Consider the following 41,892-nt stretch of genomic DNA (forward strand, 5'->3'; position numbering starts at 1 on the left):
CCTTCGATGCCGACGAGCGGCTGAGGAGAACGAGCCAGCTACAGACCCGAACGAAGATCAGGTGCAGCAGGCGTACGGACATAGCTGACCATCATGCCGGCAGCCCACTCCACCGCGTCAGCCCAGGTCACAGGCCCAAGCCGACTTCTGGCACCCCACAGGGAAATGGTGTCCCTTCGTACCGGGCGCCGCGCGGCCCTAACGGACGAGCTCACCTTCGGCACCAAGTCAGCCCGATGTTGACCGGACGGCCAGCCACGATTTTCCATCGCCCCACGTGGCCGGCCACGCCCGGCCCCCACCGCTAACGGGCCGGAGGCCCGGTACCGTCGCCGTACCGGCGGGCATAGTCGGACGCGGGGTAGCGGGCGGCACCTGGTACCCCGCACGGCAGGTGGGATAGCGGACTACCTTGACATCCTCCCGCCCTGAAGGTCGGGGATTCCTACCGTGCGGCTCATGCCGCACCTCGGTGGGTTCCTGCTTCACTGCCCATTGCCACCGCACGCGGTGGGATGATGCGTTTGTTGCGCAAGTATACCGAAGGGCAGCGGCGGCCGGCCCCGATGCTCTAACCCTGCCCGGAACGGCGGGGCTTGCACGCTACATTTCCAAGGGTCATCCCCAGTACGGGACATCAAGATTCGTTGAAGGACGGAAGGAGGCCCTGCGGTGGACCCCGTGACTATCGACCACGCCCGCCTGCACGCGGTGATCGAGGAACTGGCCGGGCCGACCGACCCAGCCGGCGACCGGGCCGCGACCGTGCTGCACGCCCAGGTCGCGGCCCTGGCGTGGGTCCGCGACACCCTCGGCACTTACCCCGCGCCGGTCCCCATCGCGACCATGATCACCAAGGCCGCCGCGGAGCTGCGCCACGACGACCGCGACCCGGTCGACGTGCTCACCCGTGTCGCGTTGGCCGCCGTCGCCGCGCACCGCACCGCCGCGGTAGCGTGAGCGGCTACGTCCTCGACGATCTTGCCCTGATCGCAGGGCTCACCGATGATGGCGCCGAACACCACCGCCGAGAGCTGTCCCGGCTGCTTGCCGCAGCGATCGACCGCCGCCCCGCCATCGCTATACCCGCCCTGTGCCTGGCTTCCGCAGCCGTCCGCCGGCCGGCCATCGCCGGCCACCTCGCCGAGCTGGTCACCGGCGGCCCGATCGGCGCCATCGAGATCGTCGGCCTGTCCCGCACCGCCCTGGTCGCTCAGCTCCGCACCGAACACCCCCGCCTCAGCTGGCCCGCGCTGCACGCAGCCAGCACCGCCGCCACCATCCGGGTACCGATAGTAACCATCGACCCGGCGCGCTACGCCGACACTGCGGTCGAGGCCATCCCCCTCTGACAGCCACCACGGCAGCAGGGAAGGCGTTCCCCTACAAGATCAATGGTGGGTATTGCCCTTACCTTGGCTATACCCCTGTCCGTCCGGAAACGACGGCTACCAGGACGGCGGTCAGTAGCTGTCGACGGGGATCGCCTGGCCCCCAGCATAGTAGACGGCGGAACGGATCGACAATGGCCAGCTGACCACGAGTCAACGCACCCTCCCGGGCGCGCTTTCGGACCGTCATTTTCGGCGCGTCGGGGACGACGCCATACGCAGGATTGGCCTCGATCGGGGCTGGTTGGGTAGGGAGCTGGCGCGGTGACGCGTAAGCGTTCCGTTTCCAGCTCCCTACCCAACCAGTCCCCGTCACCGCCAGCTCCCTACCCAACCAGGCCCAAATCGTGTGCTCACGAACTGTGGAAACCGGGAGGGACATGGGCGTCGAGGTCCCCCGGGGGATCTCGGTCTACGTCGACGCGGATCTTGCCGTGCGGGTCGCTGGTCACGCGTCGGAGGTGTACGGGCAGCGTCAGATGGCCGTTCGAGATCAGGCCGACGTTAGGTTCGAGGTCTTCGACGGGGATGGCGAGACGGAGATCGGGGAAACGGTCGAACAATGCGGGCAGCGCGATCGCTGCTTCGGCTCGGGCGAGGGGTGCGCCGAGGCAGAAGTGGACTCCATGGCCGAAGGCCAGGTGCTCTTTGGTGGGCCGGGTGACATCGAATTGGTCGGCGGTGTTGCCGTGCAGCTTCGGGTGACGGCTGGCGGCGGCATACGAGGCGAGGATCGCCTCGCCTCGGCGAATGGTCAGGCCGCTGGGGAGGGTGATGTCCTCGACCGCGTAGCGCATCGGTAGGTGAGCGAGGGGGGCTTCGTACCGGAGCGTTTCCTCGATGACGTCTTTCCACCCGGCGCGGCCGGCGCGGACGTGGGCAAGCTGGTGGGGGTGGACGAGGAGGGCCGCGATGGCCTGGTCCAGGAGGCTGACGGTGGTTTCGTAGCCTGCGCCGATCACGAGTAGTAGAGTGTCGACGAGTTCCTGTTCGGTAAGGCCGGAGCCGTCGCCTTCGGTGTCCCGGACGGCAATCAGTGCTGACGTGATGTCGTCGCCGGGCTCGGCTCGCTTGGCGGCAACCAGGTCGGAGAGGATCGCATATAGCTCTTGGGTGTTGGCTGCGGCCTTTTCGGGGGTGAGAGTGGTGTCGAACACTTTGTCGACGGTACGGCGGAAGTCGAAATGGGAGTCCTCGGGTAGGCCCATGATCTTGCTGATCACTTGGATCGGTAAAGGGAAGGCAAAGCGTTCGCGTAGGTCGACGGTCTGGCCGGGCGGGGTAGCGGCGAGGTCGTCGAGGAGGACGGCGGTGATTTGCTCGATGCGGCCGACCATGGTGGCGACGCGGCGGGCGGTGAACGCCGGGCTGACCAGGCGGCGCAGGCGTTCGTGGTCGCCGCCATAGGCGGTGAACATATTCTTTACGGCGACCCAGAGGGCCAGGGGCCATTTGCCGATGATTTCGTCGGGGAACTTCGGCCAGTGCTGGTAGGCGTCCTTGGAGACGCGGGAGTCGGTGAGGAGCTGTTTGAGCAGGTCCGGGTCGGTGACCGACCACGCCTGCACGCCGAGGATGTCTACAAGTGTGGCGGGACCGCGGGCGCGCAGCTCGGTGTCCTCGGCGTGACGGTTTCTGCCTTCGGCATTCAGGACGAGTACCTGTCGGTCCATACGGGAACTCCTCGTAGTGCCGCGTAATGCGACGGCGGAATCAAGCGGTCAAGGCGACGCATTCGCTGTCAACAGATCGCCAAACACTTCAAGGGGCGTCTGCCAGTTCAACGAAGATTTTCAGAAACCCCTATTGAAACAATTATTCCGATAAACCCCATTTTCCGGCTTTTGACCAAAAAGTTGTGGATTTTTAGCAGGAGGTCGCCAACAAACCCCCAGCTCGGCGACATGATCATCTGGATCGGAACGCCAGAAATAATGATCATCCTGAGAGCTAAGGATCTGTAATGAATTAACAAATGCATCCTCGGGAGCGTCTTCGCAGGTCGTAGGCCTGCAGAAGGCTCAAAATGAACAAGTTATTTCATTACGAATTCTAATGGTCATCTATAGCACGAATTCCGACAAGCCGGACATTGACGATCAATGCTCTGAGCTGGATGTTTGAGCTGTGACCCCTGCTGAACAGCTACCAAAAGTTAGCAAAATGAGATTTATCGGAAAATTATTTCAATAGAGGGTTCCGAAAATCTCCAACGTCTCCCGTGGCCTCCCATTCAACTGTATAGCCAGACTATCAAGCTCCGCATGCGAATGCAAGGACAGGTCGGTACCCTTCGGGAAATACTGCCGGAGCAGCCCGTTCGTGTTCTCGTTGGAGCCTCGCTGCCACGGCGAGCTCGACTTTTGCACCTTTCTTGATCGATAGCCATGGCGACCGCCAGGTTGCGCTCCAGCGGGCACGGTCTGGCACATCCGGTCGGGTAGCTGTTCAGCAGGGGGGTCGCTGACAAACCCCCAGCTCAGCGGCATGGCCATCTGGATCGGAACGCCAGAAACAATGATCATTTTGAAAATTAATAGTTATCTATAGCATGAATTCCGACATGTCGGATAGTGGCGATCATCGCTCTGACCTGGATGTTTGAGCTGTGACCCCTGCTGAACAGCTACCCCTCCCTCACCAGCTTCCGCCGCACCTACGCACGGGCCTAGATTCAGGTGAAGTACTACTACAACCTGACGGTGGACAGTGCGGAGAAGGCGGCGCTCAACACCATGCTGGGAACCTGCTGACAGATTCCACGGGAATCCGTTCCAACAGGCCTGGTCGTCCGTGAGTAGCGCGGCGGGCGACCAGGCCGCCTGTCTGGGTTCATGCGTCCTTCTGTCGTTTCACTGTCAGCCTGTCGGGTGTCCGACGTTGCGCTACCAGGCGACGCCTATAAAAATCGGAACCGTCACGATGGCCACTCGACGTATGGAATTAGCTGGCAGATAACCAGAGAACTCCTCAGGCGTCCCCGCCCCTGTCATACCGGTACGAAAGAAAGGCCAGGTCAGCCGGGGGAAACCACGACAGTGACGAGTGCTTCTCGCCGTGGTCGCGTCTCACCAGCCGCGACGGTGCGCAGGTCGCCGGCACATCTGAGCCCACGCGCCCCGCCAGCCGACACCGCGGGGATCACAAGGTCGACACCACCGGGTCAGCCGGAGTGACGTACCGCCTGCCCCGCACGAACGACACGCCCTGGAAGGAACCATGAGCCGCTGCGAACCTGCGAGCCGAACCCGTATCCGTGCCTACCGCGAAGGCGTCCACGTGCTGCTCATCGCCGAGGGTGAGATACCCACCCCCGGCTTCACCATCACCATCACCCCAAGCCCGCTGCGGATCTTCCCCCAGCAATTTGATCTCCAACGCTGCGCGAAGCCCGGCATCTTCCCCCAGCATGTCACCCCGTATCGGCACCTCGAAACGGTCCGCTACCCCGAAGACCAGCCGCAGATCACCGTCCATCACGCCGACGGCACCGACCAGATTCCCATCGAGCCCTGTGGCACGGACCTCGCCGGCTACGCGACCGCCGTGCGAGGCAGCGCGGAGAAGGCCGCCCCGCCGGCGGCGGATGAGGCCGTGGGCATGTCACCCACCCTCAGCTTCGACGACGCGTTCGCGAAGGCCATCGCGAACCTACCGGCCGTCGACGCCCCGCACGCCGACGCGCTCACCCACATCCAGGTCCTGGAGACCAGCGGCCTGTTCGGCGGGTTCGCCGGGTTCCACCACCTCCTCGTCCGCGTAAGCCGGACTATCACCTGACCGCCGACCAGCCCGCTGCGCCCGTCCGAGGATCGACAAGGTCGGACGGGCGCAGCAGCGGGCGCCCCGGGCAGGTGCGCGTCGGGTGTGGGGTGCGTCAGCCCGGGGCACGTGTACCGCAGCCGCTCCGGTGCCACCGGGTCGGGGTTTTGTCCTTGAAAAAGACCCGCGCCTCATGCGACGGGCCGCTGTGGTCCAAGCCGTAGAACATCAGGTCTGCGCGGGCGATCTCCACCCCTCGGTGGCCGGGGGCAGTTCGAGGGGGAAACGGACGGTTATCGCTACCCTCCTACCGTCGTGCGGCTGGAGAAACTGGCTAGCGGGAGTTTCGCCCCTAGTTTGATCTTGGTTGGAGTATTCGCAGCTCATGACCGATGTCGATCTTCCGGAGCTGTATGACCTAAGAGAGCATCTTGTCCTTTTTTGCAATGGTTCAGCCTGTGGGGTACCAGAACTCGGCCACTGGTGCTGACCTGGGGTTTTAGGCTGCGGCTCGTTCGTATTCGTTGACCAGGCCGCCGAGGGTGGCCCGGCGTTTGATCCGCTCCTTGGTCAGGTCGGCGATGGGGTGGTCGGGCCGGGTGGTTGAAGGTCGCGGGCGCGGTGGGGTCGTCGTCCGTTGTCGTGGGTCGCGTACCCGGCCAAGACAGCGCGTAGATGCCGTTGACTGAAGATCATCATGTGGTCGGTGACCTCGGTCCGGACGGTGCGGACGAACCGTTGCGCGTAGGCGTTCGCCCGGGGAACCCGAGGTGGGATCGTGACGGTGGTGATGCCGGCATCGGCGAGGACCGCGTCGAACGACGCGGTGAACTGCCCGGCCCGGTCACGGATCAGGAAGTCGGCCGTCCGGTCGCCGAGATCCATCAGGAGGTTTCGGATCTGCTGGGTGGTCCAGGGCCCGTCTGGATGGGCGGTGACCCCGAGGATGTGGACGGTGCGGGTTCCGACTTCCAGGACGAAGAAACAGTACAGGCGCTGGAGCATCACGGCGCAGTCCACGTGGAAGACAGTCGACCGCCAGCATGGTCGAGGCCTGCGTGCGCAGGAACTGCCGCCCTGTCGTGTCGGTCTGCCGCTTGGGCGCGGGTGGGAGACCCAGGGATTGCAGGACGCGGCGGATCGTGGACGCGCTGACCTTGTGGCCGAGCGTGAGGAGCTCGCCTTGGATCCGCTGGTAGCCCCGTGTCGGGTTCTCGGTCGCGAGCCGTTCGATCAGTGCGGCAATCTCCCGGCTGACCGGTGGTCGTCCTGTCCGCTGCGGGTGGGTCCATGTCCGTGTGCTCAGACGGCGGTGCCACCGGATAACGGTGCCGGGGGTGACCAGCCGGTGGGCTCGCAGCGTCGTGGGCAGGCGTCGGATGAGTGCGGCGAGTACCGCCCGGTCTGCCCAGTCCCACCGGGGCTTGCGCTGGGTACGGCGCAGCACCGCGACTTCGTGCCGCAACACGAGCAGTTCGACGTTCTTGGATGCCGACGAGCGACCGAGGAGGACCAGCCAGCCACACACCCGCACGAAGATTAGGTAGAGCAGGCGTACGGACATAGCTGACCATCATGTCGACAGTCACGCCCTCACATCGGGCCAGGTCACAGGCCCAGGCCGACTTTTGGCGCCCCACACGCCAGCGCCCAACGCGGCGTTTAACCCGAACCGCATGGACCCATGACGATGGGGAGCTACGTCGGTACCGGGGCGGCCGTCCCCTGGGGTCGAGCCCGGCGGACGTGACGCCGGTACGGCTGAGCACGCAATTGCCGACGGCGCTTGCGACGCGCGCGGCTGTCGATCATACGATCGTCGGCGACGTCATCCACCACGCACTCCGGGTGTGGCTCGACATCACGTACTCCGTCACGACACGGGTCACAAACGCTCACGCTCTGCCGGCCGGAGGTTCGTGAGTAGCTGTGTGACACTGTAGTCATGGTGGACGGGCTGTGGTGGGATGAGGAGGACGCGCAGTACATCCGGCACCGTTGCGACCGTTACCCGGGGGCGACCGGCATCGAGCCGGAGTGGACGGTGGAAGCGGCCGCGGATCCGCGCCGGATCGTCCGCAACCCGGATCCCAAGAGCCAGACCGGAGCCATCCGGCTCGTCGGCTACTCGCCGAGCGCCGGCTTCGTCCTCACGGTGATCATCGATTCGGTTGACAAGGCCGGGATCACCGCGTGGAAGACCCGCGGAGCCGATCTTCGGGACTATCTGGAAGGGCAGGGCAGGCCATGACTGGTAACGCGACGCGCACTCGACGGGATGCCATTCGCGCCGAGTACGCCGCCGAAGAAGCCGAAGCCGCCGAAGCCGAGGTGTTGGAGAACGAACAGGCCGTGGTTTCTGTGCGGGTACCCGCCTCTCTGGCGGAGAGCCTCAAGGCCTGGGCCAGCGCCGAGCACATCCCCACCTCGGCGCTGATCCGGCGCATCCTCACCCGAGCTGTACACGATCCTGAAACGCCGGTGCTGACCGTCGAGCAAGTCGAGGAGATCGCCCGACGCGTGTTCCGTGAGTCGGCATGAGCATGAACATGTCGCGGCAGGGCGGACGGCGAGGTGACGACCGACGCGGGCGGTCGAGCCATGTTCCGGTGTGAAGATGATCGAGATCGAAGGAGTCCGTCGGATACGGCGGGTGGTAGACACGCCTACCTGACATCGACAGAAACGATGGGTGTTGCGTGTGGGGTGCCAGAACTTGGCCACCGGTGGTGACCTGGGGTTTTAGGCGATTTTAGGCGGCTCGTTCGTATTCGTTGACCAGGCCGCCGAGGGTGGCCCGGCGTTTGATCCGCTCCTTGGCCAGGTCGGCGACGGGCTGCTCGGGCCGGGGTGGTTGAAGGTCGCGGCCGCGGTGGGGTCGTCGTCCGTTGTCGTGGGTCGCGTACTCGGCCAGGACAGCGCGTAGGTGTCGTTCACTGAAGATCAGCATGTGGTCGGTGGCCTCGGTCTGGACGGTGCGGACGAACCGTTGCGCGTAGGCGTTCGCCTGCGGGGTTCGGGGTGGGATCGTGACGGTGGTGATGCCGGCATCGGCGAGGACCGCGTCGAACGACGCGGTGAACTGTCCCGCGCGGTCACGGACTAGGAACTGGACGTCGGCCGCCCGGTCGCCGAGGTCCATCAGGAGGTTTCAGATCTGCTGGGTGGTCCAGTGCCCGTCTGGATGGGCGGTGACCCCGAGGATGTGGACGGTGCGGGTTCTGACTTCGGTGACGAAGAAGCAGGACAGGCGCTGGAGCGTCACGGCGCAGTCCACGTGGAAGACGTCGAGGGCCAGCATGGTCGAGGCCTGGGTGCGTAGGAACTGCCGCCAGGTCGTGTCGGTCTGCGGCCTGGGCGCCGGTGGACCCAGAGACGTCAGGACCCGGCGGATCGTGGACGCACCGACCTGGTGGCCGAGCGTGAGGAGCTCGCTCTGGATCCGCTGGTAGCCCCACGTCGTGGTCTCGGTCGCGAGCCGCTCGATCAGCGCGGCGATCTCCCAGCTGACCGGTGGCTGTCCGGTTCGCCGCGGGTAGGTCGATGTCCGTGTGCTCAGACGGCGGTGTCACCGTAGGACGGTGCCGGGGGTGACCAGCCGGTGGGTTCGCAGCGTCGTGGGCAGGCGTCGGATGAGTGCGGCGAGGACTACCCGGTCTGCCCAGTCCCACCGGGGCTTGGGCTGGGTACGGCGCAGCACCGTGACCTCGTGCCGCAGCACGAGTAGCTCGATGTTCTTGGGCGCCGATGAACGGCCGAGGAGGACCAGTCAGCCGCACACCCGCACGAAGATCAGATAGGGCAGGCGGATCGACATAGCTGACCATCATCCCGCCGGCTCGGTAGGGCCGCATCTCCCCAGCTCACAGGCCCAGGCCGACTTCTGGCACCCCACAGGGTCGAGGCATCCCGAAGGACACGGACGCCGCGGACGAGGAGGTCACAGACACGGACGTCGCGGAGAAGGCGTCTGGCGGGGTGGGGCGGCGGCGGGGGAAGAGGAAGCGGGGCAAGCAGCCTGGCGAGGACGGGCTGACCCTGGCCTGGCGGGAGGTTCCGGACCGGGTCGAGAGGCATTTCCCGGTCGGGGACTGCTCCTGCGGCGCCGGGATCGCCGACGGCACGGTCGCCGGGGTCGCCCGCTCGCATCAGTCCCACGACGTCGCCCGCGTCGAGTTCGCTGTGACCCAGCACGACCTGTACCGGGTCGTGTGCGGCTGCGGGCTGCGTCATGTAGCGGCCCGGCCTGCCGAGGTGCTCGACGCGTCGGTGTCCTACGGCCCGGAGATCCGGGCGATCGCGCTGTACCTGCTCGTGCGCCCGCACATACCGGTCGAGCGGATCTGTGAGCTGCTCTTCGAGGTCTACCAGGTTGAGGTGTCCACCGGCTGGGTGCACGGCCTGCTCGCCGCCGGGTCGGAGGCGGTCGACCCGGCGGTGCGGGAGATCGAGGAGCGGATCGCGGCCGAGAAGGTCGTCGGCTTCGACGAGACACCCATGAAGATCGGACCGAAGGGGCGGACACGGTACGTGCTTTCGGTGTCGACCGGGCTGTTCACGTTGTTCATGCTGGGACGGCGTGACCTGGTCAGCTTCGAGCTGTTCCTGCTCGCCCGGATGCTGGGTGTCGTCGTGCACGACCGCTACGGCCTGTACGACCACGTGACGTTCAACGGCTTCCTGCACCAGCTCTGTGTCGCGCACATCCTGCGGGACGTGCGGGACGTGATCGAGACCTACCCAGACGCGGCGTGGGCGCCGCAGGTCGCCCGGTCGCTCACGGGGCTGGTCCACCAGGCCAGCCTTGCTCGCCTCGCCGGGCTTGCCGGGGTCCCGGCCGCGCTGCGCGACCCGTTGATCGAGGAGTTCCGTTCCGGGGTGAAGGTCGGCCTTTCTGAGATCGTTCCCGCGCCGAAGGGCCGTAAGCAGCCGGTCGGTCGCTGCCTACTCGAGTGCCTCGACGCCCGCGAGCAGGATGTGCTGCGTTTCGTGTTCGACCTGGACGTCTGGGCGACGAACAATCAGTCCGAGCGCGACCTACGGCCGTTCAAGACACAGCAGAAGATCTCCGGTCGGCTCACCTCGGAGATCGCCACCGCAGCCCGGCTCAAGATCGCCTCTTACGTCTCCACCGCCCGCAAGCACGGTGAGTCAGCGCTACGTGCCCTGCGTCTGGCGTTTCTTGGTGCCCCCTGGATGCCACCGCCCGCCGTCGTTTCGACCTGACGGGCCGCCACGAACGACCCCGCCGCACCGGCCCACCCTGCGCGGCCCGCAGCCATGCCCACGATGGCTACCCACAGCAAGATCACTTATGGTGGTGAATGCTTACTTCGATCAGTGAGCCGCGGCCAGGGGGCACCTGGGTGCGGTGAGCCGGAATGACGATCTCAAACACGCTCTACGAGGCTCCGGCAATAGGACTGTCCGGCTCGCGCCGCCCGGTCGGCGCCTCGCGTCATCGCTCCCCGTCCGTCGCTGTGCGATGCACGGGTACCCCGGCTCGTCGGTCGACGCCCAACACAGGGCGCCTCCCTCCGCCGCCTCGCGATCCATCCACCCGGACGCCGCTCCCTGATCGAACGCCCTATTGCCGGAGCCTCTGAGAACTCGTCCTGTCAGAAGCCATCTGGCCGCGACCCGCGGTCCGGACCGACGGGCCAAAACAGGTTCTCAACGCCGGCCCAGAGCAGCTTCCTCCAGGTCCAGGTCGTGTTGCAGGCGCCGCCGTGTCGTGTCGCTGATCTGGTGCTCGTCATACAGACGGCGTAGCTCGACGCTCTGCACGACGAGCACCTCGCGGTGCAGCTCGCGGTATGCCTGGAGGGAGGTTCTGCCCGACTGATCGTCGCTGTACTCGGCGGGTTGTTCCAGGCGTGCGTCGAGGTTGCGGCGCATACGGGCGACGGCCGCTTCCGGGATGCTCTCCAGCCTGGTCAGGTGGTCGAGGTGGATGAGCCCGGCATGGGTCAGAAGGCTGCGGGCACGGGTTTCTTCCCGGGCGGTGTGCTCGGGTTCGAGCGCGACTCCGGAGCGGCCTACAACGTGGGCCAGGCTCAGGCCCTGGACGACGAGGGTGAACACGACGACGGCAGTGGTGAGGGTCAGGACCAGGGGGCGTCCGGGCAGCGGGGTGCCATCGGTGGCGCTGAGCGGGATGGACAGGGCTGCGGCCAGCGGCATCACGCCCCGGGTGCCGGCCCAGGTCATCACGCTCGCCAGCTGCCAAGACGGGCGGCCTCCGGTGGGTCTGACAGCCGCGGACAACGGGAGCATCCACAATACCCGCAGGATGATCAGAGCGGCGGCGACAGCGAGTGCCTGGAGCGGCCACAGGCCGGTTCCGGCCGGGAGCTCGCGGATCAGGGATGGCAGTTCGAGACCGATGATGCTGAAAACCACACTTTCCAACAGAAACACCACCACCGCGTACACGGCGTGCAGTTGCAGCCGGATATGGGCGTCACTGAGCCGCTGCCGGGAGCGCCCCAACAGCACGCCCGCGACCACGACGGCGGTGATTCCCGAGGCGTGCGCGGATTCGGCCAGCACGTAGGCGGAATACGGGGTGACCAGCGCGATCACGGTCTCCAGCTCAGGGTCGGTGGTGTGTCGGCGGATGATCGCGACGACGGCCGCGACCGCCGCGCCGACCGCGCTGCCGCCACCTGTGAGCAGGAAGAACTGGCCGCTGGCCGCCTGCCAGCCGACCGCGCCGGAGGCCACCGCGACGGTGACCGCGACCTTGAAGAGCACCAGCGAGGTGGCGTCGTTGAACAGGCTCTCCGCCTGCACCAGCACCTGCACCCGGCCGGGGAGGGCGAGCCTGCGGCCGAGCGCGGTGACCGCGACTGGGTCGGTGCTGGCCAGTACCGCGCCCAGCACGAACGCCATGGCGGCCGGCAGCGGCGTGAGCACGACAACCAACGCGCCCACGGCGGCCGCGGAGGCCAGCACCAGACCGGACGCCAGCGCGGTGACGGGCCGCCACACCGTGCGCAGGTCGCGCAGTGACAGCTCTTCGGCGGAGGCATACAGCAGCGGGGGCAGGACGACCAGGCCGATGACCTGCGGGGCAATGCGCAGGGTGGGAGCACCCGGTACAAATGCCACCCCGAGCCCGGCCAGCACCAGCAGTGGTGGGGCGGGTACCCGCCAGCGGCGTGCCCCGGTGGCCACCGCGGTGGCGAGCACCACAAGAAACAGGAGCGTCCCCACCGCGCGCATCCGCCGAACCCCTGACCCATGATCGGGGTCACTGCCGCGGGCCGCCGCAGTTCATTCCCCGCGCCGACCAGGCTTCCCGGCACACCGTGGGCCTACTTTATCAATTCTCGCCCGCAGCCTGCTCGGTCTGGATCGGCGAAGGAGAAGGGTGTGGGTTGCCGCCTCGGATTTCTACTACAAGCTGTCGTAACATACGACGAGATGTCATCGGTTAGGGTGGTGCGGGTCGCGTGGCCCGGCGGGCGGCGGGCGTTGGGCATGTTCGAGGGTGAGGTTCTGGCGGAGTTGCGGGTAGGTGATGGTCTGGTGACGCCAGCCGCGGTGGCGCTTGCGCCTGCCGTTCTGGCCACTACCGGGATCGGGCTCGGCCCGGCCGCGCCCGAAAGGTCGCCGTTCCACGAGCATGCGGTGACCCGTCGGCTTGCCGCGCTGTTTGCTCCGCCGCCACTGTCACGCTGGCTGCCCGCGGCAATCCCGGCTGTTCTCGGGTTGATTGCCGCGCTGCGCGCGGTTGACGCCAGCCGTGAGATCGGCCGGATGTTCGACCTCGCCATGCATGTCTGGTCCATGCATGCCTGGTCGCGGTAGCCGTGGCCGCGATACCCGCGCATCCGGTTACCATGGCCGCCGTGTTCGTCTCCAGCGTGGCTGCCACGGTCACCGCCACGCCGGGCACGAGCCTGCTCCAGCACCTGTTGATCATGCCCGGACCGGCCGTATACGCCATCGTCGCCGCTTTCGCTTTCGGCGAGGCGGCGATTTTCGTCGGATTCGTGCTACCCGGTGAGACCGCGGTGGTACTCGGTGGGGTGCTGGCGAGCCAGCATGTGGTCAGCCTCCCCGGTATGGCCGCGGTCGTGGTCGTTGCGGCGATCATCGGTGACTCGGTCGGCTATGAGGTGGGCCGGCATTTTGGTGAACGGATCTTGGCGTTGCCGCTGCTACGGCATCGCCGCCCGGCTGTCGACCGCGCCCGTGCCTACCTCCGGGCTCGCGGGGGGCGGGCGGTCTTCGTCGGCCGTTTCACCGCCTTCCTGCGTGCGGTCATGCCCGGCCTGGCCGGTCTGTCCCAGCTGCCCTACCGCCGCTTCCTCGTTTTCAACGCAGCCGGCGGTATTGTCTGGGGCGTCGGATTCACGCTGCTGGGCTATGTTGCCGGCGCATCCTACGCCAGCGTCGAGAAGGCGGCCGGATGGGTTTCCACCGGCCTGCTCACCCTGCTTGTCGGTGGCTTGCTCGTCCTGCACCTGTACCGCCGCCGACACGATCCGGCCACCGACAGCCAGCCTGGTACGTCCCCCCAAAGCAAAACCGGCGAATGAGCCGCCCGCTCGCGGTGAGCCCGGCCCGCCACTATCCGACCATCGCGGCTGTGGACCTTCGTGATCCGTGCCTGTGGACTCCGGTCCTTTGTCTATCTTTTTGTCCTTTGCTTGTTCTTTTTCAGGATTGAGAGGAATCCGTTTTCTCCGGTGCGCGGAGATGGCGCTGGGCCGGTGGCGCCGGGTCAGACGTCGAGGCCGTATTCGCGGGCGATGCCGGTCAGGCCGGTGACCCGGCCCTCGCCGAGCGCTCGGAACGTCCAGCCGTTGCCTTCGCGGGCGACTTCCCCGAACAGCATCGCGGTTTCGGTGGCCGCTTGGGTGGTCAGGTCGTAACGGGCGATCTGGTTGCCGTTCTCCGCGTCGAGAACACGGATGTAGGCGTTGCGGACGTCGCCGAAGCTCTGCTGCCGGTCTTCGGCATGATAGATGCTCACCGGGAAGACGATCCGGGTGATGCTGTGGGACAGCCGGTCAAGCCGGATGTCGATCTGTTCGTCATCCCCGGGATCGCCAGTTCCGTTGCCCTCCGCCGCGCCGGTGAGGTTGTCACCCCGGTGGACGATCTCATGCCGCGGGCTCGCGAGGTTGTTGAAGTAGACGAAGAAGTCCCGCGATGCCGCCCGGCCGTCCGCGGTCAGCGCGATGGCACTGGCGTCCAGGTCGAACTCGGTGGAGCCGGTGAGATCCGGGTCCCAGCCCAGGCCGACCGTGATGTGGGTGAGCCCGGCTCCCTTCGCAAGCAGGGCAACACCAGCGCTACCACGCCCCTCGATGTCCACAGCTTCCTCACCTTCCAACGGCGTCCGCCGTCCCCGTGTTAACAGAATCACTATCCGCGTCGGGAGCGGTCATGGGGGTGTCCGGAACGTGACATGCATCCTACGGATTCGCTTCTTTGCGGAACAGCTGGCTTGTGGTCCGCATCGTCATGACGCACGGCGAAAAGTTATGATACGGAGTGATATAAATCATATGTCCGCGAAGGGGTGATACAGCCGTAATATCGTTTTCGGCATGGCGGGTCACCCTGCTTCTTTTCTCGATAGTGGCGGAGTCCGCGGCGCGGCGCCGCATCCGGCTGTACCCGGTCGTGATCGGAAAAGGCACCTTTCCGGGTCGGGCCTGGTAGGGTTCGCGGAGTACCCGATGGAAGCGCAGGGCCGCGCTGGAGCCGGGTTATGTTGGTGCGGAACTACGCTGGCATGGAGCTGTGCTGGCATGGAAGCATCCCCAGCGGCGACGGGCGGAGGCCCGCGCTGGACGGTACCGCTGGAAAATCAGGCGTCACCGTCCCGCTGGCGGGTCGTTCTTGGCTTCTTTGCCGTGGAGATGACCACGTGCGTGGTACCTGTACGCCGGGCGCTCTAAAAGCCGTTCTGTTAAACCGGCATGAAATTTGGATGAGTTGGATGAGATGGAGTACTCAGATGGCAGCACAGTCGCTTTTTTCATCGCCGCAGCCCGCGGTCGAGTCCAGGACGTTGCCGCGCGTGGGAGGAGCTGGCCTGCCGTTGTTCCAGGAGCCGGTTTACCCGCCGGGAACCCCCAGGCCTGACGGCGCTGCGTCCTATGGCGACGGGCCCCACGACGGCGGGCCCGATGGCGATGAGCCCGACAGCCAGCGTTCACCCGTGTTCACGACCTCGGCGACCGCGGCTCCCTACGCGCGGGCCGCGGGGAAGGGCAGAGGGGGCCGTCCGACAGCGTCACGAACGGGCCGCAGCGGCCAGGCCGACCGGATAGGTCGATCGTAGGTGTAGTTCGGTACCGCTGTAGCTCGGGGCAGCGCGGGGTCTGGCTGGACGGAGCCTGGCGCGGCGCCGCGCGGAGCGTCGAGGTGGGTGACGGCAGCCCGGCGGCTTGCGCTGAAATCCCTACCAGCCGAAACAGCGGCCAAACAGGTCAGCAATGGCGTATGGGTGTCCACCCGTGATGGATGGCGGAAAGCCGTCGGTCAGGAGTTCCACCGGATTTTCTCAGCAAACACCAAGACTTCTCCGCGAAGCTGAGGGCACTGATCGCGATCGGCACCGGTGCGGTGCCCATCGCGGCATGCGCAGGTGGGTCGCTTTGCCCGCCGGGGCCTTCGGAGGAGTGGATGCAAGTATGGCGCCCGCGCCCGCGGATCGGACGGAAGGCACTCGCCCTCGGGGCGGTGGCCGCTGTCATCATCGTGGCGGGTTCGATTACGGTCGGTCTGGCGGTTTCGTCGTCCGCCACCGGTAGTACTCCACGTCAGGTTGCGGCGAGCCTCGGGACCATCCGGCAGGCGGTTTCAGCTACCGGGGTTATTCAGGCTGCCCACGAGGCGGACCTGACTTTTGGCGTGTCAGGTAGGGTCACCACCGTTTCGGTCACGGTCGGCCAGCAGGTTTCGGCGGGACAGCCGCTTGCCACAGTTGACTCGGCGGCCCTGACAGCTTCGGTCGCGCAGGCGCAGGCCAGCGTGTCCACCAACCAGTCCCGGCTGTCCGCCGACCAGACTGCCGGGGCCACAGCTGCCCAGCTCAATGCGGACAATCAGGCAATCACCGCCGCACAGGACGGGCTTGCCGCGGCGCAGCGTTCGCTGGCCCAGGCGAGCCTGACATCGCCGATCGCCGGTACCGTCGCGGCTGTCAACCTGGTGGTCGGCCAACAGGTCTCCGGCGGCGGTACGGCCACATCTGGCGCCGGCGGCGGGGGCTCGGTGTCGGGTGCCGCGTCGAGCACCTCGACGTCCGCGTCCTCCGCGTCCTCCGCCCAGGTGGTGATTGTCGGTTCTGATGGTTACAAGATCAATACTAGCGTCGACGACACCCAGATCGGCCAGATCAAGACGGGCAACCAGTCGGTCATCACGCCGAACGGCGCCACCACGACGCTGTTCGGGACGGTGTCCACCGTCGGTCTGCTCCCGACCCAGAGCTCGGGGGTGGCGACGTACCCGGTCACCATCGACGTCACCGGGATCCCAGCGGGGCTGCATCTCGGGGCGAGTGCCCAGGTGCAGATCATTGTCCGGCAGCTGACCGACGTCATTACGGTACCTACCGCGGCCCTGCGCTACACCGGCTCCCAGGCGCAGGTGTATCAGCTGATCGGGGGGCGGCAGGCTCCGCGAGCGGTGACGGTGGGGGTGAGCTCCGGTGGCGTCACGCAGATCACCGCCGGGTTGGCGGCCGGGGACATGGTGGTGGTACCCGACACGGCTCCCGCGGGACGTGTGCGCGGCGGGGCGGGGACCTCGACCGCCGGTACCGGTGGCGGCTTCGGTAGTGGTGGCGGTGGCGGCTTCGGCGGGGGCACCCGCGGCGGCGGGGTGAACTGAGCCGTGGCCCAGCCTGAGTCGCCTGCCAGTCGGGAGCCCGTCATCCAGCTCGACGGTGTCCGCAAGACCTACCGGACCGGTTCCCTCGAAGTCGAGGCGTTGCGGGGGGTGAACCTGCGTATTTCCGAGGGTGAGTACATCGCGATCATGGGCCCGTCGGGGTCGGGGAAATCAACCCTGATGCACATCCTCGGATGTCTCGATGTGCCCACCGCGGGTAGCTACCACCTTGCCGGCGAGGACGTCGGCCGGATGTCCGAGGAGGAGCTGGCCGAGATCCGCAATCGGCGGATCGGCTTTGTCTTCCAACAGTTCAACCTGCTTCCGACACTGTCCGCGTGGCGCAACGTCGAACTGCCGTTGTGCTATGCCGGTACAGGCCGGACGGAGCGTCGCGACCGGGCCGTGGACGCGCTGGAGAAGGTCGGGCTGGGGGACAGGATCGCCCACCGGCCGAGCGAGATGTCCGGTGGCCAGCAACAACGGGTTGCCGTTGCCCGTGCGTTGGTCACCGATCCAGCGCTCATCCTTGCGGACGAGCCGACCGGCAATCTCGACAGCGTGTCCACGGGGGATGTGCTTGGCCTGTTGAGCCAGCTGCACGCGGCCGGCCGCACGATCGTTCTCATCACCCACGAACCCGAGGTCGCCGCTACCGCCGGCCGGGTAGTGCGGATCCGTGACGGTGACATCCAGGACGACACGGGGCCGGGGAAGCACGCCGGTACCGGGCTCGGTAGCGGGGATCATTCCAATTCGCCCCTGCTCGCCTGGGATGTACGCAAATGAGCTGGATGGAGACACTGCGGATCGGGCTGGATGCGGTACGCACGCACCGGTCGCGTTCCGCTCTGACAGTGCTTGGCATCCTCATCGGTATTGCCGCGGTCATCCTCACCGTCGGACTCGGCCAGGGTGCCCAGGGCCAGGTCCGCGATCAGATCAACTCGCTGGGCAGCAACCTGCTCGTTGTCTCGCCGGGGAGCACTACCAGCAGCACCGGTGTCCGCGGCGGTTTCGGTTCGGCCTCGACGCTGACCGTGCAGGATGCCGATGCCCTCGCCGTCAGGGATGTCGCTCCCGACATCGCCGCGGTCGCACCGGCCAGCCAACGCAGCCTTTCCCTGACGGCCGGCGCGTCGAACTGGACCACCACAGTCGTGGGGACGACGCCCGATTGGTTGTCGGTCCGGGCCCGCAAGATTGCTGTCGGACGGTTCATCACCAGCCAGGACGTGACCAACCACGCCGCGGTCGCGGTACTCGCGGCTACTACGGCCGAGCAGCTGTTCGGTGGCCGCAGCCCGATCGGCGCGACCGTGACCGTGTCGGGGGTTCCGATACAGGTCGTGGGTACCCTCACCGCGGTCGGTTCCTCCGCCACAGCCAATGAGGACGACCAGGTCGTCCTCCCGATCAGCACCGCGGCCAACCGGGTGTTCGGCGGCGCGACGCGCACCTCCGTACAGAGCATCTACCTGGAGGCGTCATCGTCGAAGACGCTGTCCGCGGCCTACCAGGAGGCCAACAACGAACTGCTCGCGCTGCACCACATCAGCACGCCCACCGGTGCCGACTTCACCATTGCCAGCCAGCAGTCCATCCTGTCCGCCGCGACTTCGGTCGACCGGACTCTGACCGTGCTGCTCGGGGGCATCGCCGCGATCTCGCTGCTGGTCGGCGGTATCGGTGTCATGAATATCATGCTGGTTTCTGTTACTGAACGTGTCCGTGAGATCGGTCTGCGCAAGGCTCTCGGGGCGCCGCCCCGGGTGATCAGACGCCAGTTCCTGGTCGAGGCATCTGTCCTCGGTCTGACCGGTGGTATCTCCGGTGCCGCGCTCGGTGTGGTGGGTGCCGTGGCGCTCCCGCACCTGATTTCTCAGCGTATCGATATATCACTTCCCGCAACTTTTGGATCGATCATCGTCGCGGTGGGAATCGGCGTCGGATTCGGTGTTTACCCCGCCAGCAGGGCTGCCCGCCTGGCCCCCATCGAGGCGTTGCGCAGCGAATGATGATCTATCGGTCTCCGGCCCGGCGTTCTGTCCAGGGCCACGATCAGGAAAGAGCCCAGCGTGTCCGAGTCGACTCTGCCCGCGAGTAACACCGCCGAACACGGCGTTCCTGGGCGCGGCCTGCCCCTGCACGAGCTGTCCGTACATGGGGTGCCCCCGCGCGTGGGCGCCGCTGTCCGGACAGCTCGGCCCGTATCCCGCCAGCCGCGGGTCAGCGCGGGAGGGCGGTTGACCGTCCTGCTGTCGGCCGCCGTATTCGCTCTGGTCGCCTGCGGTGGCAGCGCGAGCTCTACCACCGTGGCCGGCTCGACGGCGCCGGCCCCCGGGGTAAATCCCGCGCCGGCTGGCCCACCGGGCGTCACGGGAACGGCCGCGGCGGTGACTGACACAACGATCCAGGTCCAGAACCCCTCGGTGGGCCAGGTCGCCGTCAATTTCACCACGTCCACCGCTTTCACCCGGACCGAACAGACCACCGCGTCCAGCCTGGGTGTCGGCGACTGCGTACTGGTGACAGCGGCTTCGGGAACGCAAGAGGGTGGACAACCAGCCGCCACCGATGCCCCGGTCATCGCGCAGAACATTACGATCAGTAAGCCGGACGCGGGTAAGTGCACCGGTAACGGCGCCTCCCGCACTGCTTTCGGCGGCGGGGCACGCCCCTCGGGAGCCCCGAATCCCTCCGGCGGCCCCCAGGCGCAGCGCAGTCCCAGGGCCGGCGGCGTGGGCCGCGTCGGCGCGCTCTTCGGCACTGTCACGTCAAAGTCCGACACGGCCTTCGTGGTAGAGACCATCGCCCGTGGGGACACCCCAGCCACGACGAGAACCGTTACCACGGGCGTTTCGACCGTCTACGATCACACGGTCCCGGCATCGGCCGCTGTTCTGAAGGTCGGCGAGTGCGTCACGGCGGTGGGCCCAGCTGACAGCACCGGAGCGATCACGGCCACGTCGATCAACATCCGGTCGGCGGGGCCCAACGGATGTATCGGTGGTTTCCGTCGGCAGGGCGAGGCCACGGGGCCCGCTAATGGCTGACCGGACATTCCGTGCCCGGCGCCGCCGGGTTCGCAGCTGGGCCGCCGTCGCTGTCGCCGTCGTTGTCGTCGGCGGGGCCGGCGGCGGTATGCTGGCGGCCACCGCCTCCAGCGGGCCGTCCTACCGGACCGCAGCGGTCACCCGCCGCACGGTCGAGGCGACCGTAAGCTCTGTCGGCAGCGTGGCACCTGTCAGCCAGGCATCGATCAGTTTTCCTGTTGCCGGTCGAGTAGCGCAGGTTCCCGTCGCTGTCGGTCAGCATGTGGCGACAGGCGACATCCTGGCCGAGCTCGACACGTCGTCCCTTGTGGCCTCCCTCGACAATGCTCGGGCGGCGCTTGCCCTCGCGCAGGCGAAGCTCGCGGCGGACCAGGCCAGCCAGACCACCACCGGTACTACGTCGACATCCACGTCGACCGGTACCGGCACCGGCACCGCCACCGGCGCGGCATTTGTCACTTCCAGCCAGGTTGGTACGCCGAGCGGGAGTTATGCCGCCGTAAAAATGATCACCTCCAGTGAGCCGCGGGTCGGCTCCACAGCTAGTGGAGGTGCCAGCCAGGATTCGGCATCGGCGGTGGATCTTGTCAGGCGCTACCAGCGGCAGCTGTTGGCTGACCAGCACGCCGCCGACACGGTCCTTTATCAGACCCAGGCCGATCTGGCGCATGAACAGTCGGTGTGCCGAGCCTTCCTGAACAGCTTCGGTCATGCTGCGGAGCCGATGGCGGCAAGTTCCGCACGCGGCGGCCAGAGCCCGGCCGAGACTACCCAGGCTCCGAGCGCCACCCAGACCACGCAGGTACCAGAACAGGCGGCTGGGAGCACGCCCGACGGCACGGACTGCTCGGCGTTGCTCAAGGAGGTTCTTGCTGAGCAGGAGACCCTGAACAACGATCTACGCACGGTCGCCGCGGATGAAACGGCCCTCGATGCTGCGGTCGCCCAGCTCCTGACACAGTCTCCTGGAGGGCAACCGGCCGCTGCGGGGGGGCAGCCCTCGCCGAGCCAGACCAGCCCCGGGGCCGGGGCCGGGAGCGGTGGTCACGGCCAGGCGGGCGGTAACACAGGAAATAGCGGTGACACAGGCGGCACAAGTAAAACCGGCGATACTGGCAGCGTTGGCAATAACAGAGGTAGCGCTACTCGCGCGGGCTCCGCAGCGGGTGGTACGGCCGCAGGCGGCGCCAGGACGGGATCAGCCGCTGCGCGTGCGCCAGCATCAGCCGCGCAGATCGCCGCCGACCAGGCCTCGGTCGACGCGGCCAACGCCATGCTCCCGGTGGCCGCGCAGAGCCTGGACCAGGCACGGATCGTCAGCCCGATCGATGGTCTCGTGGCCGCTGTCAATATCGCGCCCGGCCAGTCCGTAACCGCCGGATCGAGTACAGCGGCGATTGTCGTGGTGAATCCAGGCGCAATGGAGGTCACGACGACCGTCAGCGACAGCAATGTCGCCGCGGTGAAGGTCGGCGCCAAGGTCACGGTGACTCCGGACGGCACTGATTCGCCGACAGCGGGCACCGTGGTGGCTGTCGGCCTGCTTCCGACGGTGTCCACAGCATCCACCGGGACGGGGCCGGGAGCGTCAGGCGGGGTCGCTTATCCTGTGACCATCGGTCTCAACGGCGGTGGCGGACAGCTGTTCGCTGGCTCCGGAGCGGCTGTGTCCATCGTTGTTTCCAGCGCGGTGAACGCGCTGGCCGTGCCCACATCGGCCGTCCGTACCATCGGTAATCGTCATATTGTGTCCGTGTTGCGGGATGCCAAGTTGGTCAGCCTGCCGGTGGAGGTGGGTGCGGCCGGCGTGAGTTTCACCCAGATAACATCCGGTTTGTCCGAAAGTGACCGGATCATTCTGGCGGACCTGCACGCCCCCCTGCCCACCAGCAACACCACGCTGCGCGGGCTCGGCGGCGTGGGGGCGACTGGCGGTGGTTTCGCCGGCGGCGGTGCCCCCACCGGCGCTGGTAGACGGAACTGACCGATAGCGGCAGCGGCAGGTTGCTTCGGCTGTGTTGGTCGGGTTCTCCGCACACTCGGCGTGTCCCGAGGGCCGTCCGTTCGAGGGCCGTCTGTTCGAAGGCCGTCTGTTCGAAGGCCGTCGCGTGTGGCTGTGCCAGGTGCGGTTGCCTTCTCAGCGTGGCGGCCCAGCGGCCTGCCCTGCGTAGTTGCCAACGGTGATGTTCCCTGTGGGCGGATCGGCCGGTTCCGGCTCACCTATGGGAAGAACGAGCCGGACAGTGGTCCCGTTGCCGGGCGCCGAACGTACGTCGGCGGTGCCGCCATGCGCGGCGGCGACAGCCGCGACGATGGACATGCCCAGCCCGCTGCCACCGTGGACCCGGTCGCGGCTCCCCGACGCCCGCCAGAAGCGGTCGAATACCCGCTCGGCCGCTTCTGAGGGCATACCCGGGCCGAAATCGCGGATCGTGAGATGGACACGGGCGCTGTCCCGGACGAGCGTCGCCTCAACGCGCGCTGTCACCGGGGTATGGACCCGCACGTTCGACAGAAGGTTCCCGACCACCTGCCGCAGGGCGTCGGCGTCGCCGACCACTACGCACCGGTCGGGGCAGGTCAGCTCAATGAGTCGATCCGGTTCGACAGCGACCGCGTCGGCAACCGCGTCTCGCAGCACGGCCGCGAGGTCGACGTCCGAGCGCTCCAAGGGCCGGTGCTCGTCGAGGTGGGCCAGGTACAGCATGTCATCGACCAGGGCACTCATCCGGGTGCTCTCCTCCTGGACACGACGCAGGGCGTCGTCCACATCCGCTGGCGGTATGACGCCCTGGCGCATCAGGTCGACATAGCCGCGGATGGACGTCAGCGGTGTCCGTAGTTCGTGGGACGCGTCCGCGACGAACCGCTGTAGTCGTTCCTGCGAGCGGACCCGCTCCTCGAACGCGGACTGGATCTGACCAAGCATGATGTTGAGTGCGGCGGCGAGCCGACCGACCTCGCTGCGCGCGGGCGAGTCGGGCACGCGTCGGGACAGGTCCCCGCCGGCGATGGCGGCTGCGGTCTCCGCGACATCACGCAACGGCCGTAGGCCACGCCCGAGCAGCAGCCATGCCGAAAAAGCCGCGCCGGTGAGAACGGCGATCCCGGCCACGATCTCTATGCCCGCCAGCCGGGCGATGGTTGCGGTGACTGGACGCAGCGGAATAGCCACGAGATCGATCTCGCCGCCCGCGGACAGCGACCCGGCGATCGCGCGGAAGCGCCTGCCATCGCTGACGATGGTGAACGGAGTTCCGGAGGCTACTCGGGCGTCGATGTCAGTGGCAGCGTTGATGAGCGGACGGGGCGGCGCTGGGCCGCTGCCGCTTCCCGTGACGACCAGGACCGAGCCGTTGCGCCTGCGTAGTTCCACCACGTAGTCGGTCGGGGCGATCGCGCGCTGCAGGCCTTCAATACTGATGGTGGGCGCCACCTGGGCTAGCAGAGCGTTGCTACGGGCCGTCACGATGTTCTGTGCGCTGCGCAGCTGATCGTCCGTCTGGTCGAAAAGGTAGGTACGCAGTGCGAAAATGCTGATGACCGCGGTACTGAACAATCCCACCGTCAGCAAGGCCAACAGGCCGATCATCAGCCGGGTCCGCAGCGCCGTTCCCCGTCCTGGGTCACTCACGAGTGTCAGACTCGCAGCAGTGGGCGCTGCCGTCGCCGTGCTGGTCGAAGCCGTTCTGGAGGCAAAGCTCACACTGGGGCTGGGATACCGGAAGCATAGTTGCGTGTTCAATTACGTAGCTGGGCCGCATGGCAACCATTCGACCATCAGGAGTCCTGACCTCCATGACCATCACCGACATCGCTACCGGTGACATCGCCGCGACCGAAGACGCGCTGATGCTGGACGCCGCCGCTGCGGATCTGCTGTTCCGTACGGCCCGGACCGCGAACACCTTCAGCGATGATCCCGTTTCTGACGAGCAGGTCCGTGCTATCTATGACTTGATTAAATGGGCGCCGACCAGTATGAATACCCAACCCCTGCGGATCATTCTGGTTCGTTCGCCCGAGGCGCGGGAACGGCTGGTACGGCATCTCAGCCCGGGTAACCAGGCGAAGACGCGCTCTGCTCCGCTGGTCGCCATCGTGGCCGCGGATATCGACTTCCATGAAAACCTCCCGCAGGTTTTCCCGCATCTGCCGAACGCCAGGGATTTTTTCACCGAGCCGGTCGCGCGCGAGCAGACCGCGCGCTTCAATGCCGGCCTGCAGATCGGCTACTTCATCCTGGGCATCCGTGCCGCGGGGCTCGCGGCCGGTCCGATGACGGGCCTGGATGCCACCGCCGTCGACAAGGAGTTTTTCGCGGACCAGCCGCTGCGCACTCTCGCGGTGATCAATATTGGCAAGCCCGGGGAGAACCCGTGGTTCGGCCGCAGCCCACGGCTGGACTACGAGCAGGTCGTCTCCGTCCTCTAACCTGACCCTGAGTGGTCATCGCTCGCGGTCGCGACGGTATGGCTGTCCGGACCGAAAGCCACGCTGTTGACCGGGCTGATATGCCCGGTCAACGTGGACAGCGGAGATGGCCGGTGCGGGTCGGAGATATCGGTGAGGCGGCAGGTGCTGTCCGGGCCCGCGGTAGCCGGCAGACGTCCGTCCGGGCTGATCGCCAGGCTGTTGGCCTGCCCAGCTCGCTCGCTGAGCGTAGCTGCGGGCGTCACCCCGGCTTGTCTGGTGACGTCGAACACGGCCACTGTGCGATCGGAGCCCGGCCCCGAGCCGGCGCCCGCGAGCAGCCGGCCATCCGAGCTCAGCGCGGCTGTTGCGACAGACGCCGTGGGCATGGTCACCGGTATGGCCGTAGGCCGGGCGAAGGATGTGATCAGCGCGAGCCGGGCCGCGGGCGTTGGGGACCGTTTCCAGGCGGCGAGGCTGAGCCGGGCGGCCAGCGCCGGGTTTTGCGGACGTAGCGCGCCTGCTTCCGTGGTGAGCCAGTGGGAGGCGTCCAGTGACCGGTCGGGGGCCGACCGTGACGTCGCCACCGTGGCGACGGCGCTAATCGCCAGGACGAGCGCGGACAGCCCGGCAAGAACAGCCCGTCTCCTGCTGGATGACCGAGGAGGCGTACGAGCAGGTTCTGCGCGCTGGGCCGCTCGTCGGATCTTTGCGCATGGCTTCTTCGACAAGCACACGTAGCTCGTCATCCAGGCCCTCGAGGCATGGCCTGGTGTGCAGGGCCCGGTACAGCAACACGTCGGTCGGGCCTTGGCCGAACGGAAGCCGTCCGGTGCCGCGTGGAGGACGACGCTGCCCCAGGCGAAGATGTCCACCGCTGATCGTGGTGAGTTCCGTCGTGTGCGCCATACCAAAGTCGATCACTTTGGGCCCCATGGCAGAGATCAATACATTGGATGGTGTGAGGTCGCTGTGGGGCACGCCTGATACCCGGACCGTGGGTGGCGATGCCTCAACCCGCACCACGCCGCGTCCCTCCGCTGCTCCCTGAGTACGCTCGATGTTCACCCGTACTGTCATCACCGTGGCCAGACTGACCGTGCCGCGCAGCTGTCCCGTCGGGGAGGCGGCGCGGCGCCTCGGTATGGGAGCCCTCGGGTGGTGACTCGTTTTCACGTGAGTATCAATATATTACTTTTAGTAGTTTCTTGATTGCGGTGGAGCGGCCTCAGGTAATTGCAGTCGATATTAACGAACGCCGAGTAGGCGGCTGGATGCAGGTTTCAATGAATGTGGATGCAGGGTATATATCTCGCGTTATCGATTTTACTGGAGGGGTGACGAGCGGATCCCCGCCATGATGATAATCGAGCACGGCGTCCAGATCAAAGGGGGGTTACTGATGGCCGGGAAGGCCGATTTCATCCAGCCGGATGCCGCGGTCGTATATCTGCCCCAAACCGACGCGGGCGTTGTGTCGCGGCGGCTTCGAATGCGTTGGCATTTTCTGTTGTCCCAAGCAGCGGTTGTCCTTCTGTTCGCCGGGTCCATGATTACCATGGCCAGTCTTCTCCAGGTGTGGACGGTGGGGATTTCGGACGACCAGCGCCGGTCGGATGTGCTGGTGGTGCTCGGTGCTTCCCAATACGACGGACGCCCTTCCGCGGTGTTTGCGGCGCGCCTTGACCACGCATTTGACCTGTACCGCCAAGGAGTGGCTCCGTTGGTCGTGACGGTCGGCGGCGCGCAGGCGGGGGATGCTTACACCGAAGGGCAGGCAGGCGCGAACTACCTGGCCTCCCGTGGCGTTCCGGTGACCGCTCTGATGCCCGTAGGAGAGGGGCGGGACACCTTGGGATCGTTGCGGGCGGTAGCGGTGGCCATGGCGAAGCATCAATGGCGAAGCGCAGTGATCGTGACGGATCCGTGGCATTCGCTGCGGTCACGAACGATCGCTCGTGACCTTGATATTGACGCGGTTACGTCACCGGTAAGGACTGGCCCGTCCACCCGTGGCTTCGGTACGCAGCTTCGTTACATTGCTCGGGAAGGCGTTGCTTACCGGTTTTATCAGCTCTTCCATCGGACGACCCCGGCAGGGGTCGCGCCACCAGCCGTGTGAACACGTCCCCGAGCGGGGCGGCTTCAAAGGTCGGTGGGCGGGTTCACACGGCTGGTGGCGACGGTCGAGAAGTAAATTTTTATATTGTTTACATGATTTTTGGCCGTACGCTGGTTGTGGCTGCCTTGTAGGCGGGCGGTGAATGTTTTACTTTCAGTGATCGTTGGGTGTCCGGTGGTGCTCGGTCCGGACTCGGGCCATCCCTGAGGCCCGGCGTGGACGTGGCCAGTGTCTCGGACCGCGGTGCCGAGATCGCGATTATCGTGAAGATCGGTCTGCTGGTCGTCCTGCCGGGTTGAGTGCCCCTGCCCCCGCCCACGATCCCGAGGAGGGTCCGCCATGGCCATTGCTCCGGCTGTTGTTGTTCAGCAGTGTCGGTGTTGGCGGTTTTCGTGCTGAAAGGCACGGAAACCGTCCCGGGGCTGGCCGGTGGCCCGCGTGCGGCCGGCAGACTGCTACGCCCCGATCCGCTCGCGGGCCTCACTCATCTGCATCGGACGTACGGCCCGGTCGCGCGGATCTCCTCGCGGCCGATGTCGCTTTACCTCGTGGCGGACCCGGCGGTTATCGCGGACGTCCTCGTCGGGTCGAGCCGGGCATTCGCCCGAGGCGTTGTCCGTCGTGGCTTCGGTTCCCGCCAGACAGTGGTGGAGCCTCTTGCGCTGGTGCTCGGGCGGGGGCTGCTGACCAGCGCGGGGGAGTGGCACCGCAGGCAACGCCGGCTCATGCAGCCGATGTTTCACCGTCAACGGATTTTTGAATACGGGGAGATTTTTGCCGCGACAGCGGACGATCGGGCTGATTCCTGGACGGATGGCCAATATCTTGATCTGCATGACGAGATGATCGAGATGACGCTGGCGATGGTTACCCGAGCCCTGTTCGACGTCGATGTCGACAGTAACGAGGTAGCTGTCATCCGGACAGCTATCAGTGAGAACATGGTGGTCACTCGGAAGGCTGTGCGGGCCGGTTTCGAGACGCTGGAGAGGCTGCCGCTGCCTGGGCCCAGACGCCGCCGTAACGCTCGCCGTGCTCTTGACCGGGTCGTCTACGATCTTATCGAGCGCCGCCGTGCCACTGGGGCGAGCGGGCGGGACCTGCTCTCACTGCTGCTGACAGCCCGCGATGCCGAGACCGGCGAGGGCATGGACGACACGCAGGTCCGCGACGAGATCCTGACTATCATGCTTGCCGGTCACGAAACCACCGCAAACGCGTTGACCTGGACTTTTCATCTGCTCGGAGAGCATCCTGAGATTGCGGCGGCGCTGTATGCCGAACTCGACACCGTCCTGTCCGGCCGGCGGCCAACGGTAGCGGACCTGCCGCGGCTGCCATATGCCGACGCGGTGTTCACCGAGTCAATGCGGCTTTATCCACCGGTGTGGGGCATGGGCCGCTATTTGTTGGAAGACCGTGTCATTGGAGGCTATCGCCTGCCGGCCGGCTCGACGCTGCTTCTCTGCCAGTGGGTCGTCCACCGTGACGAACAGTGGTGGCCGGAGCCGGAGCGTTTTGATCCGGCCCGCTGGCTCGGGGACCGGATCGACCCGGACCGGCCGCGGTATGCCTATTTCCCCTTCGGAGGCGGCCCGCATCAGTGTATCGGCAACAGCTTCGCCCAAACCGAGGGAGTGTTGGCTCTCGCCACGATCTGTCGCCGGTGGGCGTTCGAACCCGCTGTCGGTCTGAAGATCGTACCGCAGCCGCTGGTGACTCTGCGGCCGCGTGACGGTCTACCGATCATTGTCCGGCGGCGCCGCTGATGGGGCGCCGGGGGCCATGCGTCCCGGCGGTAAGAACTGTTCCGGCCATAGGCCTCGCGGCGTGGCCGGGACCGTTCGGCACGCCGGACCGGGTTCCTCGGCGCTTTGCCCGAGGCCGAGCGGACCGGTGATTGTGGCCTTCTGGCACGATCGGGGTATGCGCCGCGGCGCCGGACATATCCTTGAACGGCCACATGTTCTTGACGGGCGACGGCGAGTGAACTCGACGACATCAAGACCAAGGCTGGGGAGCCGGCCACCTGAGTCATTCACGCTGAGATGGGTCCGCGCGCGCCCGCGGACCTCAGAAAACCTAGGAGAATTTATATGAGCCACATTCAGTTTGCCACTCGTGACGCGAGTCCGTGGGTGCCTCATTACATAATGGCGATAGACCGAGAGAAGTGCATCGGGTGCGGTCGTTGCTTCAAGGTGTGCGGTCAGGGTGTACTGAAGCTGATGGGCCTGAACGAAGACGATGAGCTGGTCGATCCTTTCGACGAGGAGCAGGAGATCGAGCGTAAGGTTATGACCATCGAGACTGCCGGCAACTGTATCGGCTGTGCCGCCTGCGTCCGGGTATGTGCGCCGCGCTGTCACACCTACGCGCCGGCGGAAGCGGCCTGACCAGCCGGCGGCTGTCAGCTCGCCGTCGAGATGCGGCCGGATCGGGTGGCTATGCCGGACACCGACAGACACTCGATCCGCCCGCTGGCCGGAACGTCCCGTGCTGGAGGAAGCTAGGTGGGTGACTGTTACCGCATCCACGGATCGACGTATTCCGGATCTGGACGAGGTGTCCCTCAGTCGGCTGGTAAGGTACTGGGAGGCTGCTAATTATCTGACGGTGGCGCAGATCTATCTGCGTACCAATCCGTTGCTGCGTGAGCCGTTGGAGCCAGGGCAGATCAAGCCTCGGCTGCTGGGTCACTGGGGTACGTCCCCGGCGCTGAACCTGGTGTATGCCCAGCTGAACCGGTTGGTACGGGAGACTGGGCAGGATGTGCTGTATGTGGCCGGGCCGGGGCACGGCGGCCCGGCACTGGTCGCCAACACCTATCTGGAAGGCACCTATTCGGAGATCTACCCACAGGTGTCGCGGGACCTGGCGGGCCTGACCCGGCTGGTCCGGCAGTTCTCCACCCCCGGAGGGGTACCGAGCCACGTCTCCGTACCGACGCCAGGGTCGATCCACGAGGGTGGCGAACTCGGCTACGCCCTGGTGCACGCCTTCGGCGCCGCGTTCGACCACCCTGACCTGCTGGTCGCGGCAGTGGTCGGTGATGGTGAAGCCGAGACCGGGCCGTTGGAGGGAAGCTGGAAAGGCATCCGGTTCCTCAACCCGGCCCGTGACGGTGCGGTGCTGCCGATCCTGAACCTCAATCAGTACAAGATTGCGAATCCGACGGTGCTGGGCCGCCTCGACCGGGCCGGGGTGACCGCCTTCTTTGCCGGCCACGGCTATGAGGTGGCCTGGGTCGAGGGGAGCGACGCCCACCAGGTCCACCGGGACTTCGCGGCCAGGCTCGCCACCGCTTACAGCCAGATCCGCCGTATCCAGGACGACGCCCGCGCCCCAGGCGCGGTGGTGACCGCCACCCCGCGCTGGCCGATGATCGTGTTACGGACCCCGAAGGGATGGACCGGCCCGAAACAGGTCGATGGGGTGGCGATGGAAGGCACCTTCCGTGCCCATCAGGTGCCGTTGGCGGCTGTTCGGGAGAAGCCGGCCCAGCTGGCTCAGCTGGAGGCGTGGCTGCGTTCCTACCACCCGGACTCGCATTTCGACGCGGACGGGCGGTTGGTCGCCGATCTCGCCGTGCTCGCACCGACCGGCGACAAGCGGCTGGGGGCGACCAGCTACGCTAACGGCGGCCGGCGCGCCGTGGCGCTACGGCTGCCGGATTGGCGTGCCCACGCGATCACGGTCGGTCCAGAAACTCGTGGGAAGGTCATCCACGAAACCACCCGGCCGCTCGGCGACCTGCTCCGCGACGTCTACCGGGACAACCCCACCACCTTCCGGGTGTTCAGCCCGGACGAGCTGACCAGCAACCGGCTCGGTGCCGTCCTCGATGTCACCGACCGCTGCCTGGTCGCCCCGACCGACCCGCACGACGACCGGGTCTCCCCATCCGGCCGGGTCATGGAGGTGCTCTCCGAGCACCTGTGCCAGGGCTGGCTGGAGGCCTACACGCTCACCGGCCGGCACGGCCTGTTCGCCACCTACGAGGCGTTCGCGATGGTTTCCGCCTCCATGCTCATCCAGCACACCAAGTGGCTACAGGAAGCCGCCCGGCTGCCCTGGCGGGCACCGGTACCCAGCCTGAACGTGCTGTTGACCAGCACCTGTTGGCGTAATGACCACAACGGCTTCTCCCACCAGGGCCCGGGGCTCATCGACACCGTCGTCCCCCTGTCCCCTGGCATCGCCCGGATCTGGCTGCCGCCGGACGCCAATACCCTGCTCTCGGTCGCCGATCACTGCCTACGCAGCCGCGACCACGTCAACCTCCTCGTCGCGGACAAACAGCCCCACCTGCAGTACCTCTCCGCGGACGAAGCCGCTGAACACTGTGCCCGCGGCGGCTCGGTCTGGGAATGGGCCGGCAGCGACGGCGGCGAGCACCGCACCGACATCGTCCTCGCCGGGATCGGGGACGTCCCCACCATGGAGATCCTCGCCGCCGCTGACCTGCTGCGTCAGTTCACGCCGGGCCTCACCGTCCGTGTCGTCAATATCGTCGACCTGATGGCCCTGCTTCGCGCGGACCTGCACCCCCATGGCTTCTCCGTTCCGCTGTTCCGCGCCCTGTTTACTGACGAAACCGACGTCGTCGTCGGTTTCCACGGCTACAGCCGCGCGATCCACCAGCTTTTGCACGGCCGGCCCAATCCGCAACGTTTCCACGTCCGCGGCTTCATGGAACAAGGCACCACCACCACCCCGTTCGACATGGTCGTGCGCAACGGTGTCAGCCGTTACCACCTCGCCCGCCTTGCCATCGAGTTCGCCCGCACCACCCCGCGAGGCGCTGACCGGCTCGTCACCCATTGCGAGACCCAGCTCGCCCGTCATCAGGCCCACATCACCGAACATCTCGAGGACCTGCCTGAAGTCCGCGACTGGACCTGGCCGGGCGACCATGGGCGGCCACGCGCACCGCGCATGTAGCGTCTTTGCTTACTGGCAATCAGATGGCCACCGGGACGGCTGGAGCGTCGACCAGGATGAGGAACCAGCCGAGAGTCAGGAGAAGATCGTACTCATGAAAGGCCGGGGCTCCGTCAGCCGAGCTGAGCAGGACCCGGTGGCCGCCGAGCACAATCGCAATCCCGTCCCGGGCGAACAGAACGACGTTGTGCCCGTCGGTCCGGGGAGCGCTGGTTGTATGGGTGACGAAGCCTCGAGCGAAACCCCGCCAGTTGGGTGTGATCCAACGTAGCCAGCGGTCTCCGGTCAGCCTGACGAGGGTGTTCCCGCGTCCTTTTTGGAGCACCGCGAGTACGTCGCCGGTCAACTCGGCAGTGACCCGAAGGCCGCCGTGGCTGCTTTCCACGACCATCAGATGTTTTTGGGCCCTGCATGTCACCCGGCCCTGGGCACGCCATTCTTCCCGCATCCGGATGATTGTCTCGTCGTCAACGTGGAGCGCGAACTGGTCCCCGGTCACGGTGACCGCCCGCCACGCGAATTCTGGCACCATCGCGCAGTCGGAGTGAACTGTCATCATGTTGCCCTCCTGCCGGGTCGTCTCGGGAAGCTCGCCCGTCGGTTCCCATTGAAAGACCAGCTGGTCAGCAGCTGGTCAGGAGCGTGAACGCGGCACCTGGGTGAACGACCAGGGCCAGCTTGGCCCTGGTGGGTGTGACACCGCGCGGGCGATGATGGCTTGACTGGTCGCCTGTTGTCCAGTTTGTGGCTACTCGGCTGTTCGACTCCGTCAAAATACGTAATCGGCCGCGTGGGTGATGCGCGGGCGTGGTCAGGATCTGGTCAGTGCTACCGCTGACACTGCTACCGCTGACGGTGCCGGGGTTGCGTCCTGTCGGACATGCGACTGCACACCCTGCTGGTCACGACTTTGCTTCAAGTTGTCACAGACAGATCCCGCATACTGGTTCATGATGGTATCCGAGGCATTGGGATCACCCAATTGGCGACATGTGTTGTTTTGTGGAACAGGATGACATGGAGTTTCGGGTTCTTGGATCGCTCGAGGTGGTGGGCGAGGCCGGGCAGGTGCCGATCGGTGGTCCGCAGCGCCGCCTGCTGCTCGCGGCTCTGCTCTCCGAGGCGAACCGTCCCATCCCTGACCGGGAGCTGCTGCGAGCCATGCAGGGCGATGACGGTTGGTATGACGAGCGTCGGCGCCAGCTCCTGCATCGGCTTCGGGTGCACATCTTGGATCTTCGACGGGTGCTGGGCCAGTCCAACGGGCAGCCCTTGGCGCGGGGCGCCGGCGGATACGTTCTGCACGTCGGGGCGGAGGAGCTTGACGAGCTGGTTTTCCTCAGCTGGGTGGAACAGGCCCGGCGGCTGCTGGATTCCAAAGACGCGGCGAGCGCCGCCGACCGGATGGACGTGGCATTGGCGCTCTGGCGTGGAGAGCCATTATCAGATCTTGAAACGCGCCCCTTTGTCGAACGTTATGCGGCCCGGTTGCGTGAGCTTCGCCTGTACGCGGAGAAAGAAAGAGCGGCCGCATATCTGGCCGCTGGTCGGCACGGGCCGCTGGTTCCGATCCTGCGGCGGCTGCTCGCCGACAACCCGGCCGACGAACGGCTACAGCTGGATTTGTCGTTGTCCCTCTACCGCGACGGTCGCCGGGAGGATGCCGCCGCTGTCTGCCTGGATGCGTTGCGCCGTTCCCGCGATCTCGGAATCGAACCGACCGCGATCCGGGAAAGGCAGCGCGCGATCCTTGCCGACGAACCGTCCCTGCGCTGGGTCCCGCCAGTTGAACAGGTCGGGCTCGTCGCCGCGGCGCGTCATCCCGTGCCGTATCAGCTTCCCACCGGGACAAGAAACTTCACCGGCCGCGAAAAGGAAGTCGCGGATCTCCTCACCTTGTTCGAAACGGCTGACGTCGGTGCGGAAACAGGCGGCGCGGGCGTGATTGTCTCGGCGATAGCCGGGCAGGCGGGTGTCGGCAAGACGGCGCTCGCCGTTCACGTCGCCCATCGGCTCCGGCCTCGCTTCCCCGACGGCATCCTTTACATAAATCTACAGGCCACGCCCGACTCGCCGGCTGAGCCGTCGACGGTTCTGGTGTCGTTTCTCCTCGGCCTGGGGGTGCCGCGTGAGCAAATAGGAGATGATCATGAAGTGCGTGCGGCGCTGTACCGTTCGACGCTCGACGGCAAGCGGCTGCTCGTCGTCCTGGACAATGCGACGGATACCGAACAGGTACGTCCGCTGATTCCGGGCGCGGCATCCTGCGGGGTCATTATCACCAGCAGGCGTGCGCTTTCGAGTCTGGACGCGGATCACCTCCTGCTTGACGTCCTCGACTCCGCCGGTGCCGTCACCCTGCTCGCCAAGGTGGCGGGTGCCGCGCGGGTCGAAGCCGAACCCGAGGAGGCCCGCACCATCGTGGCGCTGTGCGGATTTCTGCCGCTGGCGGTACGCATCGCGGGGGCGCGTCTCGAACAGCGGCCGGACACGCACCTCCGCTCGCTGCGTGAGGATCTCCAGGTTGCGCGTTTGAACGTGCTCAGGGTCGGAGATCTTGAAGTGCGGGCCAGTGTCGACCTGAGTTACCGGGAGCTGCCAGCGGCGACCCGGCGAGCGTTCCGTCTGCTGTCCGTGCTGGAGACGGAGGATGTAGGGCCGCTGGCTGCGGCGGCCCTTCTTGATCAGAATGTGCGGCAGGCTTCCGAGCTGCTTGAGGAGCTGGCGGCTGGGCAGCTTCTCGAACGTCGTGCCAGTAATGGAAGCGAGTCTCGGTATCGTTTTCATGATCTGTTGTTGTTGTTTGCGCGTGAGCGCCTTGCGCAGGAGGACAGCCCCGCCGACCGCTCCGCCGCGCTCGAACGGGTCCTGGAGATGTATCTGGCCTGCGCGGAGGAGGCCGCCAAGCGGCTGCACATCGGTATTCCGATCGTCCCACGCCAGTCTGTGCCGCGGTGGCAACCGGCCGAGGACGGAATGATCGAATCCGTTACGGGGCGTCCGATCCAGTGGTTCGACCGCGAGAGCAAGAGCCTGGTCGCTCTCGTCGAACAGGCTGAGGCTGAAGGCTTCGATGAGATGACGTGGCTGCTCAGCGCCGCGCTCGTCGACTTCTTCGAGATCGGCTCGCACTGGTCGTTCTGGCACCGGACCCATGAGGCGGCTCTCGCGGCCACCCGGCGGCAGCGCAGCCAGGTGGCCGAGGCGAACGTGCGCCGCCATCTCGGGCTGCTGCGCCGGTTGCAGGGTGACCGCGCCGGCGCGCGAAGGTTGTTCGAGGCGAGCCTGGCGCTGTTTATCTCGACAGCCTGGCCGATCGGCGAGGCCGCGGCGCGCCGTAACCTGGGCGAACTGGACACAGAAGACGGCAGGATCGATGAGGCTATTGATCATCTTCGTATCGGCAGGAATCTTTTTCGTGACTTCGGTGTGACGTTCGGTGTGGCGCGGACGCTCCAAACCCTCGGTCGGGCCTATCTTGCCGCGGCTCGTCCCGCCGAGTCGTTGTCCTGCCTGGAGGCTGCGGTCGGTTACTGCGAGATGACAAGCAACCAGCTTGCGGTCGAGCGTGCCCGGATGGCCCTCGGCTCCGCCTTCCTGCGAACCGGGCGGGTGGACGACGCCATCGGGATGCTTGGTGCGGCGGAGCGTTTCTTTCAGGCGGAGGGGCATCTGCCGTTGCGGGCCGAGGCGCTGCTGTTGCTGGGTGACGCCCACAGCCGACGGGGTCGTGATCCCGAGGCGTTCGGCTGTTACGACGCCTGCCTGTCCATTTTCCAGGAACGTGGCGACATGCTGAACCAGGCGAGAACCCTTGCCCGCCGGGGCAGGCTGCATTACTGGCGGAAGGACGATCTACAGGCGCGGGCGTCGTGGAGCCAGGCGCTGGCATTATTTAATGATCATGATGGTGCGGAGGAGTCCGAGGTCCGTAACTGGTTGATACGCGGCCCGGGTGATCGGCTTGAGCCGGCGACGGAACGTGTCCTCGACCATTTTGATCATGATGGGTTCATTCAGCGGGTTGCGGCGAGTGAGTATGTTGTGCGGATTCTCTCCACCTGGACAGAGCTCCTCGAGGACCGGCTGCGGGATTCCTTTCTCGGTGCGCTTCTGCGCGCCCTTGACCGGGGTGCGTTGGTTCAGATCATGTTGCTGGACCCCGACTCGCCCGCGGACGTCCAGCGCACCCGGGAGATCGGCATGTCGCACGATGTCTCTGGACTGGTCCAGGCGAATCTGCGGTGCCTTCGGAGCTTCGTCGACGGGCTGACCGGCTCGGACCGGGAACACATCGCGGTGCGGGTCTACCGGGCGGCGTCCACCGTCGCGTATTACCGGTCGGACGCCCGCGCGCTGGTCGCGACGCTTCCGATGAGCGACGCATCATCCCGGACCACGCAGTATGAGGTTCCGGTTGATTCGACGTTCGCGCAGTTCGTCGAGCAGCAGTTCACACAGCTGTGGACCGCCGGGAGCCGTCCGTTCGACCTGTGAGGCGGTCTGCGACCGGCACAGGAGACGCGGCGTCGCGGCGCTGGGGCACGCGCCCCAACCGGTTATCCGTCGATCTATCTGTCGATCCGGATCCACACCTGACCGTTATCGATCCGCAGGGGAAGCTGCTCCAGCCGCGCGCCCGGCGCGTTGAGACAGGCGCCGGACCGCGCGTCGTAACAGAAGCCGTGCCGGGGACAGGTGAGGGTGCCCGTGGCCGGGTCCAGCTGGGCCACGTTGATGGGGAGGCCTTGGTGGGCGCAGGTGTCGCGGTAGGCGATCAGCTGATCGTCCATACTTATGATCACTACATCGGCTTCGGCGCCGTCGGCTCGCTCGAGATGTAGCGCGGTGATCTGTTGGCGGGAGAGCTCCATGGTCGTACCGACCGTGACCCAGCCGCCGTCGCGGGTGCGGACGGGACCCAGCGGGATGAGCGTCGGGGGCGGTTCACCCGCGAGCATCACCACCCGCGCGATGGATGCGACCCCGCCGACCAGAGCGTCCTTGACTACTTCACGCAGCGTGACTCCGGTCAGGGCGCGGCTGTTGCAGGTACCGTTCACCCGCAGGAAGGCTGTATCCCCGTCGATCCGGATCAGTTCGACATCCCCGCCGTGGGCACGCAGATAGGGCCGTACCTTGTCGAGCGCGTGCAGCGATTCGGTCACCGGCGTGGGCTGGATGACGTGGTGCATCGAGAAGAGCAGATGCACCAGAGGATCATCCGCGAGTTCGAACAGGAGCTCGCGGCCGCGGGGGTCGGCGCGCAGTTTCCGGACGATGGCGTTGATCCCGCTGCCATGGAGGGCTTCGACGGCGTGGCGGAGCTGCTCGGCTTGTTGCCGCGCGGTGGGTTCCAGGTTCTGGACGGCGGTTGCCGCCTCATCCAGGGCCTCCGACAGCGCGTCGAAGCTGGGTTCGTTCCGCTGCGGCCCGATCGGCCGAGTGCTGCTCATCGTTGGACTCCTAGGTCCTCTGGGGCAGCCGGCCGCATGAAAAGAATTGTGATCGCGTACTCTTTGACCGGCTGGTTCCCCCTCGGCCGGGTCTGGACAAGACCGTGGGTACCTTCTCACGATCCCATAAGGTTGACGGGTCACCGCCGAAATCGGTCGGGCATATGACGGCTGTCACCTGCCGGCCGCCGAGCCGGCCGTCATGCTGGTCACATCGGTCAGTTTCTGGACATTTCATCCCGTAGGTGGCCAGCGGCTCGTTTGCTGGCGTGGTGAACAATTCCGCCGAAGCATGCCGGGCGTGGCGGCCGGCCACCGAGGGGGAAATCACCCCATTGCCGGCCAATATCGGGTGTACCCGAGCCAGTCGCGGCCGCAGTCGTCACGAAAGGCGGTCAAGAGGTTACCCTGTGCTTGAACCGTCCCTCTTGCCGGCCATTGTCGGGGCGAACAGGCTGCATTCCGGGTCGCGCCAGCCCGGTCGGCACCAGCCTGGAGCAGCGTATTGATTAATATTTTTCCGGTCGGACGCAACGGATTCCCGCATGGCCGGTGACCCGTTGATAGAAAACGCCCGTATTCCATAAATTACCCGCTTTGGCCGGCGGCAGTCACTGGGCGCGGCGACCGTTATTTAAATTCTTCCTGGCAGTAGGCAAATCTTTTTGAAAGGTGGCAAGTATGGCTCGCGACGCAGCGCCCGTCGACGCTACCGCGCCGGCTCCCGACGGCTTCGCGCCATGGGTGCCTCGGCCGCGGGTGCCGACGGACGAACCCGCACGACACCGCTGGGACACGTTGGCGGGCGGCCCGGTCGGCGGGCGCCTGGGACCGGTGGCCGGTGCGCTGGTCATTGTGCTGGGCGGGATCTACCTGATCTGGCGCCTGGGCACGCTCGACGGTACGGGCGCGTTCGGTCGCCTCTTCTACGGCGCTGAGTTGATCAGCTACATAACTGTCGCCTGGACGGCAGTGATGATCGGCCGGATGCGCCCGGACAGGGTACGCCACGCCGGGACGCCGGTGGGAACGCTTGATGTGTTCGTGACGGTGTGCGGTGAGCCGGCGTCGATGGTCGAGCGGACGCTGCGTTTCGCCCTGGCGATCGACTACCCGCACCAGACCTACGTTCTCAATGACGGCCGCATCGCCGGCCGGAAGAACTGGCGGGAAATCGACGCGCTCGCCGCACGTCTCGGCATACCGTGCTTCACCCGCGTCGACGGGACCCCGGGAAAGGCCGGTAATCTCAACCACGCGCTGGCCCGCACCAATGGCGACGCGGTTCTGACCCTTGATGCCGATCACCTGGTGGTGCCGGACGTGGGGGAGCGGATAGTCGGTTATCTGCGCGACGCGGCAGTCGGTTTCGTCTGTACTGCCCAGTGTTTTGACACGGGTCGCGCGGATGTCCTGAACAACGCTGATCCCATGCTCTTCCGTTCCATCCAGCCGGCGAAGGACCGTGACAACAGCGCGTTCTCCTGCGGCAACGGGACCCTGTACCGCCGGTCGGCTCTCGAGTCGGCTGGCGGATTCAGCGAATGGAATCTGGTCGAAGATGTGCAGACATCCTACGAACTGCACGCGCGTGGTTGGTCCAGCGTCTACCATGCCCGGCCGATTTCGATCGGGACAGCGCCGGCGACCGCCGCCGTCTACGCCAAGCAGCGTCTGCGATGGGCGATGGACCATATGCGCCTGCTAATTTTCGACAACCCGTTGCGCAAACCAGGCCTGCGGGGCTGGCAGCGGGCGCACTACCTGCACACCAGCCTCAGCCCGCTCCTGACCACAGTTCAGATGGTTTTTCTGGTGGGCCCACCGATGTCTGTGATCTTCCGGATGCGGCTGGTGTCCGGTGCCGCTGAAGAGGCCTACCTGTTCTTCGGCCTGCCCTACCTGCTTAGTTCGATGCTCTTCATTGTCGCCTATGCGGGGGGCAGGCCCGCGGCCCGAACGGTCGCGAGTTCACTGTTCATTGCCCCGCTGTATCTGATCGCGTTCCTGTGGGTTGCGTTCGGTTACCGGCCGCGTTCCTCCGGTACGACCGAGAAAGTGTTCCAGCCGACGATGTCCGTGCTGGTCCTGCCGCAGATTACTTTTGCGCTCATGCTGATCGCATCGATCATCATCTATGCCTTCGACGCACGCCCCGGTCGTCCGGTGTTCGCGTTGGTGTGGGCCGGGATCATGTTGATGATGCTGGCTGGTCCGCTGTCCGCGGTCAGTGAGCGACGTGCGGCGGTTGAGCGCTGGCAGGTACCGATACGTGGCACGATCATTCTTGCTGTCGCCCTGCTGTCGGTGTTGACGTTCGCCAACTGATCGGGCTGGACCGAATCATCCGCTGGCGTCCTGGGCCTGGTCCGGGCTGGTCCGGACCAGCCCGGACGGGGCGGCTGTTGGTGTGAAAGCTCGCGAAAGCTTACAAAAGCTCGCAGACGAGCCCGAGCTCCTGCTGGACCGCCGTGCTGAGACTGTCGCAGCCGACGCCGGCCGTACCGAGCTCGACGACGGCCCAGTGGCTGCCCGAATGCCGTAGCAGGGCGGTCGCTGGGTCGGTCTCACCACTGGCTGGCACGACATGGGCAACCGCGACGGTCGGGTCGATCCTGGATACGCGGACGTCGACCACCTGGATGCCGTCCGGGGGAACCTCACCGAGCAACGGGCTCGTCCGTACCGCCCGCGTGATCTGCTCATCAGTGGATGGAGCAGCGCTCCCGACCGGCGCCGTGGCGGCCGATCTGTCTCTTATATCCGTTATATCGGTGGCTGGCACTGTGGCTGGAGTGGCCTGGATGTTGGACGGCACCGTAGGTGGCGCCGAGGAGGATGCCGTCAGTGCGTCGGCGGGCATGACAATCACAGCCGCGATCGCGGTCGCGGCGAAGAGCAGCTGAGAAACTGGTGGGCGGGTCATCCGTGCTGCCCGAGCGGCGGGCCGGATGCGTGACATGCGGTGTGTGCCGTTCCGTGTGTATCTGGTGTTCCGTCGGCGTGTGACGTTCGGTGCGCGCTGGGCTGTCGGACCCCTCCGTTGTCGAGCCATGGAACAGCTCTACCCGTCCTGACGCACGTAACCCATGTAACACATCTGACACCAGGCTGTCGGCTGACCGTAAAGAGGGGGTGATCAGTGGAAGAGTCCCTGTATGCCGGGCTCGGGCCGCCGCTATGGACAACATCACCGTCGAGATGTCAATCACGAGACACCGCTGGACCGACGATTGATCCGCTGTGGTCATGCGCCCATGTTCCAGCTGTTGATCTCAAAAATCTCGAAAGATCGTGCGAAGGAGCCGGCGTCAGCCGAGGAACAGGTATGTGCCGCGAAACAGGCACAGGACGGTGAACACGCCAAAGCCGGCTATCCAGATTATGGCGGGGATGCCAGTGATCTCGGCCATCGCGTCCGCGTCCGAGGACCATGCTCCTTTCCGGTGCGCTCGGTGCAGGTCGAGTACGGACCGTGGCCCGGCCAGCAACAGGAACCAGGTGAGGAAACACGCGAGCGCACTTTGCGTGCCCACCGAGGCCGAATGCAGTACCAGAATGACCACGGTGCCGGTACCGGCGACGATCATTTTTCCGAAGCCGTTTCGGGTGACGAGGAAAAGCGCCGCCAGCGCCAGGAGGGCAAGGAGCAGCGTCGCGGTGATGTGACCGGCATTCAGCAGGGCCGCCGCTCCCAGCCCGAGCCCGGATGATGCGGTGTAACCGGCTGCCAGCATGAGGAATTCGGCGAACCGGTTGCGCCGCCCATATGTGCTTGTGAGGCCTGACGTGTCCGAGAACAGCCATACCCCAAGGACCCAGCGTCCGAGGAGGTAGGCGACGAGCGCATGGCCGCCCTCGTGCGCGATCGTGTCGAGGTGGCCGCTGCCGTGCCAGGTCCATGTGGGCACGACCGCCGCGAGGGCGGCCAGGCCGGTGAGCACGATAATCCATAACGGCGTGCCAACCCTGTCCGCGACGATCATCGTCAGGCCCATGCTGCTACTACCGTTGTTCATGGCACCCCCGGCACGACACGATTCGCATTTGCTCATCAATATTGGCGCTGCTGATGTGCTAATCACATAATTTTTTCGCCGGATGGACAACTGAATATTTTTTCGCGCGGCGGGAGGCCGCGGGCGAGCTGGTCAGCCGCTGTCGCGCCGGCTGGCGAGATCACTGATCCTTCGAGGTTTGTGCGCGGCGGGCCGTTGTGCTCCGGCGCTGGGGCCGTGCTCCAGCGGGGGTGCCGCGATCCAACAGGACATTCCAAGGTTTCCGAAAGCTTCCCCTCAGGCGTGACCGCCACGGTATGCACATGACACACGTGTGGTTGAGTCCGAGTCTGCCCGCCGACCCGGGGGCGATGGCCGGCGCGCTCGGACCCGGCTACGAGGTCCTGCCACCGTCGGCTGAACCACCATTCGGGGACGACCAGCCTGGGGACAACCGGTTCGGGGAGCAACCGTCAACCGGTGTGGCCGACGACGGCCTGAGCGAGCCGCGGCCGCAACGGCTGGTCCAGCCGATCATTGTTGCCACGATCTATGAGCGGGAGCTGCTGGCGGCTCTTGTGGCCCGTCCCGGCGACGCCCGCCTGGTGCTGGTCACGCCCCCGGGCGTTGATGTCCCGCCGGATCTGGGTGCTCAGGTACGGCCGCAGATGGTCGGCTCGGCCTCGTCGGTTGCCGATGTGGTCGCGCTGATCCGCGCCGTTCCCGCGGACACATCCATGGATGTGCTCGGGCCGGCGGGGGCTGACGCGCCCTGGTGGGCTGGCGCGGGCCGGCCCGAGATCCACTCGGCGGCCGGGCCGGCGGGTCTGCCGACGGCGGCGCAGCCCGCGGCGGGAGGCGGTCGGCGGTTCGGCCGGCGCGGTGGCC

General features: G+C 66.2%; 33 protein-coding genes and 3 pseudogenes. 22 read left to right on the forward strand and 14 right to left on the reverse strand.

Going from position 1 to position 41,892, the window contains the following annotated elements; genetic code table 11:
• The first annotated feature begins 672 nt into the window (after positions 1-672).
• Both MJ777_RS11255 and MJ777_RS11260 read left to right on the forward strand, forming a co-directional pair.
• Positions 673-960, forward strand: a complete 288-nt coding sequence (locus tag MJ777_RS11255; protein ID WP_239313386.1) for a hypothetical protein — start codon at positions 673-675, stop codon at positions 958-960.
• Positions 957-1,352: a hypothetical protein gene (locus MJ777_RS11260; RefSeq protein WP_239313389.1), complete on the forward strand. Its 396-nt coding sequence runs from the start codon at positions 957-959 to the stop codon at positions 1,350-1,352. Before MJ777_RS11255 ends, MJ777_RS11260 begins: the two co-directional genes overlap by 4 nt.
• Positions 1,353-1,744: 392 nt before the next feature.
• Here MJ777_RS11260 and MJ777_RS11265 read toward each other — a convergent pair whose 3' ends face one another.
• Together MJ777_RS11265 and MJ777_RS11270 are read right to left on the reverse strand one after the other, a co-directional pair.
• A complete protein-coding gene (locus MJ777_RS11265) occupies positions 1,745-3,064 on the reverse strand; it encodes a cytochrome P450 (protein WP_239313392.1) in 1,320 nt (439 codons plus the stop codon).
• A 513-nt stretch (positions 3,065-3,577) separates the two neighbouring features.
• Positions 3,578-3,745 (reverse strand): annotated as a pseudogene (locus MJ777_RS11270) (transposase); the annotation flags it as partial.
• An 865-nt stretch (positions 3,746-4,610) separates the two neighbouring features.
• Here MJ777_RS11270 and MJ777_RS11275 point away from each other — a divergent pair.
• Complete coding sequence (locus MJ777_RS11275; protein ID WP_239375854.1) at positions 4,611-5,171, forward strand: hypothetical protein; 561 nt, start codon at positions 4,611-4,613, stop codon at positions 5,169-5,171.
• Positions 5,172-5,652: 481 nt separating this feature from the next.
• Here MJ777_RS11275 and MJ777_RS23100 read toward each other — a convergent pair.
• Positions 5,653-6,717, reverse strand: a pseudogene (locus MJ777_RS23100) (integrase core domain-containing protein).
• Between the two features lie 381 nt (positions 6,718-7,098).
• Here MJ777_RS23100 and MJ777_RS11285 point away from each other — a divergent pair.
• On the forward strand, positions 7,099-7,404 hold the full coding sequence (locus MJ777_RS11285) for a hypothetical protein (RefSeq protein WP_239375856.1): 306 nt from the start codon (positions 7,099-7,101) through the stop codon (positions 7,402-7,404).
• Positions 7,401-7,694: a ribbon-helix-helix protein, CopG family gene (locus tag MJ777_RS11290; protein WP_239375858.1), complete on the forward strand. Its 294-nt coding sequence runs from the start codon at positions 7,401-7,403 to the stop codon at positions 7,692-7,694. Before MJ777_RS11285 ends, MJ777_RS11290 begins: the two co-directional genes overlap by 4 nt.
• Positions 7,695-7,905: 211 nt before the next feature.
• On the opposite strand, the gene MJ777_RS23105 is transcribed toward MJ777_RS11290, so the two are convergent.
• The 3 genes from MJ777_RS23105 to MJ777_RS23115 form a co-directional block, all read right to left on the reverse strand.
• A complete protein-coding gene (locus MJ777_RS23105; RefSeq protein WP_370652704.1) occupies positions 7,906-8,295 on the reverse strand; it encodes an integrase core domain-containing protein in 390 nt (129 codons plus the stop codon).
• Between the two features lie 9 nt (positions 8,296-8,304).
• Positions 8,305-8,454: a hypothetical protein gene (locus MJ777_RS23110; RefSeq protein ID WP_370652705.1), complete on the reverse strand. Its 150-nt coding sequence runs from the start codon at positions 8,452-8,454 to the stop codon at positions 8,305-8,307.
• A gap of 267 nt (positions 8,455-8,721) precedes the next feature.
• Positions 8,722-8,874 carry a hypothetical protein gene (locus MJ777_RS23115; RefSeq protein ID WP_370652706.1) on the reverse strand — a complete coding sequence of 51 codons (153 nt, stop codon included), beginning with the start codon at positions 8,872-8,874 and terminating at the stop codon, positions 8,722-8,724.
• 257 nt (positions 8,875-9,131) lie between these two features.
• On the opposite strand from MJ777_RS23115, the gene MJ777_RS11300 reads away from it, so the two are divergent.
• Positions 9,132-10,379: an IS66 family transposase gene (locus MJ777_RS11300; protein ID WP_239375859.1), complete on the forward strand. Its 1,248-nt coding sequence runs from the start codon at positions 9,132-9,134 to the stop codon at positions 10,377-10,379.
• 447 nt (positions 10,380-10,826) lie between these two features.
• Here the strand turns inward: MJ777_RS11300 and MJ777_RS11305 are convergent, their stop codons facing one another.
• Positions 10,827-12,380 (reverse strand): Na+/H+ antiporter, encoded by a 1,554-nt coding sequence (locus MJ777_RS11305; protein ID WP_239375861.1) that lies wholly within the window; start codon positions 12,378-12,380, stop codon positions 10,827-10,829.
• 201 nt (positions 12,381-12,581) lie between these two features.
• Between MJ777_RS11305 and MJ777_RS11310 the strand changes: the two genes are divergently transcribed.
• Both MJ777_RS11310 and MJ777_RS11315 read left to right on the forward strand, forming a co-directional pair.
• Positions 12,582-12,968: a hypothetical protein gene (locus MJ777_RS11310; protein ID WP_239375863.1), complete on the forward strand. Its 387-nt coding sequence runs from the start codon at positions 12,582-12,584 to the stop codon at positions 12,966-12,968.
• Positions 12,969-12,970: 2 nt separating this feature from the next.
• Entirely contained in the window at positions 12,971-13,702 is a 732-nt protein-coding gene (locus MJ777_RS11315; RefSeq protein WP_239375865.1) for a DedA family protein, read from the forward strand.
• A gap of 185 nt (positions 13,703-13,887) precedes the next feature.
• Here the strand turns inward: MJ777_RS11315 and MJ777_RS11320 are convergent, their stop codons facing one another.
• Positions 13,888-14,484 (reverse strand): TerD family protein, encoded by a 597-nt coding sequence (locus MJ777_RS11320; RefSeq protein ID WP_239309222.1) that lies wholly within the window; start codon positions 14,482-14,484, stop codon positions 13,888-13,890.
• Between the two features lie 1,319 nt (positions 14,485-15,803).
• On the opposite strand from MJ777_RS11320, the gene MJ777_RS11325 reads away from it, so the two are divergent.
• From MJ777_RS11325 to MJ777_RS11345, 5 genes are read left to right on the forward strand one after another with little or no spacing between them, the layout of a single operon-like run.
• Positions 15,804-17,015: an efflux RND transporter periplasmic adaptor subunit gene (locus tag MJ777_RS11325; protein ID WP_239375867.1), complete on the forward strand. Its 1,212-nt coding sequence runs from the start codon at positions 15,804-15,806 to the stop codon at positions 17,013-17,015.
• A gap of 3 nt (positions 17,016-17,018) precedes the next feature.
• Positions 17,019-17,804 (forward strand): ABC transporter ATP-binding protein, encoded by a 786-nt coding sequence (locus MJ777_RS11330; protein WP_239375869.1) that lies wholly within the window; start codon positions 17,019-17,021, stop codon positions 17,802-17,804.
• The gene (locus MJ777_RS11335; protein WP_239309151.1) at positions 17,801-19,033 is read left to right on the forward strand and encodes an ABC transporter permease; all 1,233 of its coding nucleotides are present in this window, start codon (positions 17,801-17,803) and stop codon (positions 19,031-19,033) included. Before MJ777_RS11330 ends, MJ777_RS11335 begins: the two co-directional genes overlap by 4 nt.
• A gap of 60 nt (positions 19,034-19,093) precedes the next feature.
• Positions 19,094-20,071, forward strand: a complete 978-nt coding sequence (locus MJ777_RS11340; RefSeq protein ID WP_239345036.1) for a DUF5666 domain-containing protein — start codon at positions 19,094-19,096, stop codon at positions 20,069-20,071.
• Positions 20,064-22,055, forward strand: a complete 1,992-nt coding sequence (locus MJ777_RS11345) for an efflux RND transporter periplasmic adaptor subunit (protein ID WP_239375871.1) — start codon at positions 20,064-20,066, stop codon at positions 22,053-22,055. Before MJ777_RS11340 ends, MJ777_RS11345 begins: the two co-directional genes overlap by 8 nt.
• A 153-nt stretch (positions 22,056-22,208) precedes the next feature.
• On the opposite strand, the gene MJ777_RS11350 is transcribed toward MJ777_RS11345, so the two are convergent.
• Entirely contained in the window at positions 22,209-23,705 is a 1,497-nt protein-coding gene (locus tag MJ777_RS11350; protein WP_370651462.1) for a sensor histidine kinase, read from the reverse strand.
• A 164-nt stretch (positions 23,706-23,869) separates the two neighbouring features.
• Between MJ777_RS11350 and MJ777_RS11355 the strand changes: the two genes are divergently transcribed.
• On the forward strand, positions 23,870-24,505 hold the full coding sequence (locus tag MJ777_RS11355; RefSeq protein ID WP_239309157.1) for a malonic semialdehyde reductase: 636 nt from the start codon (positions 23,870-23,872) through the stop codon (positions 24,503-24,505).
• Here the strand turns inward: MJ777_RS11355 and MJ777_RS11360 are convergent.
• Positions 24,502-25,233 (reverse strand): WD40 repeat domain-containing protein, encoded by a 732-nt coding sequence (locus tag MJ777_RS11360; RefSeq protein WP_239375873.1) that lies wholly within the window; start codon positions 25,231-25,233, stop codon positions 24,502-24,504. The genes MJ777_RS11355 and MJ777_RS11360 overlap by 4 nt on opposite strands.
• Positions 25,234-25,976: 743 nt before the next feature.
• Between MJ777_RS11360 and MJ777_RS11365 the strand changes: the two genes are divergently transcribed.
• The 5 genes from MJ777_RS11365 to MJ777_RS11380 all read left to right on the forward strand — a co-directional run bounded on the left by MJ777_RS11365 (position 25,977) and on the right by MJ777_RS11380 (position 31,550).
• Positions 25,977-26,606, forward strand: a complete 630-nt coding sequence (locus tag MJ777_RS11365) for a YdcF family protein (protein ID WP_239309226.1) — start codon at positions 25,977-25,979, stop codon at positions 26,604-26,606.
• Positions 26,607-26,773: 167 nt separating this feature from the next.
• Positions 26,774-26,905, forward strand: coding sequence for a hypothetical protein (locus tag MJ777_RS22725; protein ID WP_255724045.1), 132 nt, complete (start codon positions 26,774-26,776; stop codon positions 26,903-26,905).
• 78 nt (positions 26,906-26,983) lie between these two features.
• Positions 26,984-28,375: a cytochrome P450 gene (locus MJ777_RS11370; RefSeq protein WP_239345042.1), complete on the forward strand. Its 1,392-nt coding sequence runs from the start codon at positions 26,984-26,986 to the stop codon at positions 28,373-28,375.
• Positions 28,376-28,702: 327 nt separating this feature from the next.
• Positions 28,703-29,002 (forward strand): ferredoxin III, nif-specific, encoded by a 300-nt coding sequence (fdxB, locus tag MJ777_RS11375; protein ID WP_239309165.1) that lies wholly within the window; start codon positions 28,703-28,705, stop codon positions 29,000-29,002.
• 121 nt (positions 29,003-29,123) lie between these two features.
• Entirely contained in the window at positions 29,124-31,550 is a 2,427-nt protein-coding gene (locus MJ777_RS11380) for a phosphoketolase (protein ID WP_239375875.1), read from the forward strand.
• A gap of 19 nt (positions 31,551-31,569) precedes the next feature.
• On the opposite strand, the gene MJ777_RS11385 is transcribed toward MJ777_RS11380, so the two are convergent.
• Complete coding sequence (locus MJ777_RS11385) at positions 31,570-32,106, reverse strand: hypothetical protein (RefSeq protein WP_239375877.1); 537 nt, start codon at positions 32,104-32,106, stop codon at positions 31,570-31,572.
• A 461-nt stretch (positions 32,107-32,567) separates the two neighbouring features.
• Here MJ777_RS11385 and MJ777_RS11390 point away from each other — a divergent pair, with 461 nt between their 5' ends.
• Positions 32,568-36,047, forward strand: a complete 3,480-nt coding sequence (locus MJ777_RS11390; RefSeq protein ID WP_239375879.1) for a BTAD domain-containing putative transcriptional regulator — start codon at positions 32,568-32,570, stop codon at positions 36,045-36,047.
• 74 nt (positions 36,048-36,121) lie between these two features.
• Here MJ777_RS11390 and MJ777_RS11395 read toward each other — a convergent pair whose 3' ends face one another.
• Positions 36,122-37,006 (reverse strand): NifU family protein, encoded by an 885-nt coding sequence (locus MJ777_RS11395; protein ID WP_239309173.1) that lies wholly within the window; start codon positions 37,004-37,006, stop codon positions 36,122-36,124.
• A 681-nt stretch (positions 37,007-37,687) separates the two neighbouring features.
• Here MJ777_RS11395 and MJ777_RS11400 point away from each other — a divergent pair.
• On the forward strand, positions 37,688-39,334 hold the full coding sequence (locus MJ777_RS11400) for a glycosyltransferase (protein ID WP_239375881.1): 1,647 nt from the start codon (positions 37,688-37,690) through the stop codon (positions 39,332-39,334).
• 100 nt (positions 39,335-39,434) lie between these two features.
• Here the strand turns inward: MJ777_RS11400 and MJ777_RS11405 are convergent, their stop codons facing one another.
• Positions 39,435-39,932, reverse strand: coding sequence for a hypothetical protein (locus MJ777_RS11405; protein WP_239375883.1), 498 nt, complete (start codon positions 39,930-39,932; stop codon positions 39,435-39,437).
• Between the two features lie 385 nt (positions 39,933-40,317).
• Entirely contained in the window at positions 40,318-41,025 is a 708-nt protein-coding gene (locus tag MJ777_RS11410; RefSeq protein ID WP_239345051.1) for a M50 family metallopeptidase, read from the reverse strand.
• 302 nt (positions 41,026-41,327) lie between these two features.
• On the opposite strand from MJ777_RS11410, the pseudogene MJ777_RS11415 reads away from it, so the two are divergent.
• A pseudogene (locus MJ777_RS11415) lies at positions 41,328-41,892 on the forward strand (hypothetical protein); the annotation flags it as partial.

Source organism: Protofrankia sp. Cj5 (assembly GCF_917627405.1).
Taxonomy (GTDB): Bacteria; Actinomycetota; Actinomycetes; order Frankiales; family Frankiaceae; genus Protofrankia.

Coding starts and splice junctions, on each gene's coding strand:
- MJ777_RS11390 (WP_239375879.1), top strand. CDS start 32,568: ATGGAGTTTCGGGTTCTTGGATCGCTCGAGGTGGTGGGCGAGGCCGGG.
- MJ777_RS11305 (WP_239375861.1), bottom strand. CDS start 12,380: ATGCGCGCGGTGGGGACGCTCCTGTTTCTTGTGGTGCTCGCCACCGCG.
- MJ777_RS23105 (WP_370652704.1), bottom strand. CDS start 8,295: ATGGACCTCGGCGACCGGGCGGCCGACGTCCAGTTCCTAGTCCGTGAC.
- MJ777_RS11310 (WP_239375863.1), top strand. CDS start 12,582: ATGTCATCGGTTAGGGTGGTGCGGGTCGCGTGGCCCGGCGGGCGGCGG.
- MJ777_RS11345 (WP_239375871.1), top strand. CDS start 20,064: ATGGCTGACCGGACATTCCGTGCCCGGCGCCGCCGGGTTCGCAGCTGG.
- MJ777_RS11385 (WP_239375877.1), bottom strand. CDS start 32,106: ATGACAGTTCACTCCGACTGCGCGATGGTGCCAGAATTCGCGTGGCGG.
- MJ777_RS11405 (WP_239375883.1), bottom strand. CDS start 39,932: ATGACCCGCCCACCAGTTTCTCAGCTGCTCTTCGCCGCGACCGCGATC.
- MJ777_RS11285 (WP_239375856.1), top strand. CDS start 7,099: ATGGTGGACGGGCTGTGGTGGGATGAGGAGGACGCGCAGTACATCCGG.
- MJ777_RS11275 (WP_239375854.1), top strand. CDS start 4,611: ATGAGCCGCTGCGAACCTGCGAGCCGAACCCGTATCCGTGCCTACCGC.
- MJ777_RS11365 (WP_239309226.1), top strand. CDS start 25,977: ATGCGTTGGCATTTTCTGTTGTCCCAAGCAGCGGTTGTCCTTCTGTTC.
- MJ777_RS11410 (WP_239345051.1), bottom strand. CDS start 41,025: ATGAACAACGGTAGTAGCAGCATGGGCCTGACGATGATCGTCGCGGAC.
- fdxB (WP_239309165.1), top strand. CDS start 28,703: ATGAGCCACATTCAGTTTGCCACTCGTGACGCGAGTCCGTGGGTGCCT.
- MJ777_RS11360 (WP_239375873.1), bottom strand. CDS start 25,233: ATGACGAGCTACGTGTGCTTGTCGAAGAAGCCATGCGCAAAGATCCGA.
- MJ777_RS11290 (WP_239375858.1), top strand. CDS start 7,401: ATGACTGGTAACGCGACGCGCACTCGACGGGATGCCATTCGCGCCGAG.
- MJ777_RS23110 (WP_370652705.1), bottom strand. CDS start 8,454: ATGCTGGCCCTCGACGTCTTCCACGTGGACTGCGCCGTGACGCTCCAG.
- MJ777_RS11265 (WP_239313392.1), bottom strand. CDS start 3,064: ATGGACCGACAGGTACTCGTCCTGAATGCCGAAGGCAGAAACCGTCAC.
- MJ777_RS11355 (WP_239309157.1), top strand. CDS start 23,870: ATGACCATCACCGACATCGCTACCGGTGACATCGCCGCGACCGAAGAC.
- MJ777_RS11400 (WP_239375881.1), top strand. CDS start 37,688: ATGGCTCGCGACGCAGCGCCCGTCGACGCTACCGCGCCGGCTCCCGAC.
- MJ777_RS11325 (WP_239375867.1), top strand. CDS start 15,804: ATGCAAGTATGGCGCCCGCGCCCGCGGATCGGACGGAAGGCACTCGCC.
- MJ777_RS11335 (WP_239309151.1), top strand. CDS start 17,801: ATGAGCTGGATGGAGACACTGCGGATCGGGCTGGATGCGGTACGCACG.
- MJ777_RS11395 (WP_239309173.1), bottom strand. CDS start 37,006: ATGAGCAGCACTCGGCCGATCGGGCCGCAGCGGAACGAACCCAGCTTC.